General features: G+C 72.6%; 34 protein-coding genes, 2 pseudogenes and 1 riboswitch. Of the genes and pseudogenes, 22 read left to right on the forward strand and 14 right to left on the reverse strand.

Annotation, left to right across the window (positions count from 1 at the left end):
* From ABT245_RS38565 to ABT245_RS38590, 6 genes are all read left to right on the forward strand, one after another.
* Window positions 1-1,300, forward strand: a 1,300-nt coding sequence (locus ABT245_RS38565; RefSeq protein WP_502982266.1) for a serine/threonine kinase C-terminal domain-containing protein, incomplete at its 5' end; no start/stop codon positions are given.
* 143 nt (window positions 1,301-1,443) lie between these two features.
* On the forward strand, window positions 1,444-3,150 hold the full coding sequence (locus tag ABT245_RS38570; RefSeq protein ID WP_351743598.1) for a serine/threonine-protein kinase: 1,707 nt from the start codon (window positions 1,444-1,446) through the stop codon (window positions 3,148-3,150).
* A gap of 58 nt (window positions 3,151-3,208) precedes the next feature.
* A complete protein-coding gene (locus tag ABT245_RS38575) occupies window positions 3,209-4,855 on the forward strand; it encodes a protein kinase domain-containing protein (RefSeq protein ID WP_351743519.1) in 1,647 nt (548 codons plus the stop codon).
* 144 nt (window positions 4,856-4,999) lie between these two features.
* Window positions 5,000-6,649: a serine/threonine-protein kinase gene (locus tag ABT245_RS38580; RefSeq protein ID WP_351743522.1), complete on the forward strand. Its 1,650-nt coding sequence runs from the start codon at window positions 5,000-5,002 to the stop codon at window positions 6,647-6,649.
* 162 nt (window positions 6,650-6,811) lie between these two features.
* A complete protein-coding gene (locus ABT245_RS38585; RefSeq protein ID WP_351743524.1) occupies window positions 6,812-8,455 on the forward strand; it encodes a succinic semialdehyde dehydrogenase in 1,644 nt (547 codons plus the stop codon).
* Window positions 8,456-8,566: 111 nt separating this feature from the next.
* A complete protein-coding gene (locus ABT245_RS38590; RefSeq protein ID WP_351743527.1) occupies window positions 8,567-10,342 on the forward strand; it encodes a GMC oxidoreductase in 1,776 nt (591 codons plus the stop codon).
* Between the two features lie 89 nt (window positions 10,343-10,431).
* On the opposite strand, the gene ABT245_RS38595 is transcribed toward ABT245_RS38590, so the two are convergent.
* Window positions 10,432-11,511, reverse strand: a complete 1,080-nt coding sequence (locus ABT245_RS38595; protein ID WP_351743530.1) for an LPXTG cell wall anchor domain-containing protein — start codon at window positions 11,509-11,511, stop codon at window positions 10,432-10,434.
* A gap of 1,001 nt (window positions 11,512-12,512) precedes the next feature.
* A pseudogene (locus tag ABT245_RS38600) lies at window positions 12,513-12,800 on the reverse strand (chorismate mutase); the annotation flags it as partial.
* A 608-nt stretch (window positions 12,801-13,408) separates the two neighbouring features.
* Between ABT245_RS38600 and guaA the strand changes: the two are divergent.
* Window positions 13,409-14,989 carry a glutamine-hydrolyzing GMP synthase gene (gene guaA / locus ABT245_RS38605; RefSeq protein WP_351743533.1) on the forward strand — a complete coding sequence of 527 codons (1,581 nt, stop codon included), beginning with the start codon at window positions 13,409-13,411 and terminating at the stop codon, window positions 14,987-14,989.
* A 135-nt stretch (window positions 14,990-15,124) separates the two neighbouring features.
* Here guaA and ABT245_RS38610 read toward each other — a convergent pair whose 3' ends face one another.
* Window positions 15,125-15,592 carry a pyridoxamine 5'-phosphate oxidase family protein gene (locus tag ABT245_RS38610; RefSeq protein WP_351743535.1) on the reverse strand — a complete coding sequence of 156 codons (468 nt, stop codon included), beginning with the start codon at window positions 15,590-15,592 and terminating at the stop codon, window positions 15,125-15,127.
* A 139-nt stretch (window positions 15,593-15,731) separates the two neighbouring features.
* Between ABT245_RS38610 and ABT245_RS38615 the strand changes: the two genes are divergently transcribed.
* Window positions 15,732-16,532 (forward strand): class II aldolase/adducin family protein, encoded by an 801-nt coding sequence (locus tag ABT245_RS38615; RefSeq protein ID WP_351743538.1) that lies wholly within the window; start codon window positions 15,732-15,734, stop codon window positions 16,530-16,532.
* 46 nt (window positions 16,533-16,578) lie between these two features.
* Here ABT245_RS38615 and ABT245_RS38620 read toward each other — a convergent pair.
* Window positions 16,579-16,704 (reverse strand): annotated as a pseudogene (locus ABT245_RS38620) (DUF4429 domain-containing protein); the annotation flags it as partial.
* A gap of 172 nt (window positions 16,705-16,876) precedes the next feature.
* On the opposite strand from ABT245_RS38620, the gene ABT245_RS38625 reads away from it, so the two are divergent.
* Both ABT245_RS38625 and ABT245_RS38630 read left to right on the forward strand, forming a co-directional pair.
* The gene (locus tag ABT245_RS38625; protein WP_351743541.1) at window positions 16,877-18,154 is read left to right on the forward strand and encodes a hypothetical protein; all 1,278 of its coding nucleotides are present in this window, start codon (window positions 16,877-16,879) and stop codon (window positions 18,152-18,154) included.
* Window positions 18,155-18,349: 195 nt separating this feature from the next.
* Window positions 18,350-18,859 carry a DoxX family protein gene (locus ABT245_RS38630; protein ID WP_351743544.1) on the forward strand — a complete coding sequence of 170 codons (510 nt, stop codon included), beginning with the start codon at window positions 18,350-18,352 and terminating at the stop codon, window positions 18,857-18,859.
* A gap of 320 nt (window positions 18,860-19,179) precedes the next feature.
* Here ABT245_RS38630 and ABT245_RS38635 read toward each other — a convergent pair whose 3' ends face one another.
* A complete protein-coding gene (locus ABT245_RS38635; RefSeq protein WP_351743547.1) occupies window positions 19,180-19,404 on the reverse strand; it encodes a hypothetical protein in 225 nt (74 codons plus the stop codon).
* A complete protein-coding gene (locus ABT245_RS38640; RefSeq protein ID WP_351743549.1) occupies window positions 19,391-20,932 on the reverse strand; it encodes a PspC domain-containing protein in 1,542 nt (513 codons plus the stop codon). Before ABT245_RS38640 ends, ABT245_RS38635 begins: the two co-directional genes overlap by 14 nt.
* A 181-nt stretch (window positions 20,933-21,113) precedes the next feature.
* On the opposite strand from ABT245_RS38640, the gene ABT245_RS38645 reads away from it, so the two are divergent.
* The gene (locus ABT245_RS38645) at window positions 21,114-22,406 is read left to right on the forward strand and encodes an ATP-binding protein (protein ID WP_351743552.1); all 1,293 of its coding nucleotides are present in this window, start codon (window positions 21,114-21,116) and stop codon (window positions 22,404-22,406) included.
* Window positions 22,403-23,143 (forward strand): LuxR C-terminal-related transcriptional regulator, encoded by a 741-nt coding sequence (locus ABT245_RS38650; RefSeq protein WP_351743555.1) that lies wholly within the window; start codon window positions 22,403-22,405, stop codon window positions 23,141-23,143. Before ABT245_RS38645 ends, ABT245_RS38650 begins: the two co-directional genes overlap by 4 nt.
* Before the next feature lie 24 nt (window positions 23,144-23,167).
* Here the strand turns inward: ABT245_RS38650 and ABT245_RS38655 are convergent, their stop codons facing one another.
* On the reverse strand, window positions 23,168-24,235 hold the full coding sequence (locus ABT245_RS38655; RefSeq protein ID WP_351743601.1) for a C40 family peptidase: 1,068 nt from the start codon (window positions 24,233-24,235) through the stop codon (window positions 23,168-23,170).
* 300 nt (window positions 24,236-24,535) lie between these two features.
* On the opposite strand from ABT245_RS38655, the gene ABT245_RS38660 reads away from it, so the two are divergent.
* Window positions 24,536-24,889: a hypothetical protein gene (locus tag ABT245_RS38660; protein WP_351743558.1), complete on the forward strand. Its 354-nt coding sequence runs from the start codon at window positions 24,536-24,538 to the stop codon at window positions 24,887-24,889.
* Window positions 24,890-24,901: 12 nt separating this feature from the next.
* On the opposite strand, the gene ABT245_RS38665 is transcribed toward ABT245_RS38660, so the two are convergent.
* Together ABT245_RS38665 and ABT245_RS38670 are read right to left on the reverse strand one after the other, a co-directional pair.
* On the reverse strand, window positions 24,902-25,876 hold the full coding sequence (locus tag ABT245_RS38665; RefSeq protein WP_351743561.1) for a tellurite resistance/C4-dicarboxylate transporter family protein: 975 nt from the start codon (window positions 25,874-25,876) through the stop codon (window positions 24,902-24,904).
* A gap of 240 nt (window positions 25,877-26,116) precedes the next feature.
* On the reverse strand, window positions 26,117-27,304 hold the full coding sequence (locus tag ABT245_RS38670) for a C40 family peptidase (RefSeq protein WP_351743564.1): 1,188 nt from the start codon (window positions 27,302-27,304) through the stop codon (window positions 26,117-26,119).
* Window positions 27,305-27,312: 8 nt separating this feature from the next.
* A riboswitch (cyclic di-AMP (ydaO/yuaA leader) is annotated at window positions 27,313-27,484 on the reverse strand.
* Between the two features lie 262 nt (window positions 27,485-27,746).
* Between ABT245_RS38670 and pcrA the strand changes: the two genes are divergently transcribed.
* Window positions 27,747-30,236, forward strand: a complete 2,490-nt coding sequence (gene pcrA, locus ABT245_RS38675) for a DNA helicase PcrA (protein WP_351743567.1) — start codon at window positions 27,747-27,749, stop codon at window positions 30,234-30,236.
* A 75-nt stretch (window positions 30,237-30,311) separates the two neighbouring features.
* Here the strand turns inward: pcrA and ABT245_RS38680 are convergent, their stop codons facing one another.
* Together ABT245_RS38680 and ABT245_RS38685 are read right to left on the reverse strand one after the other, a co-directional pair.
* A complete protein-coding gene (locus ABT245_RS38680; RefSeq protein ID WP_502982267.1) occupies window positions 30,312-31,964 on the reverse strand; it encodes a M23 family metallopeptidase in 1,653 nt (550 codons plus the stop codon).
* Window positions 31,965-32,350: 386 nt separating this feature from the next.
* A complete protein-coding gene (locus ABT245_RS38685) occupies window positions 32,351-33,211 on the reverse strand; it encodes an esterase/lipase family protein (RefSeq protein ID WP_351743573.1) in 861 nt (286 codons plus the stop codon).
* Between the two features lie 303 nt (window positions 33,212-33,514).
* Here ABT245_RS38685 and icmB point away from each other — a divergent pair, with 303 nt between their 5' ends.
* Window positions 33,515-33,937 carry a coenzyme B12-dependent isobutyryl CoA mutase small subunit gene (gene icmB, locus ABT245_RS38690; RefSeq protein ID WP_351743576.1) on the forward strand — a complete coding sequence of 141 codons (423 nt, stop codon included), beginning with the start codon at window positions 33,515-33,517 and terminating at the stop codon, window positions 33,935-33,937.
* Between the two features lie 947 nt (window positions 33,938-34,884).
* On the opposite strand, the gene ABT245_RS38695 is transcribed toward icmB, so the two are convergent.
* A complete protein-coding gene (locus tag ABT245_RS38695; RefSeq protein ID WP_502982269.1) occupies window positions 34,885-36,609 on the reverse strand; it encodes a DUF5691 domain-containing protein in 1,725 nt (574 codons plus the stop codon).
* Between the two features lie 164 nt (window positions 36,610-36,773).
* Window positions 36,774-38,129, reverse strand: a complete 1,356-nt coding sequence (locus ABT245_RS38700; RefSeq protein ID WP_351743581.1) for an SWIM zinc finger family protein — start codon at window positions 38,127-38,129, stop codon at window positions 36,774-36,776.
* A gap of 131 nt (window positions 38,130-38,260) precedes the next feature.
* Here ABT245_RS38700 and ABT245_RS38705 point away from each other — a divergent pair, with 131 nt between their 5' ends.
* The 6 genes from ABT245_RS38705 (at window position 38,261) to sucD (ending at window position 47,048) form a co-directional block, all read left to right on the forward strand.
* A complete protein-coding gene (locus tag ABT245_RS38705) occupies window positions 38,261-39,406 on the forward strand; it encodes an ATP-binding protein (protein ID WP_351743584.1) in 1,146 nt (381 codons plus the stop codon).
* Complete coding sequence (locus ABT245_RS38710; protein ID WP_351743586.1) at window positions 39,403-41,832, forward strand: DUF5682 family protein; 2,430 nt, start codon at window positions 39,403-39,405, stop codon at window positions 41,830-41,832. The genes ABT245_RS38705 and ABT245_RS38710 overlap by 4 nt, the downstream gene beginning before the upstream one ends.
* Window positions 41,829-43,028, forward strand: a complete 1,200-nt coding sequence (locus ABT245_RS38715; RefSeq protein WP_502982268.1) for a vWA domain-containing protein — start codon at window positions 41,829-41,831, stop codon at window positions 43,026-43,028. The genes ABT245_RS38710 and ABT245_RS38715 overlap by 4 nt, the downstream gene beginning before the upstream one ends.
* A gap of 591 nt (window positions 43,029-43,619) precedes the next feature.
* Window positions 43,620-44,309, forward strand: a complete 690-nt coding sequence (locus ABT245_RS38720) for a hypothetical protein (protein ID WP_351743589.1) — start codon at window positions 43,620-43,622, stop codon at window positions 44,307-44,309.
* A 647-nt stretch (window positions 44,310-44,956) separates the two neighbouring features.
* Window positions 44,957-46,135: an ADP-forming succinate--CoA ligase subunit beta gene (gene sucC / locus ABT245_RS38725; protein WP_351743592.1), complete on the forward strand. Its 1,179-nt coding sequence runs from the start codon at window positions 44,957-44,959 to the stop codon at window positions 46,133-46,135.
* Window positions 46,136-46,163: 28 nt separating this feature from the next.
* Entirely contained in the window at window positions 46,164-47,048 is an 885-nt protein-coding gene (gene sucD, locus ABT245_RS38730; protein WP_351743594.1) for a succinate--CoA ligase subunit alpha, read from the forward strand.
* Window positions 47,049-47,160: 112 nt separating this feature from the next.
* Here the strand turns inward: sucD and ABT245_RS38735 are convergent, their stop codons facing one another.
* Window positions 47,161-48,213 (reverse strand): RNA polymerase sigma factor, encoded by a 1,053-nt coding sequence (locus ABT245_RS38735; protein WP_502982270.1) that lies wholly within the window; start codon window positions 48,211-48,213, stop codon window positions 47,161-47,163.
* Here ABT245_RS38735 and ABT245_RS38740 point away from each other — a divergent pair.
* Window positions 48,196-49,932 carry a cell division protein PerM gene (locus ABT245_RS38740; protein WP_351743596.1) on the forward strand — a complete coding sequence of 579 codons (1,737 nt, stop codon included), beginning with the start codon at window positions 48,196-48,198 and terminating at the stop codon, window positions 49,930-49,932. The two genes, ABT245_RS38735 and ABT245_RS38740, sit on opposite strands and share 18 nt — an antisense overlap.
* Window positions 49,933-50,067 lie beyond the last annotated feature (135 nt).

The raw sequence follows: 50,067 nt of genomic DNA on the forward strand, positions 1-50,067 counted from the left end.
GCTGCCGTCCGCCCGCTGGGGCGAGCCGGCCGCCGGCGCCCCCGCCCGGCGGGGCCCCGCCACGGCGCTCGCCGCGGAACGGGCACGGCAGGTGCGGATGACCGTGGTGGGACCGGTGACCGAGCGCTGGGCACCGGAGCAGGCCGGGCCGGTGCACGAGAACTGGCAGCTGGCCGCCCCGATCGGCCCCGCCACCGACCTGTGGGCGCTCGGCGCGCTGCTGTTCAGGGCCGTACAGGGACATGCGCCCTATCCGGAGGAGTCCACGGCCGAGCTGGTCCAGTTGGTGTGCGCGGAGCCGCCCGCCTTCGCGGAGGAGTGCGGGCCGCTGCGTCCGGTCGTCGAGTCGTTGCTGCGTCAGGACCCCACCGAGCGGCCGGACTTCGAGGAACTGAGCGGCTGGCTGCGCTCCCTGGTGCGGTCCGCGCCCGAGCCGGACGCCGGCACCCATGTGGTCGCCGCGCCGCCCGCCGACCCCAAGCGGCTGCCGATCGTGCGGCGCCGCGGCGAACTGGTGCGCAGACGCCGCGCCGGACTGCCCGCGACCAGCGCGCACGGGCGGCACAAGCGGGCCCGGCAGGAGACCGCATCCCCACGCCGCCTGGGCCGCACCCTGCTCCTGCTGATTCTGCTCCTGCTGGCGGGCACGATCGCATACGCGGTGCTGTTCATGCCGAAGACGGACAGCACCGACGCGGCGGACGGCGAGCGGACCGGGCCCGCAGGCCAGGTGAGCCAGGCGCCCGCGCCCTCGGGCGGGGCGAGCACCGCGCCCTCGACGGACGCGTCAGAGAAGACCTCGTCGGCACCGTCCACCGAGACGCAGACCACCGAAGGACCCTCCGCCGCCGACGGTTTCACCCTGCGCAAGGACCCCGAGGGCTTCCGGATCGCCGTCGCCGACGGCTGGGACCGCACGCCCCGTAACGGCCTCGGGCAGGTGCTCTACACGCACGGCGACTTCCAACTGGTTGTCGTGCCGGGCCGGGACAGCGCGGCCAAGTACGGCAGCGACCCGATGGTGTACCAGCGGGACAAGGAGAGCGAACTGCAGCCCTACCGCGACTCCAGCTGGGCCACCGCCGCCGGGCTGCGGACCATCGAGGTGGGCGGCAGGACCATGGCGGAGGGGCAGTTCACCTGGACCGACGACCAGGGGCGCGACCTGTTCGTACGCAATATCGCCATGCTCATCGACGGCCGCTACCACGTGCTGCAGGTGCGCGGCCCGGAGGCCGAACGGGACGAGGTGACACGGCTGTACGAGCAGGCGTCGCAGACGTACCGGTACACCCGCTGACGCCCCTTCGCGTTCGGTTCCCGCGGGCTTGTGGAAGCGAAAACCGTCACAGTGCGGTCTCCATGGCACTCCGCCCGTTCCATGAACGACTGGCGGTCCCTAGTCTGACCCTGTCAAGACCATTGCGGGGCAACGTGAATCAGATGCAGGGCCGGCTCGTCGCGGGCCGCTACCGGCTCGTCGACTCCATCGGCAGCGGGGGCATGGGCCGGGTGTGGCGCGCACACGACGAGGTGCTGCACCGGGCGGTCGCCATCAAGGAGTTGACGGCCGCGTTCTACGTCTCCGACAGCGACCAGGCCATGCTGCTCGCCCGCACCCGGGCCGAGGCCCGCGCGGCGGCCCGTATCAACCACTCCGCCGTCGTCACCGTGCACGATGTGCTGGAACACGACGGCCGCCCGTGGATCGTGATGGAGCTGGTCGAGGGCAACTCGCTGGCCGACGCGGTCAAGGAGCAGGGCCGGGTCGAGCCGCAGGAGTCCGCGCGCATCGGACTGTGGGTGCTGCGGGCGCTGCGCGCCGCGCACACCGCCGGCGTTCTGCACCGCGACGTCAAGCCGGGCAACGTGCTGCTCGGGCGGGACGGCCGGGTCCTGCTCACCGACTTCGGCATCGCCCAGATAGAGGGCGACTCCACCATCACCCGCACCGGAGAGGTCGTCGGTTCGGTCGACTACCTCGCGCCGGAACGGGTGCGCGGCCACGACCCGGGCCCCGCCTCCGACCTGTGGGCGCTGGGCGCCACGCTGTACACGGCGGTGGAGGGCCGGTCGCCGTTCCGCCGCACCTCACCGCTGAGCACCATGCAGGCGGTCGTCGAGGACGAGGCCGACGAGCCCCGGTCGGCCGGTGCGCTCGGCCCCGTCATCACCGCCCTGCTGCGCAAGGACCCCGCCGAGCGGCCGGACGCCGCTGAGACGGAGCAGATGCTCGCGGAGGCGGCGGAAGGGCGGCGGCCCGGTGCGGCGCAGGCGTTCGTGCCGACACGGGACGTGGCGTCCCGTCCGGCCGAGCCCATCGAGTACGGCTCCGCCACGGAAGCCCCGTACGGGACGCAGCCGGCAGCCCCGTACGGGACGCACCCGGTGACTCCGTACGGGACGCACCCGGTGACCCCGCCGGTGCCGGGCACGGCGCCGCTGCCCCTCGGGCCGGCCGCGCCGCCCGCCCGCCCCCGGCGGCCCCTGCGCACCTTCGCGCTGGTGGTCGTAGCGGCCGCCGTCGTGGGCGGCGCCGCCGCGCTGGCACTGCAGGAACTGGGCACCGGACGGCAGAACCACGACGCGGCCGTGACCACGCCCGACCCCACGGTCTCGGCCACCGACCCGGCCACCGCCACCCCCAGCCCCACGCCTACCGAGGACGCGACGGTGCCGGCCGACTGGCAGACCGTCAACGACCCGCTGGGCTTCACCCTGTCCCTGCCCAAGGGCTGGAAGCGACAGGTGTACGGCATGGAGGGCCACCTCAAGCAGGTCGACTACACACCCGACGGCGGCAAGCACTTCGTCCGTATCTCCATCGACGGCTCACCGGACTTCGCCGAGCCCTACCAGCATCAGCAGGACCTGGAACAGCAGTTGCAGCGGCTGGTGGACTACGAGCGGGTGACGATGGAGGAGAACACCTACCGTGACCGCAAGGGCGCGCTGTGGGAGTACACCTGGACCGCGCTGGCGAAGGACCCGCCGTATGTCGCCGGTCCGCGCCGCGCCATCGAGGAGACGTACATCGGCCGTGACGGCGCCGAGTACGTGATCTACATGTCGTCGCCGGCCGAGGACTGGGCGACGGCGAGCCGGCAGTTCACCTGGGTGCTGCAGAGCTGGCAGCCGCCCGAGGGCTGACACGCTTGGCCGGTCGGCGCCCCGGAAGCAGAGCGTCCGGTGCGGCATGATGGGCCTCATGGGGACCGAGGGGGACGACTTCCGTGTGATCGCGGGCCGTTACCGCCTGGAGGCCCGGCTCGGGCGCGGCGGGATGGGCGTCGTGTGGCGGGCGGCCGACCAGTTGCTGGGGCGCGGGGTCGCGGTCAAGGAACTCACCCATGACGCCTCCCTCTCGGGCGACGACGCCCGGCTGCACCGCGACCGCACCCTGCGCGAGGCCCGCGCGGTGGCGCAGCTGCACCATCCGCACATCATCGTCGTACACGACGTCGTGGAGCACGACGAACGCTCCTGCATCGTCATGGAGCTGATCGACGGCGACTCGCTCGCCGACCGGATCACGCGGCACGGACCGGTCGACGCCGCCGAGGCCGCCCGCATCGGCATCGCCCTGCTCGGCGCGCTGCACACCGCGCACGAGGCCGGTGTTCTGCACCGCGACATCAAACCCGCCAACGTCCTGATCGAGTCGGGCACCGACCGGGTCGTGCTCACCGACTTCGGTGTCGCACAGGTCTCGGGCGCCACCACGCTCACCGAGACCGGCTCCTTCGTCGGCTCACCCGAATACACCGCGCCCGAGCGGATGTCCGGGAACCGGGCCGGGCCCGCGTCCGACCTGTGGTCGCTCGGCGCGCTGCTGTGCGCGGCGCTCAGCGGCGAGTCGCCGTTCCGGCGCGACTCGCTCGGCGGCATCCTGCACGCCGTGGTCGCCGCCGAGATCCGGCCGCCCACCGAGGCCGAGCCGCTGCTGCCGGTCGTCCGGGGCCTGCTGGAACGCGACCCGGCCCGGCGGCTGGGGGCGGCCGAGGCGGAGCGGATGCTGCGCGCGTTCCTGGAGACCGGCCGTACGCCGCAGCAGGCCGACGGGTCGCGGCCGGCCGGCGTGTATGCGCCGACCCAGCGGGATGTGCCGAGGCCGGTGCCGGCCGGCCGGCGGCCGTTACGGGTGTCCCGGCGGGGTGTGCTGGTGGCGGCGCTGCTGGTGGCGGCGATGGCCGGGGCGGGCATCTCGGCGGCGGCCCTGCTGATCAACCGCGACGGGGACGGCGGCGGCGCACCGACGAGTCCGGCGCCCGGCACGTCGGCGAGCACGGCGCCGGGCACACCTGCGCCCGGCGCGTCCGCGTCCGGTACACCGGCGCCTGGTACGTCCGCGCCTGGTACGTCGGCGAGCGCGGCACCTTCGCCCGGCGCGTCCACCGCCTCCGGCGCCAGCCCGGCACCCTCGGGCTATCGCACTGCCCGGGACCCCGCGGGCTTCTCCCTCGCCGTGCCCGAGGACTTCACCCGCGATCCGCAGGACGAGCGGGTCTTCTATCTGTCGCCGGGGGCGACCTTCCGGCTCGGCATCAAGGTCACCGAACCCGGGCCGGGCGGCCCGCTCGGGGTGCTGCGCCGGGCGGCGGCCGAGGGCCCGCGCACCAACCCCGGGTACCGCGACGGCCGGGTGAGCGAGGCCACGCACCGTGGACGACCGGCCGCGCTCTGGGAGTTCAGCTGGAGCGGCTTCAGCGCGGTGGAGGGGCCACGGCACACCTACGACCTGTGCTGGGAGGAGAACGGCCGGCTGTACGACGTATGGGTGTCGGCGCCGGTGGGCGAGACCCGCGCGGCCCGGGAACACTTCGACGTGGCCCTCGACACGTTCGCGCGCGACTGACGCCACGCCCGACTCACCGCGCCGCGCCCCGCACACCTCGCCCACGACCGGCACGGGGTGTGCGCGGCCTGGTGGGTCACGGGTCTGTGACCGGTTGGCGGCGGGTGTGGCTGTGTCGCCGTGTGGCGCGATATGGATGGACGCATGAGCAGCAACGGGGGAGCCCAGCACCGTGCCGACGAGCCGACGAGTTTTGGTCTGCAACCGCCCAACCCGCCCGCGCACGTGCCGCATCCGAGCAATCCGTACGCGGCGCCGACCCAACTGGCGCCGCAGCGGCCCGAGTCGCCACAGCCCGCGCGGGACCTGGGTACCGGCCGTCTGATAGCCGGGCGCTACCGGCTGCTGTCGAAGCTCGGCGACGGCGGCATGGGCACGGTGTGGCGGGCCGAGGACGAGACGGTGGACCGTGAGGTCGCGGTGAAGGAGCCGCGGGTTCCGGACCATCTTCCCGAACAGGAACGCGCGAACGCCTTCGAGCGGATGCGACGCGAGGCGCGCGCGGCGGCCCGTCTCGACCACCCGGCGGTGGTGAACGTCCATGACGTGGCGGTCGTCGACGGCCGGCCGTGGATCGTGATGGAGCTGGTGCGGGGGCGTTCGCTGGGCAGCGCGCTCCAGGAGGGCACCCTGGACACACGCGAGGCGGCCCGGGTCGGCCTCCAGGTGCTCGGCGCGCTGGAGGCCGCGCACGCGGCGGGTGTGCTGCACCGTGACGTCAAGCCCGACAACGTCCTGCTCGGCCGGCACGACCGGGTCGTCCTCACCGACTTCGGCATCGCGCAGATCGAGGGCGAGACCGATCTGACCGACACGGGCGGCTTCGTCGGATCACCCGAGTACATCGCGCCGGAACGGGTGTTGGGCAGACGCCCCGGCCCCGCCTCGGACCTGTGGTCCCTCGGCGTGGTCCTGTACGCGGCCACGGAGGGCGTCTCGCCCTTCCGCCGCAGCAACACCGCCGCCACGCTCCAGTCGGTCCTCCACGCGACCCCCGCGCCGCCCGCCGCCGCGCACGGCCCGCTCGCCGAGGCCGTGAACGGGCTGCTGGAGAAGGACCCGGCGCACCGTCCGGACGCGGCCCGGGTCCGCGCCCTGCTGGAGGCGGCCGCGCGTCCCCCGGCTCCGGGGCCCGCCGGGCCGCCCTCGTCCGCGGGCCGGGCCGGCCGCGGGTTCCGGCCGGGCCGCGGAACCTGGTTCGGTCTCGGCGCGGCCGTGGTCGCCGCGGCGGTGGCGGGGTATCTGCTGCTCGCCGACCCGTTCGGCGGCTCCCTCCCGGCGCACTGGGCGACGAGGGCGGAGAAGAACCTGGGCGCGACGCTGGCGGTTCCGGCGGCGTACAAGGCCGTTCACCCGGAAAACAGCGACACCGACCAGAACTGGGTCACCTATTCCGATCCGAGCGGCGCCATCTGGATCGGCCTGAACCTGAGCAGGAAGTCCGACGACTCCCTGCGTCAGATCAAGGACTCCGCGGCCTCCCAGATGTACGCGGACAACGAGAAGTTCAAGGACGACGGCGACTACAGCCTCTCCATGCCCGAGGGGCCGGGGACGAGACCGGACGACAACATCGGGTTCCACGGCAGGCCGGCGGCCCAGAACACGGTCACCTACACGACGACCGACAGTCAGGACCCCCGCCCCCGCGAACTGCGTGTCTTCTACTACCGGACCAAGGCCGGGGACATGTACAAGCTCACCATCGGCTATCCGGGCAGGGGCGACTTCACGGCCCGGGGCCGCGAGGTGGCCAGGACGGCCATCGAGCATCTGAACGTCGCCAAGCCCTGAACGAGGGGGCGTCGATGGTCTACCCGCGGCGGGACGCCCGCGTCGACAAGGACGCTGCGGACGTGATGGGGCGACGTGACGGGTACGAGGTGGGGGTGACGTTGTCACGCGGCTGTTACCGACGGGTACCCAAAGTTTCCGCTCCCGAATACCCTGCCGCTCATGACCGACTCGCAGGCCCAGGAACAGGCGCAGGCACGGCCCACGGACGTGACCGGCACCGGCACGAACCCCCTCGCCCCCGCTCCCGAGGGCGCGCGGACCGCCGCCGACGTGGTCACACCGGAGCTGGTCGCCCAGCTCACCAAGGGCGTCATCGGCTCCGGCCGCACCGCCAACCACACGCCGTTCACCGGCGAGAAGCTGGCCGATCTGCCCAAGTCCACGCCCGAGGACGTGCTCAAGGCGTTCCAGGCCGCCCGCGCCGCCCAGGCCGTATGGGAGCGGACCCCGGTGCGGCAGCGGGCCGCCGTGCTGCTGCGCTTCCACGACCTGGTGCTCGAACGGCAGGCCGAGGTCCTCGACCTGATCCAGCTGGAGAGCGGCAAGGCGCGGCTGCACGCCCACGAGGAGGTCCAGTCCGTCGCCGTCGCCGCCCGTCACTACGGCCGTAAGGCGCCTGCCTACCTCCGGCCCAAGCGGCACACGGGCGCGGTGCCCACCCTGACCAAGGTCACCGAACTGCGTCACCCGCGCGGGGTCGTCGGCCAGATCGCTCCCTGGAACTACCCCCTGGAGCTGTCGGTCGGCGATGCGCTGCCCGCCCTCGTCGCCGGCAACGCGGTCGTGACGAAGCCGGACACCGAGACCTGCCTGACCGCCCTGTGGGCACGCGATCTGCTGATCGAGGCCGGGCTGCCCGCCGGTGTCTTCCAGGTGGTCCTCGGCGACGGGCCGGTCGTCGGCCCCGAGGTCGTACGGCACGCCGACTACGTCTCCTTCACCGGCTCCACCCGCACCGGGCGCGAGGTGGCCCGCGGCGCCGCCGCCCGGCTGGTCGGCGTCTCCCTCGAACTCGGCGGCAAGAATGCCATGCTGGTGCTCGCCGACGCCGACATCGAGAAGGCCGCCGCCGGCGCCGTCCGCGCCTGCTTCTCCTCCGCCGGTCAACTCTGCGTCTCCATCGAGCGGTTGTACGTCCACGAGTCGGTCGCCGATGCCTTCCTCGACCGGTTCGCCGCCCGCACCAGGGCCCTCCGGCTCGGCTCCTGCCTCGCCTACGGCGCCGATATGGGCTCCCTCGCCGGGGAACGACAGCTGGAGACCGTACGACGGCATGTGACGGAGGCCGTCGCCAAGGGCGCCAAGGTGATCGCCGGCGGTGTGGCCCGCCCGGACATCGGCCCGTACTTCTTCGAACCCACCATCCTCGACGGCGTCGAGGCACCCATGGCCGTCTGCACCGAGGAGACCTTCGGACCGGTCGTGTCGGTGTACCGCTTCACGACCGAGGACGAGGCGATCGAGCACGCCAACTCCACGCCCTACGGCCTGAACTCGTCGGTGTGGACGAAGGACGGCCGGCGCGGCAGGGCCGTCGCCGCGCGCCTGCGCACGGGCACGGTCAACGTCAACGAGGCTTATGCGTCCGCGTACGGCAGCGTCCAGTCCCCGATGGGCGGCATGAAGGACTCCGGCCTCGGCCGCCGGCACGGCTCGGAGGGCATCCTCAAGTACACCGAGGCCCAGACGGTGGCCCAGCAGCGGCTGCTCCCGATGGCCCCGGCGCTGGGGATGGACGACGAGAAGTACGCCCGGTTCATGAGCGGGAGCCTGCGGCTCATGAAGGCTCTCCGGTTCCGCTGAGCGCTCCGCCGGACATGCCGCGGTGTGCCGTCGGTCGTCCACGAGGCCGTCGTGGCCGGTCGCGCGGTCTTCCGCGCCCCTTCAGCGCGCACCACTCGATGAGGAGACCTCGTGCCCCAGGACAGCTACGACTACGACGTCATCGTCGTCGGTTCCGGCTTCGGCGGTTCCGTGACCGCCCTGCGCCTGACCGAGAAGGGGTACCGCGTCGGCGTCCTCGAAGCCGGCCGCCGCTTCACCCGCGAGACCCTCCCCGAGAACTCCTGGGACCTCAGGAACTACCTCTGGGCGCCCAGGCTCGGCATGTACGGCATCCAGCGCATCCACCTGCTCGGCAACGTCATGGTCCTGGCCGGCGCGGGCGTGGGCGGCGGCTCCCTGAACTACGCCAACACCCTCTACGTACCGCCCAGGGCGTTCTTCGACGACCCGCAGTGGAAGGACATCACCGACTGGCAGGAGGAGCTGACGCCCTACTACGACCAGGCCCGGCGGATGCTCGGCGTACGGCTCAACCCGACCATGACCCCCTCCGACGTGCACCTGAAGGCCGCGGCCCAGCGGATGGGCGTGGGCGACACCTTCCGTCCGGCCCCGGTCGGGGTGTTCTTCGGCGACGGCGAGGACGCGGACGGCAGGACGAGGGCGCGCCCGGGGGAGCGGGTCGCGGACCCCTACTTCGGCGGCGCGGGACCGGCCCGCCGGGCCTGCACCGAGTGCGGCGAGTGCATGACGGGCTGCCGGCACGGGGCGAAGAACACCCTCAACGAGAACTACCTCCACCTCGCCGAGCGGGCGGGCGCGGTGCTGCACCCGATGACGACGGCCGTGTCCGTCACCGACGACTCGCGGGGCGGCTACGCGGTGGCCACCCTGCCGACCGACCGCAGAAAGGGTGCGGGCCGGACCTTCACGGCCTACCGGGTGGTGCTGGCCGCCGGCACCTACGGCACCCAGACCCTGCTGCACCGTATGAAGGCCAACGGCCAACTGCCGTACCTCTCGGACCGGTTGGGCGAGCTGACCCGGACCAACTCGGAGGCGCTGGTGGGCGCGCAGACCGACGACCGCCGCTACCGCACGGCACACGGCACCTCGAAGGCCGACTTCACCCAGGGCGTGGCGATCACGTCCTCCATCCACCCGGACGCCGACACCCATATCGAGCCGGTCCGCTACGGCAAGGGCTCGAACTCGATGGGCGGCCTGTCGATCCTCCAAGTCCCCTACGCCGAGGGCTCCTCGCGCGTTCTGGCCTGGCTGGCCAACGCCGCCCGGCACCCGTGGCTGGTGGTCCGGTCCCTGTCCAACCGACGCTGGTCGGAACGGACCATCATCGGCCTGGTCATGCAGTCCCTGGACAACTCCCTGACGACGTACCTGAAACCGGACGGCGTCGGCAAGGGCCTGCTCACCGCCCGGCAGGGGCACGGCGCGCCCAACCCCCAGCAGATCAAGGCGGCCTCGGAGGCCGCGTCCGCGCTGGCCCAGGAGATCAACGGCTTCCCGGGCAGCAACATAGGCGAGTTGATGGGCACCCCGCTCACCGCCCACTTCCTCGGCGGCTGCCCGATCGGCGACTCACGCGAGACGGGTGTCATCGACCCCTACCACCGGCTGTACGGGCACCCCGGCATCTCGGTGGTGGACGGCGCGGCGGTCTCGGCGAACCTGGGCGTCAACCCGTCCCTCACCATCACCGCGCAGGCCGAGCGGGCGATGTCGTACTGGCCCAACAAGGGCGAGGCGGACCCGCGTCCGGCGCAGGGGGCGGCGTACGAGCGGCTGAAGCCGGTGGAGCCGCGCACCCCCGCGGTTCCCGCGGACGCCTTCGGTGCCCTGCGTCTGCTGTTCCTCGGGATGCCGACGGTGCCGCCCAAGCCGTAGGCGGCAGCGGGTGGGGGAGGACGAAAGAGAGGGACCTGCGCCCCCCTCCGAGCGCAGCTCCCTCTCCTTCGTCCTCCCCCGCGCCGGCCTTACGCGTTCGCGTCGGCCTTGCGCCGGCGCACCGCGAACACCGCGCCCGCGCCGGCGACGACGGCGATACCGCCGACGAGGCCGATCACGGGCAGCGCGGAGTTGGAGCCGGTGTCGGCGAGGTTGCCGGTCGGCACGGAGGAGAAGTCTCCCTGCGGCTTCTTCACCGAACCCTTGCCGCCCTTGTCGCTCGGGGTGGCGGAACCGGGGTCGGGGTTCGGTGAACCGGCCTTCAGGACCTCGAAGTCGTACATCGCCCAGCCCTCGGCGAGGCAGGACTCGCCGTCGACGTCATCGAGGTAGGCGCCGGAGCCGAAGGAGTAGGCGTCGCCCGCGGGAGCCTTGGCGTCGATGCTGACGCGCAGGTCGATGGACTCGCTGGCGCCGGCCTTCAGCTGCTTCGCGCGGAAGAAGACGTCACCGGCCCACTCCTCGTCGCCGATGCGGTCCCAGGAGCCGTCCACGGGGTTCTTGAACTGAAGGTTCACATGCGGGCTCAGGTACTTCGCCTCGTCGTCGAACTCGTAGTTCTCGATCTCGGCGTAGAAGTAGACGTCCTCGACGTCGGCCTTGGAGTCGTTCGTGACGACCAGTTTGAACGGGTGGAAGCCGTCACCCGCGACGATCTTGCCGGGCAGGCCCTTGATGTCCGTGGACACCTTGGCGCGGTATGTGCCGTCGAGGTCCTCGCAGTACGGCGCCTCCGGGTCCGAGGGGGTCTCGGTCGGGTTGGCCGAATCGGAGGGCTCGGGCGAGGTCGACGGGCTCGTGCTGTCGCTCGGGGCGGGCGTGTCGCTCGGCGACGTGCTCTCACTCGGCGATGTGCTCTCGCTCGGCGATGTGCTCCCGCTCGGCTCGGCGGTGTTCGTCGGCAGCCCCGTGTCGGACGGTGAGGTGGAGTCGCTCGGCGTGTTGGCGGGCTCGGTCGACACGCTCTCCGTGGGACCCGGCGACGTCGACTTCTCCGCGAACGCGGCGGGCGCGGACAGCAGGGCGAGCGGGGCTATGACGGCCGTCGCGGCCGCTGCCACCATGGCACGGCGAAGATTCATGAAGACCTCGTGGAGTCCGGGTGCCACTGGCGGGCAGCACCTTGCGGGTGGGCTCCGCGTGTGGGGCGCGGGTTGGGTCCCTGACTGTGCTGGTGTCACTGGGTTTTGGTGAAGTTTTTGATCTCGTTGGTGTCTGCAGGTTTGATCAGCGAGATCACCCAAAGGTTGCGTCCGCGCTCACAGAATTTTTATGTGGCCTGAGTCACACCAACCTGACCGCCCCCGCCTCCTCATGAGGCCGACGGGGGCCGGGTGGGCTTGGGGTGCGGGCCGCCGCGGATCACGCGTGGGTGGTGTGAGCGGGGTGGGCGACGCAACACCGCCGGCCCGCACCACGGCTGACGGGCGACATCGGCTCCCCGCCGGAGACGGGCCCGTGCCGGGTGCCGGGGCAGCGCCGGGGCGTGCGGTGGGCTTGGACGCGGGCCGCCGTAGGCCACGCGTGGGCGGGTGGAGCGGGGCTGAAGCGGTGTGGTTCTTCGGTGGCTGTGAGCCGGAAGGACGACGCGTTTGAGTGGGGTGCGGGCCAAGTGGGGTGCGGGCCGGTGCGAAAGGGCCCCGCGGGACGGAATCCGCGAGGCCCCTTCCGTCCGCACCGACGCGTCAGGGCGGCGTCGGTGCCCGGGAGTGGCGCCGGGGGGTGCGCGCCACTTGTCCTCTCGTCAGTCCTGCACCGTCATGCCCTCGGTCGGCGCCCGGGCGCACCCGGGGCGCGCATGGTCTCGACCTGGCAGACGGGCCGTGCACTGCGGTGCGGTTGTCTGTGGGGGACTTGGGGGGTTCCGCCGGTCGGCCCCGGGCGTCCCCGGAGCCGGCCGGTTCTCCTGGGTGACCGGGCTGCTGTCCCCTGCCGTCCGGTCACTTCCCTGGAGCGAGGTCCCACGACGCACGGCACGATCCGTACGCCTCATCGCTCCAGCGAGCCACGCGTGGTTCTTCTGGCCCGCCCCTGGCTGGCACGGACACCGGGACCAACGAAGCGGTGGGCGCGGCGGTCACGCGCCGTACGAGTGAGAGGGGGGCCGAACTCAGATGCGACCCCGGCTCAGTTCGAGGAGCGTCATCGCGAGCGCGGTACCGGGCTTGCCCAGTTCCTGCCGGTAACGGCCGAGGATCTCCATTTCCCGGGAGAGATTCACGCGCCGCCCGCCGGAGGCGATCCGCGCCTCCTGGATCACCGCGGACACGGCCATCCGCTCCTGGACGAGCCCGATGATCCGGTCGTCGAGCGCGTCGATGCGTTCTCGGGCGTCGGTGATGGTGTCGGCCGCCTCGGTCGTGCGGGCGCCGGTCTTCTCGGTGGTGGCGGTCATGTCGGGGCTCCTTGTCGGTGGTACCCCGGCCCGGCAGGCTCCGGAAACGTCAAACGCCCCGGGCCTTGTCGGCCCGGGGCGCCTGGGAAGTCGCTTGTCAGTTGCTCAAGCAGCACGACCATGGCAGCCGGCGGGCCGGATGCCATAGGTAAAGACGAAGGTCGAGTGCGCAAGCATGCGTCCAGTATGCCACGGCTCCCCCGACACCCACCTGGCCGAGCGAACCGACGGCCGCCCGGCGGTCGGTCGGGCAGGTGGGTGCGGGCCGGGGCGGGTGAGTGGAAGGGTCGGCGGGCGGACGGGTGGACGCGGCCGGCGGGCGGACATGGTCCGGGGCCGGGCGGACGGGCCGACAGGCGTCCCGGTGGGCCACGTGCGGGCGGGCGGACGGGCCGACAGGCGTCCCGGTGGGCCACGTGCGGGCGGGCGGACGGGCCGACAGGCGGTCGGCGGGTTCGCCGCGGGCCGGTCGGTGGTGGTGGGCGGGTCCGGGATGCGGGGGTCGTGTGGGCCTGGGGCAGGGGCCGGGCCTGGAGGCGGTGAGGGGTGCTGCGGCCCGCCGTTAGAATCGGTAACCACAGACCCCCGCCCGACCCGCCGGAAGGCACCCCGTGTCATCAGCGACTCCCGCTGCCGCCACCCCCGACACCGTCCTGGTCGTCGACTTCGGCGCGCAGTACGCCCAGCTCATCGCCCGTCGTGTCCGCGAGGCGCGGGTCTACAGCGAGATCGTGCCGAGCACCATGCCGGTCGCCGAGATGCTCGCCAAGAACCCCGCGGCGATCATCCTCTCCGGCGGCCCCTCGTCGGTGTACGAGGCGGGCGCCCCCACCGTGGACCGCGCGCTGTTCGAGGCCGGCGTCCCCGTGCTCGGCATGTGCTACGGCTTCCAGCTGATGGCCCAGGCCCTCGGCGGCACGGTGGACAACACCGGCGCCCGTGAGTACGGCCGCACCGACCTGCATGTCTCCAAGCCGTCCTCCACCCTGTTCGAGGGCACCCCCGCCGAGCAGGCCGTGTGGATGTCGCACGGCGACGCCTGCTCCGCCGCCCCGGCGGGCTTCTCGGTCACGGCTTCCACGGACGTCGTCCCGGTGGCCGCCTTCGAGAACGACGAGAAGCGGCTGTACGGCGTCCAGCACCACCCCGAGGTGATGCACTCCACGTACGGCCAGCAGGTACTGGAGCACTTCCTGTACCGCGGCGCGCGCCTCACCCCGTCCTGGACCACCGGCAATGTGATCGAGGAGCAGGTCGCCGCGATCCGCGAGCAGGTCGGCGACAAGCGGGCGATCTGCGGCCTGTCCGGCGGCGTGGACTCCGCGGTGGCCGCCGCACTCGTCCAGCGCGCCATCGGCTCCCAGCTGACCTGCGTCTACGTCGACCACGGTCTGATGCGCAAGGGCGAGACCGAGCAGGTCGAGAAGGACTTCGTGGCCGCCACCGGCGTCCAGCTGAAGGTCGTCGACGCCGAGGAGCGCTTCCTCACCGCGCTCAAGGGGGTCTCCGACCCCGAGGAGAAGCGGAAGATCATCGGCCGTGAGTTCATCCGGGTCTTCGAGCAGGCCCAGGCGGAGATCATCGCCGATGAGGGCCCGGCCGTGGAGTTCCTGGTCCAGGGCACCCTCTACCCGGACGTGGTCGAGTCCGGCGGTGGCACCGGCACGGCCAACATCAAGTCCCACCACAACGTCGGCGGCCTCCCCGAGGACCTTGAGTTCCAGCTCATCGAGCCGCTGCGCAAGCTGTTCAAGGACGAGGTCCGGATGGTCGGCCAGGAGCTGGGCCTGCCCGCGGAGATCGTCCAGCGCCAGCCCTTCCCCGGCCCCGGCCTCGGCATCCGCATCGTCGGCGAGGTCACCAGGGAACGCCTCGACCTGCTGCGCGAGGCCGACGCCATCGCCCGCGAGGAGCTGACCGCGGCCGGCCTCGACCGTGACATCTGGCAGTGCCCGGTGGTGCTGCTCGCGGACGTGCGCAGCGTGGGCGTCCAGGGCGACGGCCGCACCTACGGTCATCCGATCGTGCTGCGGCCGGTCTCCTCCGAGGACGCGATGACCGCCGACTGGTCGCGGCTGCCGTACGACGTCCTCGCGAGGATCTCGACCCGCATCACCAACGAGGTCCGTGACGTCAACCGGGTCGTGCTCGATGTGACGTCGAAGCCGCCGGGCACCATCGAGTGGGAGTGAGCCCCGGACGGCGCCGACGAAGGCCGCTGCGGCGAGGGGCAGCGCCCGAAGGGGCGCGGGGAACTGCGCGACCAGCCACGACGGAGCCGCAGTTGACCGACGGCGCCGCGCGGCGCGGCCCGTCCAGCGGAGCGCTCAGCGCCGTCTGAGGGTGCGCGGGGGCCGGCCGGGCTGCCAGACCTCGGTGACCAGATAGGTGTCGTCCTCGACGTAGGTGCGCACGACCTCGGTCAGCTCGGCGCGGAAGAGGTGGAACGGCTGCGGCGGTTCCACCTCTTTCACATACGCCCCCTTCAGCTCCGGATCCTCGACCTCCACCGCGCGTCCGCCGATCCGGATGTCGCCGCCGCCCAGGTCCGTGCCGGAGCCGGGGTTGGCCTGGAGCGCGAAGCGCGGATCGCGCCGCAGGTCGAGGGCCTTGAGCGAGTGCGGCATCATGCCGAGCCACAGCTCGCCGTGCAGGAAACGGACCTCCAGTCCGCTGGTGCGCGGGGAGCCGTCCTTGCGCAGGGTGGCGAGGACATGATGGCGGAACGCGCCGAACCGCCGCTCGGCGGTCTGCGCGAGGTCGGGTGCGGCGGTGCTGAGTGCTGCCCAGTTCATGGGCCCACTCTCACAGCGATACCCGACATCTCCTGTCAGGTTTCGGTTACGGACGTCATCTTTGCGCGACTTCTCTGTTCTCCTGCGCTGACCGACGGTAACTTTCCGCCCCGTGACACAACCCAGTGCTGGAGGACCTGTGCACGGGCCGACTCCCACCCCGCCCTTGCCGCTGCCCACCGACCAGTTGCAGTTCGCGATGCCGCCGATGCACGACTCGCTCGACGCCGAACGACGGCACCGAAAGGAACGGCTGGCCGGCGCGCTGCGGATCTTCGGGCGGTCCGGGTTCGAGGACGGGGTGTCGGGACACATCACCGCGCGCGACCCGGAGTTCTCCGACTGCTTCTGGGTCAACCCGTTCGGGATGCCGTTCAAGCACGTCACCGTCAGCGATCTCGTCCTGGCCAACCAGGACGGGCAGGTCATCGAGGGCCGCTACCACGTCAACCAGGCCGCGTTCACCGTGCATGTCCAGGTGCACACCGCCCGGCCCGACGTCGTCGCGGTCGCCCACTGCCACTCCGTGCACGGCCGGGCGCTGGCCGCGCTCGGGGACCTGCTCGACCCGATCACCCAGGAGAGCTGCGCCTTCTACGAGGACCACGCCCTCTACGACGCCTACACGGGCGTCGCCGTGGACGCCGAGGAGGGCCGCCGGATAGCGGCCGCACTGGGCAGCCGCAAGGCGCTCGTGCTGCGCAACCACGGGCTGCTCACCGTCGGCGACTCGGTGGACGCGGCGGCCTGGTGGTTTGTGTCGATGGAGCGGTCCTGCCAGGTGCAGTTGACGGCGAAGGCGGCCGGCCGGCCCGTTCTGATCGACCACAGACTGGCGGCGGCGACCCGCGAGCAACTGGGCGGCGACCTGGTGGCCTGGATCAACTACCAGCCGCTGTGGCAGGACATCAGCCGCAGCGAGCCGGACCTGCTCAGTTAGCCCGCAGCAGCCGAACCGGTCCGCCCGGCCCGGACCGTGCTGAAAACCGCGCAGCACGGCCGCTGGAGGGATGCGGCAGCCGGGCGGTCACCGCGGTGGCCACGAGCGCGGTGAGCGGACCGCGGCGGGCGCTGCCCCACAGGTCGAGGGCGTAGGGGTCACGCTCCGGCGGCCGGGTCGGCACACCGGCCCTCACCTCGTCCCCGGTGGTCGCACCTGCCGACGGCCGACCGGCCGGCATGGGGCACAATTCGCAGTCAGTACAAGGGAGTTACGCGGTAACGGCCAAGCCCTCAGGGGGGCGCGGGCCGCGCCGTGGGTCGCGGGGAAGGCGGGCATCGGGCGTGGCGGTGCAGCAGGCGGGGCAGGGCGCGGCTACGGCCGTCCACGGGGGCGGCTGCACCTGCGGGGACTGTCCGCACGGGGCGCGCGAGGGGCACCGCCGGGCGGTCGCCGAATTCCTCTTGAAACGCGATGAGTTCGCGGCCGGACGGGGTCTGCCGGTCGCGGTGGCGCACTCGGCGTCCGCCTCCCGCCAGTGGGTCTCCGAGGAGTTGACGCAGTCGGCCGAGGCCGTGGCCGAGCGCGGCCGGGCGGAGGGCGCGGCCTGGCTGGCCCGGCTGTGGCGGCGCACGCTGTACGTCCTGTGGGCGGCCGTCGTACTGCTGCTGCTCGTCCAGGCACTCACGGCGATCGGCGCGGGCTGGACCGGCGCGCGCACCGCCGGGCTGCTCGCCGCGCTGGTGGTGGCCTGTGCGCTGACCGCCGCGTGCTGGTTCCACCGGACCCGGGGCGGTGCGCTGGCCCCGGTCATCGGTGAGGACAACCGGCTGTCCACCTCCCGTACCGTCGCGGCGGCCTGGGTGCTGTTCGTCGCGTATGCGGTCCTCGTCCTGGCGGGACGGCTCGCCGCGGCCTCCGACCCCGCCGAGCGTGACGCGCTGATCTCCGGTCTGGAACTGGCTCGCGGGGCGGGCGTGGTGACCGTCCTCGCCGTGGTCTGCGGGATCGCCGTGCTCGTCCGGCGGGTGGTGGGCCTGCGCATCCTCGCCCAGCGGCTGCAGAAGGTCCCGGCGCACCGGCCGCGCGCGGCCGACCTGTTGACCGACGACGCGGGCCGGGGCACGTTCGCCGACATCCAGTACGTCGTGATCGGCGCGGTGGCCCTGGCGTTCGCCGCGGTACGGCTCGCCCGTCGGCCCGACCAACTGCCCGACCTGCCCTGGGGGCTGGCCGTGCTGGTCCTGGTGTCGGCCGTCACCTATCTGGCCGGCAAGTACGCGGAGGGCGGGCGCCCGCTGATCCTTTCCGTGGTCCGGGCCCGCGAGGCCGGCGACCTGGACGGGCCGATCCGTACGGGTGACGACATCGAGATCCGCGGTGCCGGCTTCGTCCCGCCCGGCGCCCAGAGCGCCGACCGGCTCTCCCGCATGGTCGTGCGCATCGGCGCGGTCAATGTGCATGTGCCGCTGGTGCCCGTCGCCGGCGGATTCAGCAATCCGACGGACGGGGTGCTGAGGGTTCCGGTGCCGGCGGAGGTGGAACCGGGGTCGGTGGAGGTGCAGGTGGTCACCGCGGCGGGGGCGGCGACCAACCGCTGTGTGGTCGAGGTGACGGAGTGACGGAAGCGACCTGAGTGGCAAGAGGGATGTGCATGTGTGGCCGGTCGATGAGGGTGGCCGGTCGGTGCGGTACGGCCGGTGTGCATGCGTCCGTCCGTACCCGGAAAATGGTCGGGGAGGGGATTGAACGGTTCACGTTTGTCATACGTATGGTCTGGTGGAGGCCGACACGCGGGTGAGAGGCGGCATTCTGTGATGAATCATGGCATTCGTTCGGATATGCACATGTCCTACCTCGACCGTCGTGGTGACTGGCGGGAGACCGCCGCCCACTATGCCCTGCTGCCCCTGCGCATCTTCCTCGGCGTCACGTTCATCTACGCCGGCCTGAACAAGCTGACCGACAGCGCGTTCCTGAAGTCCGGCGGGTCCGGCTCCATCGGTGACACCATGCGCGCGGTCCGCGACTCAGCGGCGATCCCGGCCATGGTCGACCTGGCCCTGAAGAACCCCGTCGGCTTCGGCACCGCCATCGCCGTCGGTGAAGTCGCCGTCGGCATCGGCGTCCTCGTCGGCCTGCTCACCCGGCTGGCCGCGCTCGGCGGCGCGCTGATCTCGCTCAGCCTGTGGCTGACCGTCAGCTGGGCCACGACCCCGTACTACTACGGCAACGATCTCGCGTACCTGATGGCCTGGCTGCCCCTCGTCCTGGCCGGCGCGCCGTACCTCTCCATGGACGCGGCGCTGCGAAATCGCCGCCGCTAGGCTCCGCGGGGTTGGCCGGTGAGGGGCCTTGTGCCGTCGATTGGGTGCGGGTGCGTTGTGGCTGGTCGCGCCCACGCGGCGGAGCCGCAAGTCGATACCGCCCCGCGCCCCTTCGGGGCGCCTTCTGCTAGTGCTGTGGCCGGAAAGGTTTGCCGGAAAGCTCGCGGCGTCCGGTGCGGTGCATCGCAAGGCGGAGCATCTCCCGTGTACTGGATGTACTCGGGTGATGCGACAACGCGGCGTGGGGGCACCTCCCGGCCGAAGGCTGGGGGAGTGCCGTGCCGGGCGTCGCGAGCCGGTGAACCTTTCCGGTCGCAGCGCTAGGTCGGTTTGTTGGTGGTGGGGGTTTTGGGGCGTCTGCCTCTCAGGGCTCGGGTCAGTACTGCCGCCGCGCCCGCCAGGGACAGGCCGACCACGGTCAGGGGGATCGCCGCGAACCAGGGGGTGTCCCACAGGCCGCCCGCGTCGCCGGCGTACGCCACGGCCGTGGCGGTGAGGAAGACGCCCGCGATCAGCCGGCCCGGCTGGAACTCATGACGCAGCACGGCTGACCTCCGCCTGTCCCAGGCCGACCTGGAGGGTGACCTCGATGGTGCCGCCCTCGCCGCGCTTGCCTGTGGTCGTCGGCGACAGCGTCACCGTCTTGTGCTTGCCGGGCGCCACATCCACGTCCTTCTTGTCGTCGCCGGGCAACTGGATGTCGCCCATCCCCACCTCGATGCTCAGCCGCACGGTCGCGTCGGCGGGCACGACGAGCCGCAGCCGGCCCACACCCACCTGCGCACCGGTCGCCAGGGTCTGGCCGTCGGCGAGCCGGACCCCGGTCAGGTCCAGGGTGCCCACGCCGGTCCCGAGGTCGTACTTGGGCCGTACCTCCGCGACCGCGGCGGGCCGCCACGACGCCCGCTGCCAGTGGGTGCTGATGTCCTTGGGCAGCTGCGTCGAACCGGCGAGCAGCGCCGCCGTGATGAGCGCCAGGAACACCGAACCGGCCCCCGTGCGCCCCAGGAAGGCGCTGACCGCGAGGCCGAGCCCGAAGACGGCGAGCGCGCAGGACAGCCCCAGCTGGAGGCTGGTGCCCAGCGGCTGCCGGTCCCACGACAGTCCGGTGCCCAGGCCGCCGGCCAGCAGCGCCAGCAGGAAGACCCAGCCACCGATCCAGCGGGGGCCGCGCGGCCGGTGCGGCGCGGTGCGCGGACCGCGGGCGTCGCCCCGGGGCGCCCGCGGCCCGAAGCGCAGCGCGCCGGCCAGGTCGCGGTCGGCGGCGGTTTCGGGGCCCCACAGATAGCCGGTGCCGCCCACGTGCGAGCCGTCCTTGACGATGGGGTCGCGCCACCAGGACGGATACGCGGTGGGGGCGGGCGGCGCCTGCGGTTCCGGCGGGGCGTCGGCGACCGCCTGGGCGGCCAGCGGATCCGGGTCGGGGGCGCCGCGCCGCTGGGACCAGTAGCCGGCGCCCGCCAGCAGCAGGGCGAGGACGACGCCGAAGGTGAGTACGCCGCCGTTCCTCAGCATCGTCAGGAACACACCGCAGCCGACCAGCGCGAACAGCACGGCCGCGAGGGCCTGCCCGTCGACCCGGCCGGTCAGCAGCTTGCGGACCTCGTTCTCCTCCTCGTCGTCGTACGGCACGAAGAGCCAGGCGAACCCGTAGAAGATGAGCCCGATGCCCCCGCTCGCGGCCAGCACCGCCAGGGTGATCCGGAAGATCACGGGATCCATGTCGGTGTGCCGGCCGAGCCCGGAGCAGATCCCCGCCATCACCCTGTGCTGCCGGTCGCGCCGGAACGCGCGCAGGGGCTGGACGCCGTCCCCGACGACGGGCCCGGCGCCCTCGCCCGTCGTGCCGGCGGCGCCGGGCGTACTGGCGTCGCCGCGTGACCCCTTGGCGCCGGACGTGCCGGACGTGCCGGACGTGCCGGACGTGCCGGACGTGCCGGACGTGCCGGGCGTGCGGGCCGCGCCGGGCGTGCCGGTCGCGCCGGGCGCGGCACCCGGCGGCCCCGAGCCCGGGTCCGGGCGGCGGCCGGGGCCGGGTCCCGGGCCCGGCGCGGCGTGGTCGTGATCCGTCATGCGTCCATGGTGACGGCACGGCCGCCGCCACGGCAGCCGGATCGACCCTGGCCGAACCCTGATATCGGCCCTGAGCCGAGACCGGGGATCCGGGGCCGCCGCGGCCGGCGCTGTGAAGATCAGGGGCGTCTCCGGGTGGACCCTGATGACCCGGACCTGTGGCCGTGTGACCATCGATGGCATGCCGGAAGCCGCAGCAGCGCCCCCCGTCGAACCGCGGCCGCCGCGCAAGCTCTACCGCAGCGGTGACGGCCGCTGGCTCGGTGGCGTCGCGCGGGGGCTCGCCGGGCACCTCGGGCTGCCCGTGGTCTGGGTGCGGCTCGTCTTCGTCGGCCTGCTCATGGCCGACGGCCTCGGCGCGCTGCTGTACGCCGCGTTCTGGTTCTTCGTCCCGCTCGGTGTCGGCGGCGTCGGCTGCCAGAAACCGCCGTCCCTGGTCGGCGCCGAGACCGCGCCGGACGGCCGGCGCAGGCTCGTGGCCCGCAAGCCGGACAAGGGCCAGATCGTCGCGCTGCTCCTCATGGTCGTCGTGGCGATGGTCTTCGTGAGCAACGTCAACCTGGGCGGCGGGGCCAAGGCGTATCTCGTGCCCGCGGTCCTCGTCGCCGCGGGCGTCGCCCTCGTCTGGCGCCAGGCGGACAACGCCCGCCGGGCCCGCTGGGTCGAGGTCGGCAGCCGACGCCGCACCCTCAGACTGCTGCGCGGGGGCGCCGGTGTGCTCCTCGTCACCGCCGGCGTCTCCGGGATCTTCGTCCTCCAGGGCTCCGCCGCCCACCTCGGCTCCGTCCTTCAGGCCGCGCTCGCCGTCCTCGTCGGCGTCACCCTGCTCGCCGGCCCCTATCTGGTCCGTATGACCCAGGACCTGTCCGAGGAACGCCTGATGCGCATCCGCGCCCAGGAGCGCGCCGAGGTCGCCGCACATGTCCACGACTCGGTGCTGCACACCCTCACCCTGATCCAGCGCAACGCGGAGAACGCCGGCGAGGTGCGCCGCCTGGCCCGCGCCCAGGAACGCGACCTGCGCACCTGGCTGTACAAGCCGGAGGGCACCGGCAAGGACGAGGAGGACGAGCCGACCACCCTCGCCGACGCGGTCCGGCGCAATGCCGCCGAGGTGGAGGACAAGCACGGCGTGCCCATCGAGGTCGTCGTGGTCGGCGACTGCCCGCTCGACGAGAAGACGGCGGCCCAGATGCAGGCCGCGCGCGAGGCGATGGTCAACGCGGCCAAGTACGGTGGCGAGGGCGGCGCCGTTCAGGTCTACGCCGAAGTGGAGGCAAGGACGGTCTTCGTGTCCGTCCGTGACCGCGGTCCGGGCTTCGACCTCGACTCGATACCCGCCGACCGCATGGGCGTCAGAGAATCGATCATCGGCCGTATGGAACGCAACGGCGGCACGGCGCGGCTGCGCGCGGTGCCGGGCGGCGGCACGGAGGTCGAGCTGGAGATGGAGAGGGCGGAGAAGACGTCATGAGCGACCCGACCGAGGCGAACGGTACGGCGGGGGCGGCGGAGCCGGCCGGACAGGACGGGCCCGCCGGCGCGGGCGAGCGTCATGTACGCGTGGTCCTCGTCGACGACCACCGCATGTTCCGCACCGGAGTGCAGGCCGAGATCGGCCGGACCGAGCAGACCGGAGTCGAGGTCGTCGGCGAGGCGGCGGACGTGGACCAGGCGGTCACGGTGATCACCGCGACCCGGCCCGAGGTGGTGCTGCTCGACGTGCATCTGCCGGGCGGCGGCGGGGTCGAAGTGCTGCGCCGCTGCGCCGCGTTGATGGCCGACACCGAGCGGCCCGTGCGGTTCCTCGCACTGTCCGTGTCGGACGCGGCGGAGGACGTGATCGGGGTGATCCGCGGCGGCGCCCGCGGCTACGTCACCAAGACGATCACCGGCACGGACCTCGTCGACTCCGTCTTCCGCGTCCAGGAGGGCGACGCGGTCTTCTCCCCGCGGCTGGCCGGCTTCGTCCTCGACGCCTTCGCCTCCACCGACGCCCCGCCCGTCGACGAGGACCTCGACCGGCTCACCCAGCGCGAACGGGAGGTGCTGCGGCTCATCGCCCGCGGCTACGCGTACAAGGAGATCGCCAAGCAGCTGTTCATCTCGGTGAAGACGGTCGAGTCCCATGTCTCGGCGGTGCTGCGCAAGCTCCAGCTCTCCAACCGCCACGAACTGACCCGCTGGGCCACGGCACGCCGGCTGGTGTGAGCCGGGTCGGCTCCGGGGCGCGCCTCACGCCACCCGGGTCGCCCCCGCGAACGGCATCTGGTCGATCGGGGCCAGGCGCACCGGTGTGGACGGGTTCGGGGCGTGGATCATCTGCCCGTTGCCCACGTAGATCCCGACGTGACTGACGCCGGAGTAGAAGAACACCAGGTCGCCGGGGAGCAGTTGGGAGCGGGAGACGCGCCGGCCCGCGCCGATCTGGGCGTAGCTCGTGCGGGGCAGGGCGATGCCGGCCGAGCGGTAGGCGGCCTGGACGAGGCCCGAGCAGTCGAACGCGTACGGGCCCGTCGCGCCCCACACATAGGGGCTGCCGAGCTTCTGGTAGGCGTACGCCACGGCGGCCGCTGCCCGGGAGCCGGGTGCCGCGGCCTGACCCGCGGCCGGCAGGGCGGTGCGCCCGTCCCCCACGGCGGCGCGCGAGGCATGGCCGCCCGCGCCGCCGTCGGCCGTGATCCGGGCCCGCTCCGTCGGCGACAGACGGTCCAGGAGCTGCCGGGCCGCGCCCAGCTTCTCCGTGATCGTCTCCTTGCGCCGCTTCAGCTCGGCCTGCCGGGACCGCAGCGAGGACAGCTCGATCCGGGCGGCGCCGCGCAGCCGCTCGATCTCCCCGAGCTGCTTGCGTACCCGTGCCACCGCCGCCGACTGGCGGTCGCCCGCCCGCTCGGCGAGCGCGGCCCCGTCCAGGAACCGGTCCGGGTCCTCGGAGAGCGCCAGCTGGACGGTGGGGCCGAGGCCGCCGCTGCGGTACTGCGCCGCCGCGGCCTTGCCCAGCGCGTTGCGTGCCGAGTCAAGCCGTTCCTGTCTGCGGGCCGTCTCGCCCTGGAGGGACTTCAGCCGTCGCTGCGCCGTGTCCGCCTTCTCCTTCGCCCCGTTGTACTTCTCGGTGGCGGCCTCCGCCTCCTGGTACAGCTTGTCGACCTTGGCCTCGACCTCGGCCGGTGTCAGCTCCGGCTCGGCGTGCCCGGTGCCGTCGAAGGCCGTCGCCGTCGCCGCGCCCGCCAGGGCCAGGGTGGCGGCCGTCCGGGCCGTGTTGCCACCGAGCGAGCGGTGCCGGGGCTTGCGGTGCGCTGCCACCTCGACCGTCACGTCCTTTCCTGAGTGCGGTTGCCGCGTCCGGCACGGGGAGCCGGTCGCTGGTGGAGGACGCTAGAGCCGATGGTGACGAGTCGGTAACGGAATGTACGGAACTGGCAGCGGCGAAGCGGCAGGTGACCGTATGTGACCGCGATTCCGGTGCGGAGCAGCCGCCTTCGCATGACGCGCTGACCGAAGCGGCACTTCCGGGGCGTGCGCGGGCCCTGGGGTGCTATGGGCCGCGGTCACCCGGGGGCCGGTGACCGTCGGCCCCGGGGCCCCTGATTAGGCTCCGGGGCCATGGACGTACTCACCCATCTCTTCGTCGGCCTGCACATCATCGGCATCGCCTGCCTCCTCGGCGGCTTCCTCACCCAGATGAAGGCGATGGGCCAGGGCACCGCCCGGTTCGTCCCCGCCATGCTGCACGGCGCGCTGACCATGCTGGTCACCGGGGCGATCCTGGTCGGCCTCAACCAGGCCGACGGCTACCACGTCAACAACATCAAGATCGGCGTGAAGCTGGCCCTGCTGATCGTGATCCTCGCACTGGTCTATGTGAAGCGGGACGAGGAGCGGGTCGACAAGAGCCTGTTCGGCGTGGTGGGCCTGCTGACCACGGCGAACGTCTTCATCGCCGTGCTGTGGATGTGACGTACGACGACGTCAGGCGCGGCCCGCTGCCCTGATCCCGGCGCGCGCCGTCACGACCGCGCCCGCGGCCACCGCAAGCCAGGCCGCGACGGCGACCCACAGCAGCACATGCCCGAGGCCCCACAGCCACCGCGTGCCGACGGCCGCCGCCCCGGCCAGCGAGGCCACCGCCGTCATCCCCATCGGGAACACCGTCGACCAGCGGCGCACGTCGTAGCGCGGGCGGGGCCGTACCATCTCCGCGAGCACCAGGACGGCACAGCAGGCCAGGTCGAGGGCGAGCAGCCCCACGGTCACGCTGTGCAGGACGTCCTTATCGTCCTCGTTCCACAGATACAGCGCCGGGCCGCCCGCGGTGATCAGCTTCGCCCCGGCCAGCGCCGAGATGGCGAGCGCGCCGGCCAGCACCCAGTGGTCCCCGGCCCCGTCGAGCAGCTGCCGGGCGTCGAACCGGGCCAGCGCGACCGGATAGAGCGCCAGCCCCAGCCAGAACAGCACCAGCGCCGTGTGCGCGAGCCACGCCGTCGACTCCGCGGCGGCCAGGGTGGCGCCGAGCACGGCGAGCCCCTGGGTGGCCACACAGATCAGGAACACCGTCCCGGGCATCCGCCGCCGCAGGCCCCGTCCGGCGAGGAACAGCAGCACCGGCCAGAGCACGGAGGCCAGGGCGAGCAGCACGGCGGCGAGGGTGTGCCCGCCGAGCACGGAGATCCGGGTGCCGAGCACCGTCGTCGCGGCCACGGCGGTGAGCGCGTCCGGCCTTCGCGCCTCGGCCGGCCATCGCTCCCGGTCGCGCAGCATGCCCGCGACGAAGTCCACGGCGAGCGCAGCCCAGGCGACACAGCTCAGCGCCAGCGCGATCAGGGACAGAACCTCGTACCCGGTCAGGTACAGACCCAGCGAGACGATGCCGGTCGCCATCACGGCGGCCCCGGCCGCCGGCGGACGCTGCGCCCACCAGGCGCGAAGGGGTGAGGTGCCGGGCATGCGCCCGATGCTAGGGAGCACCGGGCGCGCCGACGGCGTGGCACGCGCGCGTACGTCCCAAAAACGCGCGGGCGCCGGACACGGCGGGACACGAACGCGCGTGGAGGCGAGCCGGACACCGTCTGTACGACGGCTATCGCAGAGAACGCGCCCACGCGCGCGTGGCGGCGGGAGCACCATCGACCTCTTCGACGGTCGACCAGAACGCGCCCACGCGCGCGTGGAGGCGAGCCCGGCCGGTCAGGCCGGCCGTACCACGCTGTGGATGATCGAACTCCCGGCGTAGTAGATCGACTCCTCGCGGACGTAGGCGCCCGGCTTCGGAGCGTGGATCATCATGCCGTCGCCGATGTAGAGGCCCACGTGGGTGACGTCGTCGTAGAAGAAGATCAGGTCGCCCGCCTGTGCGTCGGCGAGGGAGACCGTGGTGCCGGCGTCGACCTGGCTGTAGGTGGTGCGCGGCAGGCTGACGCCCGCGGCCTTCCAGGCGGCCTGGGTGAGCCCCGAGCAGTCGTAGGAGTCGGGTCCGGTCGCGCCCCAGACGTACGGCTTGCCGATCTGCGCGCGGGCGAACGCGATCGCCTTCTCGGCCTTGGTGGCGTAGCCGGAGCCGGAGGAAGAGGACGACGAAGAGGAAGAAGACGACGAAGAAGACGACGAAGAGGACGAGGAACCCGCGGAGTTCGACGCGTCGCTCTTCTGCCGGGCCGCCTCCTGCTCCGCCTGCTTCTTGGCCAGCTCGGCCGCCTTCCGCGCGGCCTCCTCCTGCTTGCGCTTCTCGATCGCCGCGAGCCGTGCCTTCTCCTCCGCCGTCAGCTTCGACAGCAACTGGCGCGCGGTGGAGAGCTTCTTCTGGACGGTGGCCTTGGCGGTCTGGAGTTCGTCCTGCGACTCGGTGAGCGTCTCCAGGCTCTTGGTGGCCTCCCGCCGCTTCTTCATGGTCGCCGACTGCTCGGTGACGTAGTCGTCGACCGCGGTCTTCTGACGCGAGGTCAGCCGGCTCATCAGCTGGGTCTGGTCGAAGTAGTCCTGCGGGGTGTCCGAGAGCAGGAAGGTGGCGGTGTCGGGGGAGGCGGCCCCGGTCCGGTACTGCGCGGCGGCGAACGTCCCCAGTTCCTCACGGGCCTTGTTGAGCCGGCTCGTGCGCCGGGCGACGTCGTCCAGGAGGGTGTCGACCTGCTTGCGCTGCTTGCCGGTCTTCTCCTTGGCCGCGTTGTACTTCTCGGTCGCCGACTCGGCCTGCCGGTACAGGTCGTCGACCTTCCGCTGCACCTCCTCCACGCTGGGCCGGTCGCCGTCGGGAGTGGGGGCGGCGTTCGCCGTCTGGGAGAGCAGGGCCACGGAGGTGAGGGCGGCGGTGGCCAGGGCGGGGGTCCGTATGCCGGTCGCGCGGGTACCCGCGGAGCGCGACTTGCGATGCGACGCCAAGGGAGGCGACTCCTTCCGTGCTCCGCCTACCGAGTTAGCTGTCGGGTTCGGGCGGGTGGTTCGGAAGGCTTGCCCTACGGCCCCTCCCCATGCGGGAGTTGGGCCGATTCACCCCAAGGTCGGTGTGGGTCCCCGGCTCCGCGCACCACGCGGGCGCGCCGGACTCGGCGGAGGCCGTGCGGCCCGGCGACGTTCGCCGGTGGGGGTCGTACGGCCTGCCCGGCACGGTAGCCAACTCGTGTGGCCCCTGTGAAGGTTGATGGGTGATATGCCCGATACATTTTCGTGACCTGTCAGGGGGATTCCGTCTGGGTGACAGGGCGATTCCGTACGGTGAGCGGTTTGCGCGGCCTGCGCCCGGAAGCGGGCCCGCCGGAGGAACCGGGCCATCTTCCCGGGGCGGCCGCGGGTTGTCGGTGGCGCGGCCTAGACTCGGAGAGCGATGAGCAGCCTCTTTGACGACAGCTTCCTGGCGGACCTCCGAGCCCCCCGAGGGCAGGACGAGGAGCCCCCGCCGCCGCCCGAGGACGATCACGCTCCGGAGCCGGTTCCGGACGATCTGTTCGGCGGGAAGTTCGACGTGCCCCCGGACCGGGACTCCTATTACGGCAACGGCGCCCCACGGCCGGTCATCGACCCGGCCACGCTTCTGCACGGGCTGAACGAGAACCAGCGCGCCGCCGTCGTGCACGCCGGCTCCCCGCTGCTCATCGTGGCCGGCGCCGGCTCCGGCAAGACCCGGGTGCTCACGCACCGCATCGCCCATCTGCTGGCGGAGCGCAAGGTGCACCCGGGGCAGATCCTCGCGATCACCTTCACCAACAAGGCCGCGGGCGAGATGAAGGAGCGCGTCGAGCACCTCGTCGGCCCGCGCGCCAACGCCATGTGGGTGATGACCTTCCACAGCGCGTGCGTGCGCATTCTGCGCCGTGAGAGCAAGCGCCTCGGCTTCACCTCGTCCTTCTCGATCTACGACGCCGCCGACTCCAAGCGTCTGATGGCCCTGGTCTGCCGCGATCTGGACCTCGACCCGAAGCGCTTCCCGCCCAAGTCCTTCAGCGCCAAGATCTCCAACCTGAAGAACGAGCTGATCGACGAGGAGGACTTCGCCGCCCGGGCGAGCGACGGATTCGAGAAGACCCTCGCCCAGGCGTACGCCCTCTACCAGTCCCGTCTCCGCGAGGCGAACGCGCTCGACTTCGACGACCTGATCATGACCACGGTCAATCTGCTGCGCGCCTTCCCGGATGTCGCCGAGCACTACCGCCGCCGCTTCCGCCATGTGCTCGTGGACGAGTACCAGGACACCAACCACGCGCAGTACGCCCTCGTGCGCGAACTCGTCGGGACCGCCGAGCAGCCGGTGGACGTGCCGCCGGGCGAGCACGACCTGCCGCCCGCCGAACTGTGCGTCGTGGGCGACGCCGACCAGTCGATCTACGCCTTCCGCGGCGCGACCATCCGCAACATCCTCCAGTTCGAGGAGGACTACCCGGACGCGATGACGATCCTGCTGGAGCAGAACTACCGGTCCACGCAGACGATCCTGTCCGCAGCCAACGCCGTCATCGAGCGCAACGAGTCCCGCCGCCCCAAGAACCTGTGGACCAACGCGGGCGCGGGCGCCACGATCACCGGGTATGTCGCGGACACCGAGCACGACGAGGCGCAGTTCGTCGCCGACGAGATAGACCGGCTGACCGACGCGGGCGAGGCCAAGGCCGGCGATGTCGCCGTGTTCTACCGCACCAACGCCCAGTCCCGTGTCTTCGAAGAAGTCTTCATCCGCGTCGGCCTGCCCTACAAGGTCGTCGGCGGTGTCCGCTTCTACGAGCGCAAGGAGGTCCGGGACGTCCTCGCCTATCTGCGGGTGCTGGCCAACCCGGAGGACTCGGTCCCGCTGCGCCGCATCCTGAACGTGCCCAAGCGCGGCATCGGCGAGCGCGCGGAGGCGATGATCGACGCACTCGCGCAGCGCGAGAAGATCAGCTTCCCGCAGGCGCTGCGCCGCGTGGACGAAGCGTACGGCATGGCCGCCCGGTCCACCAACGCCGTCCAGCGGTTCAACACGCTGATGGAGGAGCTGCGTACGATCGTCGAGTCCGGCGCGGGCCCGGCGACCGTCCTGGAGGCGGTGCTGGAACGCACCGGCTATCTCGCCGAGTTGCAGGCCTCGACCGACCCGCAGGATGAGACCCGGATCGAGAACCTTCAGGAACTCGCCTCCGTGGCCCTGGAGTTCGAGCAGGAGCGCGGCGAGGGAGAGACGGCCGCGGGAGGCACGCTCGCCGACTTCCTGGAGCAGGTCGCGCTGGTCGCCGACTCCGACCAGATCCCGGACGAGGAGGAGGGCGACGGCGTCATCACCCTGATGACCCTGCACACCGCCAAGGGCCTTGAGTTCCCGGTGGTCTTCCTGACCGGCATGGAGGACGGCGTCTTCCCGCACATGCGCGCCCTCGGCCAGACCAAGGAACTGGAGGAGGAGCGGCGCCTGGCGTACGTCGGCATCACGCGCGCGCGGGAGCGGCTCTACCTCACCCGGTCCACCATGCGCAGCGCCTGGGGCCAGCCCTCGTACAACCCGCCGTCGCGGTTCCTGGAGGAGATCCCGGCCGCCCACCTGGAGTGGAAGCGGACGGGAGCCGTGGCGCCCGTGTCGTCCGGACCGTCCTCCGGCATCGCGGCCTCGCTGTCGTCGTCCCGCTCCCGTTCCTCCGCGGCGGGCGCGTCCGGGTTCGCCACGCGCAGGACGTCGGAGAAGCCGGTGGTCTCCCTGGCCGTCGGCGACCGGGTCACCCACGACCAGTTCGGGCTCGGCACGGTCGTCGCCGTGGCGGGCACGGGGGACAAGGCCCAGGCGACGATCGACTTCGGAGACTCGAAGCCCAAACGGCTGCTGCTGCGGTACGCGCCGGTGGAGAAGCTGTAGTCCCTTGAGCCGGGCCCCTGCCCACCGGCGGGGGCCCGTGGACGGGACCTTGAGCCAGGAGCGGGCCTGCGGTGCTTACGTCGGGTCGAGTCCGTGGCTGCGCAGCCACGGCAGCGGGTCGATCGCGGAGCCGCCGGCCGGGCGCACCTCGAAGTGCAGGTGCGGACCGGTGGAGTTGCCCGAGTTCCCGGAGTACGCGATCGGCTCCCCGGCCTTGACGGACGCACCCGAGACGACCCGATAGCTGGAGAGGTGGCAGTACCACGTCTCCGTGCCGTCCTTCGCCGTCACGATCATCATGTTGCCGTAGGCGCTGTTCCACTCCGTGCGGACGGTGCCGTCCGTCGCGGCCATCACCGTCGTGCCGTACGACACGGGAAAGTCGATACCGGTGTGCACGGACATCCAGTTCACGCCGGCCTGGCCGAAGTAGGCGCTGAGCCCGTGCTGGGCGACCGGGATCGCGAACTTGGGGCGCAGCCGCTCCCTGAGCGCCGCCTCGGCCTGCGCCTTCTTCTTCTCGGCGTCCTGCTGGGCCTTGAGGTCGATGCGCTCCTGCGTGCGGCTGGCCCGGTCGGCGAAGTCGTCGGCGCCGGCGGAGAGGCTTTCGAGCTGGGTGTCCAGCTTGTTGTTGGCGGCCGACGGCTTCACCGGCGTCGCATCGGAGGCGGAGGCGGTGGTGTCCGTGCCGTCGTCGGTCAGACCGCCTACCGAGGCGGCGGCGATTCCGGCGACCCCCATCACACAGGCCGAGGGCACGGCGATGGTCAGCAGCGCGGAGCGTTTGGCGGGCGGGCGGCGCCGGGAGCGGGCCGCGGCGCGCGAGCCCGTGCGCGATGCGGACGCCGGGGTGATCTCTTCCTGCTCGTCGAGCAGCGGCATCGCCGCAGGCAGTTCACCGGTGGCGGCCAACTCGCCCTCTTCCAGGGCGCCTTCCTCGTAGGCGGCCTGCGCGGCGTCCTCATAGCCGGCTTCTTCGTACGCGTTCTCCTCGTACGCGTTCTCCTCGTACGCGTTCTCCTCGTAGAAGTTCGCTTCGTACGAGGTCTGCTCGAACGTGCCGGTCGCGTGCTGCTCGAAGGCCTCGGCCCGCTGCTCGGACTCGGCGCCGTCGGAGTTCCACTGCGTGGCGTCGTACGCGCCGGTGTCGAACGTCTGGGTGCCCCACTCCCACTGCTGGGTCGGCTCGGCAACGCCGGGCCGGCCGGCCTGGAGCCAGGTGCCGGAGTCCCACTGACCGCTGGTCTCGGGCGACGAGCCCTGCTGCGGCAACGTCCACGCCGTGGCGTCGTAGGCGCCGCTGTCGTACACGGCCTGGTGCTGCGCCGCATACGGGTCGTAGTTGGGGGTGGGGTGGGCCCCCGTCGACCAGTGCGTGTTGTCGTACCCGCCGGTGGCCCCGGCATCTTCCGGGAGGTTGCCGAAGAGCGGGTCGGCCTCGAAGGGCGCGGTGGCCTGCGCGCCCGACGGAAATCCGTTGGCGTCGTAACCGCCGTACGTGGTGAAGTCGCCGTACTGGGCTTCCTGTGCGCCGTACGACGCGTAGTGCGCCGAGGCCTCTTCAGAAGCCGGAGCCGGGGTGGTCAGGGTCCCCGACGGGTGACGGTCGTTCACCAACTTCTCTTTCGCCTCGACAACAGGGGCTGCCAGAGCAGTGCGGCGACTGTACCCGGCGGTATGCGGGCGCGACAATCTTCCGCTGGTTTCGCGTCCGCAGGAAACGGGCATTCGGCCGTGTTTCGGGGACCGTGGACCCGGGTTTGGCCTTGTGTTCGAAGAGTGTTCGACGGCCGAGGGGTGTCCGGGAGCGGGAGTGCGCCCGCTGCGGGTCGTGCGGTCGCGTTGTTGCGGTCGGGGCGAGGGGTGTGTCGTGGGGGCGTGTTGTGGGTGGTGTCGTGCGGTCGTGTTGCTGGGTGGTTCTGCCAGCCGGTCGGGCGGTCCGGTTGTGCCGGGTGGCTTGTGGAGTCGGTCGGCGTCCCGGCCCGCCGGCGTCCCGGGGGTATCGGAGGCGGTCGGGAGGCGGTCGGGCGGCGGGCGGGTGGTGGCCGGCCGACGGGGTGTTCCGGGGGTGGCCGCCGCCCGCTCTCCGTGCGCTCTCCGTGTGCTCTTCGTGCTCAGGCCACGGTCAGCCCGGCGGGACCGGCGACGACGCCCGTGTCCGTGGGCCCGGCGTCGAGCACCTGCCGTATGCGGGCCGCGACCGCCGGATGCACCGGCAGGGCGAGATGCCCTATCCCGGTCACCGGCACGTTCTCCGCCAGCAGGTCGGGATGGTCGAGGCAGGCGCTCTCCAGCGGGTCCATCACCGAGTCGAGGTCGCTCCAGAAGCTGACGAACCGCGTACCGCAGCCGGGCGCGGGCAGGGCCAGCTCCTCGATGACGTCCGAACCGGGCCGCATCTGGCGCACGATCGGGTGGGCGTTCGCGAGCGGCACGGCCCGGGTGCCGGAGTGCGGGGTGCCCAACGTCACCAGGGTGCGGATCCGATTGTGACCGCCCAGCCGCTGTACGTAGTAGCGCGCGATCAGCCCGCCCAGACTGTGCCCCACGATGTCCACCTGCGGGCTGCCGGTGCGCGCGCAGATCTCCTCGATGTGCCTGCCGAGCAGTTCCGCCGCGGTGCGTATGTCACAGGTCAGCGGAGAGTAGTTGAGTGACTGCACATGATGTCGGCCCTGCTGGGCGAGATTGCGGCGCAGCAGGACGAAGACTGATCGGTTGTCGATGAAACCGTGCAACAGCACGACCGGGAGTTCTGGCCGGGCCGGCAGTTGCGCGGCGCCGTTCGGCGGGGACGGGGCCTGGGAGCGGCGTTCCTGGATGATGCCGGTCGGATAGAGGAGGAGGTGTCCCGCGAGGATCGTGACCTCCAGGGCGGTCGCCTTGAGGAGAGTCACGGAAAGTCCCGCCAGTCTGGCCGGCAGGAGGAGCTGGTAGAGCGGACGAAGGGGCTGCACTGCCCTGGTGACCATCATGGCCGACCTCCTGTCGGCACACAGGAGGACGTCTCTGTCCCCCGTGTGCCCTTATGGGAAGCCGTGCGCAGGGTGATCGAGGGTGTGTGCCGTGCACACCGCGTGCCTTTCGTGTCCCAGCGGACCACGCTGCGGCTCCCGAACATGTCCCACTGTGTGATTTCCCCCTCGGTCGCCGCCGTAAAACTGCCGGTTGCGGGATGCTGGGGATAACGTCCGTTCACTTCGCGGCCGGTGGCGGACCACGCGGACTGTGCGGTACATGTCGGTACGGATGGATCTAATCGCTTCATGGAGGCAGTGATGGGTGTGACAGCCGGTCCGATCCGCGTCGTGGTGGCCAAGCCGGGGCTCGATGGTCATGACCGTGGGGCCAAGGTCATCGCGCGGGCGCTGCGCGACGCCGGCATGGAGGTCATCTACACCGGGCTCCACCAGACGCCGGAGCAGATCGTCGACACGGCGATCCAGGAGGACGCGGACGCGATCGGTCTGTCCATCCTCTCCGGTGCGCACAACACCCTGTTCGCGGCCGTCATCGACCTCCTCAAGGAGCGCGACGCCGAGGACATCCTGGTCTTCGGCGGCGGCATCATCCCCGAGGCGGACATCGCGCCGCTCAAGGAGAAGGGCGTCGCGGAGATCTTCACCCCCGGTGCGACCACGGCGTCGATCGTGGACTGGGTCCGGGAGAACGTACGGCAACCGGCCGCTTCCGGCGGCTGACCCCGGCGGCCTGCTCCCGCGGCTTGGAGTCGCTTAGGGTCGCTTGGGGTCAGTTCCCGGCGCCGTGCGACGGTGCCGGGCGGCGTACACAGCCCGCCGTGAGCCGGCGGACCCGCCTCCTTGGGCCGCTTCGGTCGTCGCAGCCGACTCCAGACTTCTTGGGCTGATGCGGTGGCTTGAGGCCGCTTGAGCCGGTGCGGCGGAATCAGCGGAATGGCGGAATGAGGCGCCCAACGCCCGGTGCCGCGACCCGAGCAGACCTGGCACCCGATGCCGCGGAACGGGAGACTCAGGCACTCGGTGCCGCCGCATGGGCGACCTGGCACCAGGTGCCGCGCCGCACGAGTCCCCGGCACCGCGTGCCGCCCCATCAGAAGCCAAGGCGACAGGGCTCGCAGCCCCACGCTGTTGAGCCGAGCCACCGTTCGGCCTACCCCGCAGAGGTTCCACGGCATCTCGCCGCCCGCCCCACCGCCACACTCCCGGAGCCGGGCGTTGTCCGGCCCGGCTGGCGGGGGTGCCGGGGGTGGTTCGCGTCTGGGGTGGGTGTTGTTCGTCCGTGTCGTGGTGTGCCGGTATGGGTCCGTATTCGTTCTGTGCCTGTGGCGGGTGTTGTTCGGTCGGTGCCGTTGCGGTTCCGGAGTCGGGTGCTGTCCGGTCCGCTTGGCGGGGGTGCCGGGGGTGGTTCGCGTCTGGGGTGGGTGTTGTTCGTCCGTGTCGTGGTGTGCCGGCACGGATCCGTATTCGCGCTGCGCCCGAGACGGGCGCTGCGGCCCGTACCGTCGCGGTCCCCGAGGCGGGCGTCGTTCGGGCGCGGCGTGGTGGAGTCCGGCGGGGCCGGTCGGCTCGCCTCGGTGTGTCCGCGGGGCAGCGTGCCGTTCCGTGCGGGGCTCGGTGGTGCCGTGGTCGGCCGGCGCCTCGGGCAGGAGTTGTACCCGCCGGGTGCCTCAGGTGTCGGCCGGTGTCAGTTCCCGGGCCATGTCGGCGCGCAGCCCCAAGGTGGTCACCAGCCGCTGGAACGCCTCCGCCCAGTAGCCGCCTGCGCCCGGTGACGCGTCCTCCCGCTCGTCCGGCACCGCCAGCAACCCGTCCAGCCGCGAGGCCTCCGAGGGATCCAGACACCGCTCGGCGAGCCCCATCACCCCGCTGAAGCTCCAGGGATAACTCCCCGCGTCCCGGGCGATGTTGAGCGCGTCCACCACCGCCCGCCCCAGCGGCGCCGCCCAGGGCACCGCGCACACACCGAGCAGTTGGAACGCCTCGGACAAACCGTGCGTCGCGATGAACCCCGCCACCCAGTCGGCCCGTTCCGCCGCGCCCAGCGTGCCCAGCAGCTTCGCCCGCTCGGCGAGGGACACCGCTCCCGGCCCGCCCGCCTCGGGCACGGCGGGCGTCCCGAGCAGCGCCCGGGACCACTCCGGGTCCCGCTGCCGCACCGCCGCCCGGCACCAGGCCGCGTGCAGCTCGCCCCGCCAGTCGTCCGTCACCGGAAGTTCCACGATCTCCTGGGGGGTACGTCCGCCGAGTCGCCGCGGCCAGGTCCCGAGCGGTGTCGCCTCCACCAACTGGCCCAGCCACCAGGACCGTTCCCCTCGCCCCGCGGGGGGTTCGGCCACCACGCCGTCTCGCTCCATCGAGGCGTCGCACTCCAGTGGCGCCTCCACCACGATGGCCGGCGCGTCGCCCGTGTGGTCGACCGCCACACACGCACCGGCGCGGGCCGCCATCCGCGCCGCCAGCGCCGAACCGGGCAGGGCGGACAGCAGCTCGGCCGCGGTCGCCCGCACATTGCGGCTCCGGTCGGCCAACGCCCGTTCCAGGAACGGCTCGTCATCATCGGAAAGACCCGAACGCAGCGAGTCGAGGAACATCAGCCGGTCCTCCGCCCGCTCGGTCGCCCACGTCGCCGTCAGCAACTCCCGTGCCGCCGCGGGCCGCACCGCGCGTATCGCGGCGAGCAGGGCGACCCGCTCGGCGAACAGACCCTCCTCCCACAGCCGTTGTACGCCGTCGGCGTCATCGAGGTCGGGCAGCGCCGTGCCGCCGCCCGGTGCCGCACGCAGAGCGAACCGCCAGTCCGGATTCAGCCGGGCCAGCCACAGCCCCCGCGGCCCCGCGAACGCGAGCGCCGGGGGGCGCAGGTCCGTGCGCCCCCGGGCCGCGTCCAGCAGTGCCGGCAGCGTCTCCGGCGGGGCGGCGTAACCGTGCGCGTTCGCTGTCGCCAGCCACTGGGGCAGCAGTTCCATCAGGTCCGGCGAGGCGCCCCGGCGACCGCCGCCCGTGCCGGGACGGTCGGCCAGCAGCAGGGTGAGCCGCCGGACCGCGGCGGCGGGCAGGGCGGGGCGTGGATCCTCGACGGCCGGCTCCGGCCTTCGGGCCGCCGCGGCCGGCCGCAGCCCGGCCCGCCGCCGTACGGTCGCCACGGCTGCCGCGTCCAGCAGCGCCACCGGTGCCGCACGGTCCGGCCCGCCCCCGGCGAGCGGGCGCCGATCGGTGCCGAGCAGCGCCGTGGTGACGAGGTCCTCCCAGGAGCTGACGGCGAACACGCCGTCCGCGGTGCCGCTCGCTTCCGCGGTGGCGCTGGCTTCCGCGGTGGCGCTGGCTTCCAGAGTGCCGTTGGCTTCCGCGGTGGCGCTGGCTTCCGTGATGTCTCCGGGTTCCGTGACGTCCATGGCGTCCAAACGGTCGGTGGGGTCCAAACGGTCAGTGGGGTCTATGGCGTCCACGCGGTCGCTGGGATCCGTGGTGTCCGGCAGAGCGGCTGCCCCCCGCACCGCGGCGCTCCTCCCGTTCATACGACTCCTTCTGATCGGGTCTCCCGTGGTCTTCGGTCCGTTCAGCACAGGGCCACCGCCTCCCCGGCGCCCTCCGGCCAGGCCGTCAGCGGAGTGAAGCCCCGGTGGCCGCACTCGCCGAACACCTTGACCGGGGCGCCCCCGGACAGGGCGACCAGCCGCCACAGCCCAGGGCGGGAACGGGCGGCCGGGGCCAGCGGCAGCGCCCCGTCCCCGTCGGCGTCCGCCAACTGCCAGGAGTCGCCGTCCGGCGTGGGGACGACCCGGTCCAATGTCACCGGCACCGCGCCCAGCCATGGGTCGTTCCGCAGGGCCTCGCCGTACCGGGCGACCGCACCCGCTGTCGTCTCGCCCGGCGGCCGTATCGCGGCGGGTGCGGGCGGGGCGAACCGCTCCCCGAGCGCGGCCCGCAGCTGCCCGGCGCCCGGGTGGACGGCCACCTCCGCCTCCAGGGCCAGCCCGACCGGCAGGGACTGCTCGGGGGCCCGGCCCGCCGCGCCGTAGGAGAGGAGCAGGCAGGTGCGGCCCGATCCTTCGCCGTACAGCCAGATGCGGCGCGTCGTCAGCTTGGCGTCCGCCGTGTCGTACTGCGCGAGGACCAGCCAGCGGTCGCGGGTCGACGGGCCGTCCGGCGCGGCGGGCAGTCCGACACGGGACCGGACGGTCGAGGCGAGGCCGTCCGGCAGCCGTTCCCGGCGCAGCCAGCCCTGGTCGAGGAGGTGCAGCAGCGCGCACTCCTCCAGCAGCCGCACCGGCCAGCCCGGACCGGACGCCGGTATGGCGCCCAACTCCCGCACCCGCGCCGCCAGTCCGGGGGCCTGTGCGTCGACCATGCGGGCCGCCGTCTCCTCCCACAGGCCGTAACCCGCCTGTTCCGCCGAGGCCAGGCCGCCGCGCAGCAGGTCGGCGAGGCGCTGTTCCAGTTCCGTGGCGCCCGCCGTGACCCGCTCGGCCCTGCGTTCCGCCCGGCGCCGGGCCGCCTCGGGATCACCGGATCCGGCGGCGGAACCGGCCGCGGCCTCGGACCGCTTGTCCTGCGCGCGCTTCTTCCGCTCCGCTGTCCACTGCTCCGCCCAGTCCGGGGCCCGTCCCGCTGGCACCGCGGTGTCCCCGCCGGCCCAGAGCAGCAGCAGCCCCAGCGCGTGTTTGCACGGGAATTTGCGGCTCGGACAACTGCACTTGTACGCGGGGCCGGACGCGTCCGCGATGTCCACCACCGTTTGATACGGCTTGCTGCCACTGCCCTTGCACAGTCCCCACACCGTCCCCTCGTCGGAACTCCCCGCCCCGGACCACGGCCCGGCCGCGCCGAGTTTGCTTCCCGCTTTGCGTGATGCGGCGTCAGGTGCCAGTGCCAGCACCTGGTCCGCGGTCCAGCGCACCCCCTGCTGAGTCATGCCATCGAAGGTAGATCCCCCCACTGACAATCGGCCCTGCCAGTGCATTTCCGCAGGTCAGAGCGATTGTCAGTGGCGTGGTGCACGGTGGACACAGATCCGAACCGGCCGAGCTGGAGGGGGCCTCAGCCATGTCTGTGTCCGTGGAACCTACGTCCGTCGAACCGAGCCAGAACCACTCCGCGCCCGCGAACGCGGCGCAGGCGCTGCGCCCGCACGCCGAGGACGCCTTCGCCACCGAACTCGCCGCGCTGGCCGCGCAGGACGACCGCCCGCGCCCGGCCCGCTGGAAGCTGTCGCCGTGGGCGGTGGCCACCTACCTGCTCGGCGGCACCCTCCCGGACGGCACGGTGATCACCCCGAAGTACGTGGGCCCGCGCCGCATCGTCGAGGTCGCCGTCACCACGCTCGCCACCGACCGCGCCCTGCTCCTGCTCGGTGTGCCGGGCACGGCGAAGACCTGGGTGTCCGAGCATCTCGCCGCCGCGGTCAGCGGTGACTCGACGCTGCTGGTGCAGGGCACGGCGGGCACCCCCGAGGAGGCCATCCGCTACGGCTGGAACTACGCGCAGCTGCTCGCCCACGGCCCGAGCCGAAACGCCCTCGTGTCCAGCCCGGTGATGCGGGCCATGGCGGAGGGCATGACGGCCCGGGTGGAGGAGCTGACCCGTATCCCGGCCGACGTGCAGGACACGCTGATCACGATCCTGTCGGAGAAGACGCTGCCGATACCGGAGCTGGGCCAGGAGGTGCAGGCGGTCCGCGGCTTCAACCTGATCGCCACGGCCAACGACCGCGACCGCGGTGTCAACGACCTGTCCAGCGCGCTGCGCCGCCGCTTCAACACGGTGGTGCTGCCCCTGCCGGCCGATGCCGACGCCGAGGTCGACATCGTCTCCCGGCGCGTCGACCAGATCGGCCGCTCCCTCGACCTGCCCATGGCGCCCGACGGCATCGACGAGATCCGCCGCGTCGTGACCGTCTTCCGCGAACTGCGCGACGGCATCACCGCCGACGGCCGTACAAAACTGAAGTCGCCCAGCGGCACGCTGTCCACCGCCGAGGCGATCTCCGTCGTCACCAACGGGCTCGCCCTGGCAGCCCACTTCGGCGACGGGGTGCTGCGGCCCGGCGATGTCGCCGCGGGCATCCTGGGCGCCGTCGTCCGCGACCCGGCGGCCGACCGTGTCATCTGGCAGGAGTACCTGGAGGCGGTCGTGCGCGAGCGTGACGGCTGGAAGGACTTCTACCGGGCCTGCCGGGAGGTGAGCGTGTGAACGACGCCCGTCCCCTGCTGCTCGGCGTGCGGCATCACGGTCCGGGGTCTGCGCGGGCGGTGCGGGCCGCGCTGGACGCCGCCGCGCCCGAAGTGGTGCTGATCGAGGGCCCGCCCGAGGCCGACGCCCTGCTGCCGCTCGCCGCCGACCCGGGGATGCGGCCGCCGGTCGCGCTCCTCGCCCACGCCGTGGACGAGCCCGGCCGCTCGGCGTTCTGGCCGCTGGCCGAGTTCTCCCCGGAGTGGGTGGCCGTCCGCTGGGCCCTGGAGCACAAGGTGCCGGCCCGCTTCATCGACCTGCCCGCCACTCACACGCTGGCGTGGCGCAAGGAGGAGGAAGAGAGAGGCGAAGAGAAAGAGAAAGGGGAAGAAGGGGAGAAGAGCGAAGAAGAGGAGGGGGAAGGAGGGGACGAGCCGGCCGGCTCCATGGACGGCGGCGACGGCCCGCCCGGCCGCTCCGCCGAGCGCACCCTTCGGCTCGACCCGCTGGCCGTGCTCGCCGAGACCGCCGGATACGACGATCCCGAGCGCTGGTGGGAGGACGTCATCGAGCACCGGGGCGCAGGGGATCCGCAGGAGGGCACCCAGGGCCATGAGGCCGCGCTCGCGCCGTTCGCCGCACTGGAGGAGGCGATGACGGCGCTGCGGGAGACATACGGCGCCGGCGGGCACGACCGGGACCTGGTGCGGGAGGCGTATATGCGGCTCCGACTACGGGCCGCGCAGCGGGAGTCCGGCGAGCGCGTGGCCGTGGTGTGCGGGGCGTGGCATGTGCCCGCGCTGCGCCGGAAGAGCGCCGTCACCGCCGACCGGGCCCTGCTGAAGGGGCTGCCCAAGGTCAAGGTGGACATGACATGGGTGCCGTGGACGCACCGCAGGCTGTCCCGGGTCAGCGGCTACGGGGCGGGCATCGACTCGCCGGGCTGGTACGGGCATCTGTTCGGCGCCACGGACCGGCCGGTCGAGCGGTGGCTGACCAAGGTGGCGGGGCTGCTGCGCGAGGAGGACCGGATCGTCTCGTCCGCACATGTCATCGAGGCGGTCCGACTGGCCGAAACCCTCGCCGCGATGCGCGGACGCCCGCTGCCGGGGCTGACCGAGACGACCGACGCGGTGCGCGCGGTGATGTGCGACGGCTCGGACGTGCCGCTGGCACTCGTGCACGACCGGCTGGTGGTGGGCGATGTGCTGGGGGAGGTACCGGACGCGGCGCCCGCCGTGCCGTTGCAGCGGGACCTGACCGTGCTCCAACGGCGGCTACGGCTCAAACCCGAGGCGTTGGAACGGGAGTTGGAGCTGGACCTGCGCAAGGAGACCGACTCCGGGCGCAGCCGGCTGCTGCACCGGCTGCGGCTGCTGGGCATCGGCTGGGGCGAGCCGGCCCGGTCACGGGGCAGCACGGGCACGTTCCGGGAGACGTGGCGGCTGCGCTGGGAGCCGGAGCTGTCCGTGCGGGTCGCCGAGGCCGGGGTGTGGGGCACGACGGTGGTCGCCGCCGCGACCGCCAAGGCCGAGGCGGATGCGACGGCCGCGCAGGCGCTCGCCGAGGTGACCGCGCTGGCCGAGCACTGCTTGCTGGCCGGACTGCGCGACGCGCTCCCGACGGTGATGCGGGTGCTCGCCGACCGGGCCGCGCTCGACACGGACGTCGGCCATCTCGCGCAGGCCCTCCCGGCCCTGGTCCGCTCGTTGCGCTACGGCGACGTGCGAGGCACGGACACCAAGGCGCTCGCCGAGGTCGCCGCGGGCCTCGCCGAGCGGATCTTCGTCGGGCTGCCACCGGCCTGCACCGCCCTGGACACGGACGCGGCAGAGCACATGCGCGGCCACGTGGACGCGGTGCACAGCGCGGTGGGGCTCCTCACCGAGAGTTCCGCCGCGAGCCACGGCGACCTGCGGGCCCGCTGGCGCTTGGTGCTGCGGTCGTTGTCGGGCCGGGACACCGTGCCCGGGGTCATCCGCGGCCGGGCCGTGCGGCTCCTGCTGGACGAGGGCGAGGTGGGGCAGGACGAGGCGGCCCGGATGATGGGGCTGATGCTCTCGCCTGGCACCCCGCCGCAGGACGCCGCCGCCTGGATCGAGGGCTTCGTGGGCGGCGGGGGAGGCATGCTGCTCGTGCACGACGAACGGCTGCTGGGACTGGTCGACGCATGGCTGACCGGGGTGCCCGCGGACGCGTTCACGGATGTCCTGCCGCTGCTGCGGCGGACGTTCTCGGCGTACGAGCCGGGCGTGCGGCGGACCCTCGGCGAGCTGGTGCGGCGCGGTCCGGGAGCGCGGGGCGGCGCGTCGGCCGGCCGGACGGCGGGCATACCCGGGTTCGCACCCGAGCCCGACACCGAGCGCGCTGAAGCCGTACTGCCGCTGGTGCGGCTGCTGCTCGGACTGGACACCGACGACAAGGACCTGGCGCAGGTGGGCACATGACGACCACGCAGACCATGACAGGGCAGGCTGACGGCGTCTCGGCCGGGCCGGACGCCGCCGGGGAGCGGCTGCGCCGCTGGCGACTGGTGCTCGGCGGCGACTCCGCCGACGGGACCGGATGCACGCTGCGCGGACAGGACGCGGCGATGGACGGCGCGCTCGCCGCGCTCTACGGAAAGGGGGACAGACCGCAGTCGGGACGGGAACGTTCGGCGGGACTCGGGGCGTCCGCCCCGGCCGTGGCCCGCTGGCTCGGCGACATCCGGACCTACTTCCCCTCGTCCGTGGTCCAGGTCATGCAACGGGACGCCATCGACCGGCTCGGTCTTGACTCCCTGCTGCTGGAGCCGGAGATGCTGGAGGCGGTGGAGGCCGATGTGCACCTCGTCGGCACGCTGCTCTCGCTCAACAAGGCGATGCCGGAGACCACGAAGGAGACCGCGCGGGCGGTCGTGCGCAAGGTCGTCGAGGACCTGGAGAAGCGGCTCGCCACCCGGACCCGGGCCACGCTCACCGGTGCCCTCGACCGCAGTGCCCGGATCAACCGGCCGCGCCACCACGACATCGACTGGAACCGCACGATCGCGGCCAACCTCAAGCACTATCTGCCCGAGTACCGCACGATCGTGCCGGAGCGGCTCATCGGCTACGGCCGCGCCGCCCGGTCCGTGAAGAAGGAGGTCGTCCTCTGCATCGACCAGTCGGGATCGATGGCGGCGTCCGTCGTCTACGCCTCCGTGTTCGGGGCGGTGCTGGCGTCCATGCGGTCCATCGACACCCGGCTCGTCGTCTTCGACACGGCCGTCGTCGACCTCACCGACCAACTGGACGACCCCGTCGACGTGCTGTTCGGCACCCAGCTCGGCGGCGGCACCGACATCAACCGGGCGCTCGCCTACTGCCAGTCGCAGATCACCCGGCCGACCGAAACGGTGGTGGTGCTCATCAGCGACCTGTACGAGGGCGGCATACGCAACGAGATGCTCAAGCGGGTCGCGGCGATGAAGGCGTCCGGGGTGCAGTTCGTGGCGCTGCTCGCGCTGTCGGACGAGGGGGCGCCCGCCTACGACCGTGAACACGCCGCCGCGCTCGCCGCGTTGGGGACGCCCGCCTTCGCCTGCACCCCCGATCTGTTCCCCGAGGTCATGGCGGCGGCGATCGAGAAGCGTCCGCTGCCGATACCGGACGGCATATGAGACCCGGGCGGAAAGGGACATGACCGGCCATCGGTATGGGGGGCTTGCGCACCCTCGGGCGCCCCGTGCGAGGATCGGTGGCCGCGTCGCGCCGACCTGTCACTCGTTCCGCCGCACGGGAGGATCCACCCGCTCTTGGCCTCAGCAGCAGCTCTGTCCGGTGCCGTTGTGCGCGTCTGCCGCACGGCGGGCGGGCGGCGTGCGCTGCGGCTGGCGGTGCTGGTGGGTGCGCTGGTCGCGCTCGGACTCCTCTGCGGCCAACGGGCCCACGCGGCCGACGGGCCCCCGCCCCCGCCTCCGGCCTCGGCGAGATCGGTCCTCGGCCTGACCTTGGCCATATCAGCCCCGTCCGCGCCCCCGGCTGTGACGGTCCCGTCCCCGCCGACGGCCGTAACGACTCCGGGCCCGGCCTCGTCCGTATCGACTTCGTCCGTGGCGACTCCGCCGGGGGACGCGGCGCGGGCCTTCACCAGCGATCCGTTGTCCGGGCACGGGGGCGGGGCGGGGTTTGTGGTGGGGGCTGGGGGCGAGGGTGTGGTGCGTTCCGTTGGCGGTGGGGTTGTGGGGACTGTGGGGGAGGTGGTCGGGGTGGTGAACCGGACCTTGGATGAGGCGCGGACGGTGGTGCCGTCACTGCCGGAGCTGCCCGAAGTGCCTGCCACGCCCTCCTGGCCCACGCTGCCCACGCTGCCGTCGCTGCCGGGGCTGCCTGAAGCGCCTGCCACGCCCTCCTGGCCCACACTGCCGTCACTGCCTGAAGCGCCTGCCACGCCCTCCCGGCCCACGCTGCCGGCGCTGCCCGGGGGAACGGTGACCCCGTTGCCGGTGGCGTCGCTGCCTGGGCTCTCCGAGCTGCCGGGGCTGCTGCCGCCCAGGCCGGTCGCCTCGGATCCCGTGCCGGGGGAGCGGGGCGAGCCGCAGGCGTCCCTCGAATCGGCCCCGCGCACCGATGGGCGGACCGCCGCGCACGGGACGTCGGCCGTCGGGCTTCACGGCCCGTACGGCACCGCCGCCCCCGCTCCGGGGTCCTCCGCGGCGCGCAGTGGCGGTCATCGCGCCGCGGCCGCCGCGGTCGGCCCGTCCCACCCCGCCCCCGCCGGCGACCCGGACGGCACGGTGGGCAAGTCGGCCCTCGACGGCGGCACTTCGCGCCATGCCGACCTGTACGCCCTCACCTCGCAGCACCGGGTGCCGCTGTGGCTCGTGCCCGGCACCGCCGTGCGCGTCGCCCCGCCCGGGACCCGGGACACTCACCAGGACATCCCGGTCTTCCCCGGCTAGCGCAGGCCCGGTCGGCTCCCCGCCCGGACCGCCACCCACCCCCCGGATGCAGCCCGCATTCGCCCGCACCCGCCGCACCTGCGCACGGGCCGTCGTCGGCCTCTGAGCCTCTGACGACCGCCCCGAGCGCCAGATGTGACCGGCGCGGCAAACGAAACGGGCATGGACGTATGCGACTGGTGTGACTGGCGTGACCGCGGGTTTGGCGAGCCGCCACCCCCACCGACGCCGCCACCCCCCACCGACTCCGTGGGGCAGTCGGAGTCGGACGGCCGAATGCCGTCGGCGCGTCCGGCCCGCACCCCCACGGGCGGGGCGGTCAGGTCCCCATTGGGGGTGGGGATCGACCGCCCCGGGCCCCTTCGGGCCCTTCCAGAGGCCTCACCGGGTCAACCCCAGCCCGGTGGGGCCTCGCCCCTGCGGCACGCCGTGCCAGCCAACCCGGCATCATGTGACAGGTATCACCGCTCAGGTGTGACCCGCGATTTAGAGGCCCCCCTGAAGCAGCGATAACCTGCGAGACGGACATGCCGCGCGCTCGGACACCGTGTGCGCATCCCTTGTGACACATGCGGACGTCACGCTGCCCTTCGCGGCACGCCCACGCATCCAACGAACCGCGAGATCACTGATAGGGACGGAAGCGCGTGGACCTGTTCGAGTACCAGGCGAGGGACCTCTTCGCCAAGCACGATGTACCGGTGCTGGCCGGTGAAGTCATCGACACGCCTGAGGCGGCGCGCGAGATCACCGAGCGGCTGGGCGGCAAGTCCGTCGTCAAGGCGCAGGTGAAGGTCGGTGGTCGCGGCAAGGCGGGTGGCGTGAAGCTGGCCGCTACCGCGGACGAGGCCGTCGCCCGTGCGACGGACATCCTCGGCATGGACATCAAGGGCCACACGGTCCACAAGGTCATGATCGCCGAGACCGCCCCGGAGATCGTCGAGGAGTACTACGTCTCGTTCCTCCTCGACCGCGCCAACCGCACCTTCCTCTCCATCGCCTCCGTAGAGGGCGGCATGGAGATCGAGGAGGTGGCGGCCACCCGTCCGGAGGCCGTCGCCAAGACCCCGATCGACGCGATCGACGGCGTGGACCTGGCCAAGGCCAAGGAGATCGTCGCCGCGGCGAAGTTCCCGGCCGAGGTCGCGGACAAGGTCGCCGATGTCCTCGTCAGGCTGTGGGACACCTTCATCAAGGAGGACGCCCTCCTGGTCGAGGTGAACCCGCTGGCCAAGGTCGCCTCCGGTGAGGTCATCGCCCTCGACGGCAAGGTGTCCCTGGACGACAACGCGGAGTTCCGTCACCCGGACTTCGAGGAACTGCACGACAAGGCCGCGGCCAACCCGCTGGAGGCCGCAGCCAAGGAGAAGAACCTCAACTACGTCAAGCTCGACGGCGAGGTCGGCATCATCGGCAACGGCGCCGGCCTGGTCATGTCGACCCTGGACGTGGTCGCGTACGCCGGTGAGAAGCACGGCGGCGTCAAGCCCGCCAACTTCCTCGACATCGGCGGCGGCGCCTCCGCCCAGGTCATGGCCAACGGCCTGGAGATCATCCTCGGCGACCCGGACGTACGCTCCGTGTTCGTCAACGTCTTCGGTGGCATCACCGCCTGTGACGAGGTCGCCAACGGCATCGTGCAGGCCCTGAAGCTGCTGGAGGACAAGGGCGAGGAGGTCACCAAGCCGCTCGTCGTCCGCCTCGACGGCAACAACGCCGAACTGGGCCGCAAGATCCTCTCCGACGCCGCCCACCCGCTGGTGCAGCGCGTCGACACCATGGACGGCGCGGCCGACAAGGCCGCCGAGCTGGCCGCCGCCAAGTAAGCACTCAGGACGAGGACACCAACACACCATGGCTATCTGGCTCAACAAGGACAGCAAGGTCATCGTCCAGGGCATGACCGGCGCCACCGGCATGAAGCACACCAAGCTCATGCTCGGTGACGGCACCAACGTCGTGGGCGGCGTGAACCCGCGCAAGGCGGGTCAGACCGTCGACTTCGACGGCACCGAGGTACCGGTCTTCGGCACCGTCAAGGAGGCCATCGAGAAGACCGGCGCCGACGTCTCCGTCATCTTCGTGCCGGAGAAGTTCACCAAGGACGCGGTCGTCGAGGCCATCGACGCCGAGATCCCGCTGGCCGTCGTGATCACCGAGGGCATCGCCGTGCACGACACGGCCGCCTTCTGGGCGTACGCCGGCAAGAAGGGCGACAAGACCCGCATCATCGGCCCGAACTGCCCCGGCATCATCACCCCGGGCCAGTCGAACGTCGGCATCATCCCGGGCGACATCACCAAGCCGGGCCGCATCGGCCTGGTCTCGAAGTCCGGCACGCTGACCTACCAGATGATGTACGAGCTGCGGGACATCGGCTTCTCGACGGCCGTCGGCATCGGTGGTGACCCGATCATCGGCACCACGCACATCGACGCCCTGGCCGCCTTCCAGGACGACCCCGACACCGACCTGATCGTCATGATCGGTGAGATCGGCGGCGACGCCGAGGAGCGGGCCGCGGCCTTCATCGAGGAGAACGTGACCAAGCCGGTCGTCGGCTATGTCGCGGGCTTCACCGCCCCCGAGGGCAAGACCATGGGCCACGCCGGCGCCATCGTCTCCGGTTCGTCCGGCACCGCCCAGGCGAAGAAGGAGGCCCTTGAGGCCGCCGGCGTCAAGGTCGGCAAGACGCCGACCGAGACGGCCGAGCTGGCCCGCGGCATCCTCGGCAGCTGAGCGACCGGGCAGCAGCCCCGCGGCGCGAGCGGCGGCCGGTCCGGCAGCCGACGAAGGGGTCCGTATCCGACCGGATGCGGACCCCTTCCGTCTGCTCGGTGCGAGAAATCGTTCAACGGGTGAGCGGTACCAGCCGTTCCGGCCCGCTCGCGGTCTCCGTGCGCAGCTTGGCCTGCAGTTGCTGCTCCGTGTGCGACAGCGGGCCCAGCGCGGGCTTCGGCGGAACGCCCCGCACCGCCTGCGCCGGGGCGAGCGGGGGTTCGTAGTGCGTAGGCGCGGTGCGCAGCGTGAGGGCCGTCGAACCGATGATCGCGACCGTGAAGGCGATGGCGGCCTGGGTCCAGAAGCGGTTCCGGCGTTCGCTGCGGGTGCGCACCGGTTCCGGCTTCTGCGCCCGCAGCCGTTCCGTGGAGGCCAGTTCGGCCAGCCGCCGGTGGAGCACCGCGGGGTCCGACAGCTCCGGGACGCGCGCGGCCAGTTCGGCGCGGGCGTGCGTGAGCCGGTTCGCCGCCGCCGGGGTGCTCGCCTCCGTCTCCGCCGCGGTCTCGGGCAGGCCGAGCCCGACGCCGTCGTACAGCACGAGCGTGCGGCGGTACGACGGCGGCAGGGCGAGGAGCGCCTTCAGCAGTACGCGGTCGCCGGGGTCGGCGGGCGGGGGTTCGGGATACCGGTAGCGGGGGCGGAAGCGATGCCAGGGCGACAGGGCGCACTCGTACGCCATCGCCCGCACCCAGCCCGCGGGGTCCGGGTCCTGGGCCACCTTCGGCCAGTTCTGCCAGGCCAGTTGGAAGGCCCGCTCCACGGACTCGCGGGCGAGTTCGCGGCGCCCGGTGAGCAGATAGGTCTGCCGTACGAGGGCGGGGGCGCAGAACGCGTAGAGGGCGTCGAACGCCTGAGCGGGCGTCAGGGTGGGGGTGGTCGTGTCCTCGGTCGCGAGGGAAGCCGGGGAGGAGTGGGGGGCCGTCACGTCCGGTGCCTCCGCGGCTTCCTGACGGTCTGTCGCCCTTTTCCCTTCGGGCCGCGGCGGCGGGTTCGCGGGGCTCTGCGTCACTGTACGCCCTTTCGTGTGATAAAGAACATAAACATATATTGAGCGACACTTCGGTGGTTCGCCCGTTACAGCCGGAAAGCGCGTGTCGTTGGGAGCATGGCGGTCGTGACGCAGAAGACCGCTCGCCGACCGTCGTTGTCGTCCCTGCCGACCCGGCTGCGCGACCGCTCGCCCGGCTGGGGCGCGAGCCTCGTGGGCGGTGTGATCGCGGCCGGTCTCGGGCTCGGCTCGTCCGCCGTGCTCGTACTGGTGCTGTGGATCAGTTCGCCGTACCCCGACAGCGGGCCGGGCGGCGCGCTGCACCTCGCCGCCACGCTGTGGCTGCTCGCGCACGGGGTCGAACTCATCCGCACCGACACGCTGTCCGGTGCTCCCGCGCCCATGGGCATCACCCCGCTGCTGCTGCTCGTGCCGCCGGTGTGGGCGCTGTACCGGGCGGCGCGGGACGCGGTGGACGCGCCGGAGGACTCCGACGGGCCGCCGCCGGTCGCCGCGGGCACGGCGTGGGCCGGCGTCGTCCTCGGCTACCTCGCCGTCGCCGGCCTCGCCACCCTGTACGCCCGGGGCGGCGAGTTGCGGCCGGAGTGGCGCTGGGTCGCCGTGTGCGTGCCGCTGATCGCCGCGGGCGCGGCGGGCGCGGGGGTGTGGACGGCGTACGGCCGGCCGCCCGCGTCACCGAAGTCGCTGCCGGGCCTCGTGGCGGTATGGCCCGAGCGGCTGCGCCGCCCAGCTCCCGGGCCGGGCTCCGCAGCCGGACCGGGCTCGGGCCTCGGTACGGCGGCGCGGGCCGCCGGGGCCGGGGCGGCGGTGCTCGTCGGGGGCGGGGCGCTGCTGCTCGCGGCGTCCCTCGTGGCGCACGGCGGGGCGGCCTACGGGGCCTTCCTTCAGCTGACGGACGGCTGGTCCGGGCGGTTCGCGGTGCTGCTGCTGTGCGTGGGGCTGGTGCCGAACGCGGCCGTCTGGTCGGCCGCCTACGGTCTCGGACCCGGATTCGTCCTCGGCACCGGGCATGTGGTGTCCCCGCTGTCCTCCGATCCCGCGCCGCTGCTGCCGCCGTTTCCGCTGCTGGCGGGGGTCCCGGACGCGGGGACAGGGGGCCCGTACAACTGGGCGGCCGGGGCGGTTCCGCTGGCTGCGGGACTGACCGTGGCCTGGTTCACGGTCGCGGGGGCGGTGGGACGGGGCGACGCGCGTCCGGGCGCGGACGCGAACACCGGTGCCGGCGAGGACGCGGCGGCGGTGCGGGCCGGGCGGTCCGCGTGGTCCGCCGCACGGACCGCGGGGATGGTGGTGCTGGCCGCGGGGATGTGCGCGGCGGTGTTCGCGGTGCTCGCCGAGGCGGCGGGCGGGCCGCTCGGGACCTCGGCGCTCGCCCGGTTCGGTCCTGTGTGGTGGCAGGCGGGCGGCGCGACAGGAGCGTGGATCGTGAGCGTGGGCGTCCCGGTGGCGTTGCTGGTACGGGCGTGGCGACTGCGGACCCGGCGGGTGCGGGTGTGGCTGCGGCGGGGGAGGGGTTGGCTGTCGCGGCGGTGGCGGAGGACTGCCGCCGAGCCCGGGCGGAAGCCGGAGCCGGAGTCCGGGCGGAAGCCACAGCCGAAGCCGCAGCGGAAGGCGCGGTCGAAGCCGGAGCGGAAGGCGTGGCTCAGGCCGGAGCGGAAGGCGGAGGGCGTCCGGGTGGCACAGGGCGCGGAGTGCAGCGGAGGTCCGGTGGGGTCCGACGCGTACGACTTGCTGCCGGCCGACGATCCCGGGGGACCGGCGTGGCATGACGAGACGTTTCGGGAGGCGCGCCCCCATCCGCTCGCCCACCCACCGTCCGACTCGCTCAGCTGAAGGGGCCGCCCGCCGGAGCGAGGCGGCGTGGCCCCGGGGCGGGGAAGCTCCTATAGATCGTCAAGCGGTCTGTGGGAGCGGTTTGGTGGGGTGGGTCACGTGGGGTAGGTGTCGGTAGATCTCGCGGGCGACGAA

This window comes from Streptomyces sp. NPDC001508, from assembly GCF_040298665.1.
GTDB lineage: Bacteria > Actinomycetota > Actinomycetes > Streptomycetales > Streptomycetaceae > Streptomyces.

What these genes read in the sequence shown, in the direction of transcription:
- ABT245_RS38570 (WP_351743598.1), top strand. Translation starts at nt 1,444, where the DNA reads ATGCAGGGCCGGCTCGTCGCGGGCCGCTACCGGCTCGTCGACTCCATC.
- ABT245_RS38575 (WP_351743519.1), top strand. Translation starts at nt 3,209, where the DNA reads ATGGGGACCGAGGGGGACGACTTCCGTGTGATCGCGGGCCGTTACCGC.
- ABT245_RS38580 (WP_351743522.1), top strand. Translation starts at nt 5,000, where the DNA reads ATGAGCAGCAACGGGGGAGCCCAGCACCGTGCCGACGAGCCGACGAGT.
- ABT245_RS38585 (WP_351743524.1), top strand. Translation starts at nt 6,812, where the DNA reads ATGACCGACTCGCAGGCCCAGGAACAGGCGCAGGCACGGCCCACGGAC.
- ABT245_RS38610 (WP_351743535.1), bottom strand. Translation starts at nt 15,592, where the DNA reads ATGAACTGGGCAGCACTCAGCACCGCCGCACCCGACCTCGCGCAGACC.
- ABT245_RS38630 (WP_351743544.1), top strand. Translation starts at nt 18,350, where the DNA reads ATGAATCATGGCATTCGTTCGGATATGCACATGTCCTACCTCGACCGT.
- ABT245_RS38640 (WP_351743549.1), bottom strand. Translation starts at nt 20,932, where the DNA reads ATGACGGATCACGACCACGCCGCGCCGGGCCCGGGACCCGGCCCCGGC.
- ABT245_RS38645 (WP_351743552.1), top strand. Translation starts at nt 21,114, where the DNA reads ATGCCGGAAGCCGCAGCAGCGCCCCCCGTCGAACCGCGGCCGCCGCGC.
- ABT245_RS38650 (WP_351743555.1), top strand. Translation starts at nt 22,403, where the DNA reads ATGAGCGACCCGACCGAGGCGAACGGTACGGCGGGGGCGGCGGAGCCG.
- ABT245_RS38660 (WP_351743558.1), top strand. Translation starts at nt 24,536, where the DNA reads ATGGACGTACTCACCCATCTCTTCGTCGGCCTGCACATCATCGGCATC.
- ABT245_RS38665 (WP_351743561.1), bottom strand. Translation starts at nt 25,876, where the DNA reads ATGCCCGGCACCTCACCCCTTCGCGCCTGGTGGGCGCAGCGTCCGCCG.
- pcrA (WP_351743567.1), top strand. Translation starts at nt 27,747, where the DNA reads ATGAGCAGCCTCTTTGACGACAGCTTCCTGGCGGACCTCCGAGCCCCC.
- ABT245_RS38680 (WP_502982267.1), bottom strand. Translation starts at nt 31,964, where the DNA reads ATGCCCGTTTCCTGCGGACGCGAAACCAGCGGAAGATTGTCGCGCCCG.
- ABT245_RS38685 (WP_351743573.1), bottom strand. Translation starts at nt 33,211, where the DNA reads ATGATGGTCACCAGGGCAGTGCAGCCCCTTCGTCCGCTCTACCAGCTC.
- icmB (WP_351743576.1), top strand. Translation starts at nt 33,515, where the DNA reads ATGGGTGTGACAGCCGGTCCGATCCGCGTCGTGGTGGCCAAGCCGGGG.
- ABT245_RS38695 (WP_502982269.1), bottom strand. Translation starts at nt 36,609, where the DNA reads ATGGACGTCACGGAACCCGGAGACATCACGGAAGCCAGCGCCACCGCG.
- ABT245_RS38700 (WP_351743581.1), bottom strand. Translation starts at nt 38,129, where the DNA reads ATGACTCAGCAGGGGGTGCGCTGGACCGCGGACCAGGTGCTGGCACTG.
- ABT245_RS38705 (WP_351743584.1), top strand. Translation starts at nt 38,261, where the DNA reads ATGTCTGTGTCCGTGGAACCTACGTCCGTCGAACCGAGCCAGAACCAC.
- ABT245_RS38715 (WP_502982268.1), top strand. Translation starts at nt 41,829, where the DNA reads ATGACGACCACGCAGACCATGACAGGGCAGGCTGACGGCGTCTCGGCC.
- sucD (WP_351743594.1), top strand. Translation starts at nt 46,164, where the DNA reads ATGGCTATCTGGCTCAACAAGGACAGCAAGGTCATCGTCCAGGGCATG.
- ABT245_RS38740 (WP_351743596.1), top strand. Translation starts at nt 48,196, where the DNA reads ATGGCGGTCGTGACGCAGAAGACCGCTCGCCGACCGTCGTTGTCGTCC.